This window comes from Dulcicalothrix desertica PCC 7102 (assembly GCF_003991905.1).
Lineage (GTDB): Bacteria > Cyanobacteriota > Cyanobacteriia > Cyanobacteriales > Nostocaceae > Dulcicalothrix > Dulcicalothrix desertica.
The window spans coordinates 139,386-197,056 of sequence record NZ_RSCL01000020.1 but is presented as its reverse complement, the minus strand read 5'-3'; the positions used below and the strand labels follow the sequence as shown (position 1 = coordinate 197,056).

56 protein-coding genes, 1 tRNA gene and 2 pseudogenes (1 of these 59 only partly in view) are annotated in these 57,671 nt (G+C 39.7%); 37 read left to right on the top strand and 22 right to left on the bottom strand.

Features of this window, described 5'->3' with window-relative positions:
* Positions 1-2,270: the 5' portion of a cyanophycin synthetase gene (cphA, locus tag DSM106972_RS35230; protein WP_127085052.1), read on the bottom strand. 433 nt of this gene lie to the left of the window's left edge; only the first 2,270 of its 2,703 coding nucleotides appear in the window; it begins with the start codon at positions 2,268-2,270; its stop codon lies beyond the left edge, outside the window.
* A gap of 172 nt (positions 2,271-2,442) precedes the next feature.
* A complete protein-coding gene (locus DSM106972_RS35225; RefSeq protein WP_019494321.1) occupies positions 2,443-3,306 on the bottom strand; it encodes a cyanophycinase in 864 nt (287 codons plus the stop codon).
* A gap of 505 nt (positions 3,307-3,811) precedes the next feature.
* Here DSM106972_RS35225 and trmD point away from each other — a divergent pair.
* The 9 genes from trmD (at position 3,812) to argH (ending at position 13,401) form a co-directional block, all read left to right on the top strand.
* Positions 3,812-4,540 carry a tRNA (guanosine(37)-N1)-methyltransferase TrmD gene (gene trmD / locus DSM106972_RS35220; RefSeq protein WP_127085051.1) on the top strand — a complete coding sequence of 243 codons (729 nt, stop codon included), beginning with the start codon at positions 3,812-3,814 and terminating at the stop codon, positions 4,538-4,540.
* 67 nt (positions 4,541-4,607) lie between these two features.
* Positions 4,608-5,090 (top strand): 2-C-methyl-D-erythritol 2,4-cyclodiphosphate synthase, encoded by a 483-nt coding sequence (gene ispF / locus DSM106972_RS35215; protein ID WP_127085050.1) that lies wholly within the window; start codon positions 4,608-4,610, stop codon positions 5,088-5,090.
* A gap of 194 nt (positions 5,091-5,284) precedes the next feature.
* Entirely contained in the window at positions 5,285-5,779 is a 495-nt protein-coding gene (locus DSM106972_RS35210) for a hypothetical protein (protein ID WP_233787748.1), read from the top strand.
* Between the two features lie 9 nt (positions 5,780-5,788).
* Positions 5,789-6,394, top strand: a complete 606-nt coding sequence (locus tag DSM106972_RS35205) for a PIN domain-containing protein (RefSeq protein ID WP_127085049.1) — start codon at positions 5,789-5,791, stop codon at positions 6,392-6,394.
* A 332-nt stretch (positions 6,395-6,726) separates the two neighbouring features.
* Positions 6,727-8,532, top strand: coding sequence for an ABC transporter substrate-binding protein (locus DSM106972_RS35200; RefSeq protein WP_127085048.1), 1,806 nt, complete (start codon positions 6,727-6,729; stop codon positions 8,530-8,532).
* Between the two features lie 294 nt (positions 8,533-8,826).
* The gene (locus DSM106972_RS35195) at positions 8,827-10,632 is read left to right on the top strand and encodes an ABC transporter substrate-binding protein (RefSeq protein ID WP_127085047.1); all 1,806 of its coding nucleotides are present in this window, start codon (positions 8,827-8,829) and stop codon (positions 10,630-10,632) included.
* Between the two features lie 4 nt (positions 10,633-10,636).
* Positions 10,637-11,416 (top strand): nickel pincer cofactor biosynthesis protein LarB, encoded by a 780-nt coding sequence (gene larB, locus DSM106972_RS35190; RefSeq protein WP_127085046.1) that lies wholly within the window; start codon positions 10,637-10,639, stop codon positions 11,414-11,416.
* Between the two features lie 246 nt (positions 11,417-11,662).
* The gene (locus DSM106972_RS35185) at positions 11,663-11,866 is read left to right on the top strand and encodes a hypothetical protein (protein ID WP_019494315.1); all 204 of its coding nucleotides are present in this window, start codon (positions 11,663-11,665) and stop codon (positions 11,864-11,866) included.
* A gap of 140 nt (positions 11,867-12,006) precedes the next feature.
* On the top strand, positions 12,007-13,401 hold the full coding sequence (gene argH / locus DSM106972_RS35180) for an argininosuccinate lyase (protein ID WP_127085045.1): 1,395 nt from the start codon (positions 12,007-12,009) through the stop codon (positions 13,399-13,401).
* A 122-nt stretch (positions 13,402-13,523) separates the two neighbouring features.
* On the opposite strand, the gene DSM106972_RS52310 is transcribed toward argH, so the two are convergent.
* Complete coding sequence (locus DSM106972_RS52310; RefSeq protein ID WP_019494313.1) at positions 13,524-13,691, bottom strand: Asl3888 family RNA-binding protein; 168 nt, start codon at positions 13,689-13,691, stop codon at positions 13,524-13,526.
* A gap of 416 nt (positions 13,692-14,107) precedes the next feature.
* Between DSM106972_RS52310 and DSM106972_RS35175 the strand changes: the two genes are divergently transcribed.
* Together DSM106972_RS35175 and DSM106972_RS35170 are read left to right on the top strand one after the other, a co-directional pair.
* Complete coding sequence (locus DSM106972_RS35175) at positions 14,108-14,602, top strand: NUDIX hydrolase (protein ID WP_127085044.1); 495 nt, start codon at positions 14,108-14,110, stop codon at positions 14,600-14,602.
* Positions 14,603-14,751: 149 nt separating this feature from the next.
* Positions 14,752-15,588 carry an alpha/beta fold hydrolase gene (locus tag DSM106972_RS35170; protein ID WP_127085043.1) on the top strand — a complete coding sequence of 279 codons (837 nt, stop codon included), beginning with the start codon at positions 14,752-14,754 and terminating at the stop codon, positions 15,586-15,588.
* A 52-nt stretch (positions 15,589-15,640) separates the two neighbouring features.
* Here the strand turns inward: DSM106972_RS35170 and DSM106972_RS35165 are convergent, their stop codons facing one another.
* Positions 15,641-16,366: a pantothenate kinase gene (locus DSM106972_RS35165; RefSeq protein WP_127085042.1), complete on the bottom strand. Its 726-nt coding sequence runs from the start codon at positions 16,364-16,366 to the stop codon at positions 15,641-15,643.
* Between the two features lie 206 nt (positions 16,367-16,572).
* Here DSM106972_RS35165 and DSM106972_RS35160 point away from each other — a divergent pair, with 206 nt between their 5' ends.
* Together DSM106972_RS35160 and DSM106972_RS35155 are read left to right on the top strand one after the other, a co-directional pair.
* On the top strand, positions 16,573-18,297 hold the full coding sequence (locus DSM106972_RS35160; protein WP_127085041.1) for a diflavin flavoprotein: 1,725 nt from the start codon (positions 16,573-16,575) through the stop codon (positions 18,295-18,297).
* A 129-nt stretch (positions 18,298-18,426) separates the two neighbouring features.
* Positions 18,427-20,130, top strand: a complete 1,704-nt coding sequence (locus tag DSM106972_RS35155) for a diflavin flavoprotein (protein ID WP_127085040.1) — start codon at positions 18,427-18,429, stop codon at positions 20,128-20,130.
* Positions 20,131-20,292: 162 nt separating this feature from the next.
* Here DSM106972_RS35155 and DSM106972_RS35150 read toward each other — a convergent pair whose 3' ends face one another.
* Entirely contained in the window at positions 20,293-20,502 is a 210-nt protein-coding gene (locus DSM106972_RS35150; protein ID WP_127085039.1) for a DUF6887 family protein, read from the bottom strand.
* Positions 20,502-20,687, bottom strand: a complete 186-nt coding sequence (locus tag DSM106972_RS35145) for a DUF6888 family protein (protein WP_127085038.1) — start codon at positions 20,685-20,687, stop codon at positions 20,502-20,504. The genes DSM106972_RS35150 and DSM106972_RS35145 overlap by 1 nt, the downstream gene beginning before the upstream one ends.
* A gap of 195 nt (positions 20,688-20,882) precedes the next feature.
* On the opposite strand from DSM106972_RS35145, the gene DSM106972_RS35140 reads away from it, so the two are divergent.
* From DSM106972_RS35140 to DSM106972_RS35125, 4 genes and pseudogenes are all read left to right on the top strand, one after another.
* Entirely contained in the window at positions 20,883-21,245 is a 363-nt protein-coding gene (locus DSM106972_RS35140) for a XisI protein (RefSeq protein WP_127085037.1), read from the top strand.
* A pseudogene (locus DSM106972_RS35135) lies at positions 21,232-21,354 on the top strand (element excision factor XisI family protein); the annotation flags it as partial. The gene DSM106972_RS35140 and the pseudogene DSM106972_RS35135, both read left to right, overlap by 14 nt.
* 126 nt (positions 21,355-21,480) lie before the next feature.
* The gene (locus DSM106972_RS35130) at positions 21,481-21,717 is read left to right on the top strand and encodes a hypothetical protein (protein ID WP_096691773.1); all 237 of its coding nucleotides are present in this window, start codon (positions 21,481-21,483) and stop codon (positions 21,715-21,717) included.
* A 12-nt stretch (positions 21,718-21,729) separates the two neighbouring features.
* Positions 21,730-21,972 carry a hypothetical protein gene (locus tag DSM106972_RS35125; protein ID WP_127085036.1) on the top strand — a complete coding sequence of 81 codons (243 nt, stop codon included), beginning with the start codon at positions 21,730-21,732 and terminating at the stop codon, positions 21,970-21,972.
* Between the two features lie 190 nt (positions 21,973-22,162).
* On the opposite strand, the gene DSM106972_RS35120 is transcribed toward DSM106972_RS35125, so the two are convergent.
* Positions 22,163-22,235: transfer RNA gene (locus DSM106972_RS35120), tRNA-Thr, on the bottom strand.
* Positions 22,236-22,279: 44 nt separating this feature from the next.
* Between DSM106972_RS35120 and DSM106972_RS35115 the strand changes: the two genes are divergently transcribed.
* Entirely contained in the window at positions 22,280-22,576 is a 297-nt protein-coding gene (locus tag DSM106972_RS35115) for a DUF3493 domain-containing protein (RefSeq protein WP_127085035.1), read from the top strand.
* A gap of 355 nt (positions 22,577-22,931) precedes the next feature.
* On the opposite strand, the gene DSM106972_RS35110 is transcribed toward DSM106972_RS35115, so the two are convergent.
* Entirely contained in the window at positions 22,932-23,972 is a 1,041-nt protein-coding gene (locus DSM106972_RS35110; RefSeq protein ID WP_127085034.1) for a GGDEF domain-containing response regulator, read from the bottom strand.
* Between the two features lie 493 nt (positions 23,973-24,465).
* Here DSM106972_RS35110 and DSM106972_RS35105 point away from each other — a divergent pair, with 493 nt between their 5' ends.
* Positions 24,466-24,726, top strand: a complete 261-nt coding sequence (locus tag DSM106972_RS35105) for a CRR7 family NDH-1 assembly protein (protein ID WP_127085033.1) — start codon at positions 24,466-24,468, stop codon at positions 24,724-24,726.
* A gap of 36 nt (positions 24,727-24,762) precedes the next feature.
* Here the strand turns inward: DSM106972_RS35105 and DSM106972_RS35100 are convergent, their stop codons facing one another.
* A complete protein-coding gene (locus DSM106972_RS35100; protein ID WP_127085032.1) occupies positions 24,763-25,311 on the bottom strand; it encodes a DUF2854 domain-containing protein in 549 nt (182 codons plus the stop codon).
* Between the two features lie 95 nt (positions 25,312-25,406).
* Positions 25,407-25,532: a hypothetical protein gene (locus DSM106972_RS55095; RefSeq protein WP_267901200.1), complete on the bottom strand. Its 126-nt coding sequence runs from the start codon at positions 25,530-25,532 to the stop codon at positions 25,407-25,409.
* Positions 25,533-25,835: 303 nt separating this feature from the next.
* On the opposite strand from DSM106972_RS55095, the gene DSM106972_RS35095 reads away from it, so the two are divergent.
* The 3 genes from DSM106972_RS35095 to DSM106972_RS35085 all read left to right on the top strand — a co-directional run bounded on the left by DSM106972_RS35095 (position 25,836) and on the right by DSM106972_RS35085 (position 28,396).
* Complete coding sequence (locus DSM106972_RS35095; RefSeq protein WP_127085031.1) at positions 25,836-26,354, top strand: LptA/OstA family protein; 519 nt, start codon at positions 25,836-25,838, stop codon at positions 26,352-26,354.
* Positions 26,355-26,384: 30 nt separating this feature from the next.
* A complete protein-coding gene (gene lptB, locus DSM106972_RS35090) occupies positions 26,385-27,113 on the top strand; it encodes an LPS export ABC transporter ATP-binding protein (RefSeq protein ID WP_127085030.1) in 729 nt (242 codons plus the stop codon).
* Between the two features lie 167 nt (positions 27,114-27,280).
* Positions 27,281-28,396 (top strand): LptF/LptG family permease, encoded by a 1,116-nt coding sequence (locus tag DSM106972_RS35085; protein ID WP_127085029.1) that lies wholly within the window; start codon positions 27,281-27,283, stop codon positions 28,394-28,396.
* Positions 28,397-28,519: 123 nt separating this feature from the next.
* On the opposite strand, the gene smpB is transcribed toward DSM106972_RS35085, so the two are convergent.
* A complete protein-coding gene (gene smpB, locus DSM106972_RS35080; RefSeq protein ID WP_127085080.1) occupies positions 28,520-28,987 on the bottom strand; it encodes an SsrA-binding protein SmpB in 468 nt (155 codons plus the stop codon).
* Positions 28,988-29,215: 228 nt separating this feature from the next.
* Here smpB and DSM106972_RS35075 point away from each other — a divergent pair, with 228 nt between their 5' ends.
* The gene (locus DSM106972_RS35075; RefSeq protein ID WP_127085028.1) at positions 29,216-29,518 is read left to right on the top strand and encodes a WGxxGxxG family protein; all 303 of its coding nucleotides are present in this window, start codon (positions 29,216-29,218) and stop codon (positions 29,516-29,518) included.
* 487 nt (positions 29,519-30,005) lie between these two features.
* On the opposite strand, the gene DSM106972_RS35070 is transcribed toward DSM106972_RS35075, so the two are convergent.
* Both DSM106972_RS35070 and DSM106972_RS35065 read right to left on the bottom strand, forming a co-directional pair.
* A complete protein-coding gene (locus tag DSM106972_RS35070) occupies positions 30,006-31,430 on the bottom strand; it encodes an IctB family putative bicarbonate transporter (RefSeq protein WP_127085027.1) in 1,425 nt (474 codons plus the stop codon).
* A gap of 139 nt (positions 31,431-31,569) precedes the next feature.
* Complete coding sequence (locus DSM106972_RS35065) at positions 31,570-33,126, bottom strand: GAF domain-containing sensor histidine kinase (protein WP_127085079.1); 1,557 nt, start codon at positions 33,124-33,126, stop codon at positions 31,570-31,572.
* A gap of 768 nt (positions 33,127-33,894) precedes the next feature.
* Between DSM106972_RS35065 and DSM106972_RS35060 the strand changes: the two genes are divergently transcribed.
* Complete coding sequence (locus DSM106972_RS35060; RefSeq protein ID WP_127085026.1) at positions 33,895-35,052, top strand: DegT/DnrJ/EryC1/StrS family aminotransferase; 1,158 nt, start codon at positions 33,895-33,897, stop codon at positions 35,050-35,052.
* A gap of 36 nt (positions 35,053-35,088) precedes the next feature.
* Complete coding sequence (crtB, locus tag DSM106972_RS35055; protein ID WP_127085025.1) at positions 35,089-35,979, top strand: cyanoexosortase B; 891 nt, start codon at positions 35,089-35,091, stop codon at positions 35,977-35,979.
* A 41-nt stretch (positions 35,980-36,020) separates the two neighbouring features.
* Here crtB and DSM106972_RS35050 read toward each other — a convergent pair whose 3' ends face one another.
* Positions 36,021-36,458, bottom strand: coding sequence for a DUF6918 family protein (locus DSM106972_RS35050; RefSeq protein WP_127085024.1), 438 nt, complete (start codon positions 36,456-36,458; stop codon positions 36,021-36,023).
* A 384-nt stretch (positions 36,459-36,842) separates the two neighbouring features.
* Between DSM106972_RS35050 and DSM106972_RS35045 the strand changes: the two genes are divergently transcribed.
* The gene (locus DSM106972_RS35045; protein WP_127085023.1) at positions 36,843-38,486 is read left to right on the top strand and encodes a hypothetical protein; all 1,644 of its coding nucleotides are present in this window, start codon (positions 36,843-36,845) and stop codon (positions 38,484-38,486) included.
* Between the two features lie 91 nt (positions 38,487-38,577).
* Here the strand turns inward: DSM106972_RS35045 and DSM106972_RS35040 are convergent, their stop codons facing one another.
* The 3 genes from DSM106972_RS35040 to DSM106972_RS35030 form a co-directional block, all read right to left on the bottom strand.
* Positions 38,578-39,504: a nucleotidyl transferase AbiEii/AbiGii toxin family protein gene (locus DSM106972_RS35040; RefSeq protein ID WP_127085022.1), complete on the bottom strand. Its 927-nt coding sequence runs from the start codon at positions 39,502-39,504 to the stop codon at positions 38,578-38,580.
* Entirely contained in the window at positions 39,497-39,919 is a 423-nt protein-coding gene (locus DSM106972_RS35035; RefSeq protein WP_127085021.1) for a type IV toxin-antitoxin system AbiEi family antitoxin domain-containing protein, read from the bottom strand. Before DSM106972_RS35035 ends, DSM106972_RS35040 begins: the two co-directional genes overlap by 8 nt.
* Positions 39,920-40,020: 101 nt before the next feature.
* Complete coding sequence (locus DSM106972_RS35030) at positions 40,021-40,659, bottom strand: Uma2 family endonuclease (RefSeq protein ID WP_127085020.1); 639 nt, start codon at positions 40,657-40,659, stop codon at positions 40,021-40,023.
* Positions 40,660-40,813: 154 nt separating this feature from the next.
* Between DSM106972_RS35030 and DSM106972_RS35025 the strand changes: the two genes are divergently transcribed.
* From DSM106972_RS35025 to DSM106972_RS35015, 3 genes and pseudogenes are all read left to right on the top strand, one after another.
* On the top strand, positions 40,814-41,485 hold the full coding sequence (locus DSM106972_RS35025) for a glycoside hydrolase family 10-like protein (RefSeq protein ID WP_233787749.1): 672 nt from the start codon (positions 40,814-40,816) through the stop codon (positions 41,483-41,485).
* Positions 41,486-41,680: 195 nt separating this feature from the next.
* Entirely contained in the window at positions 41,681-42,907 is a 1,227-nt protein-coding gene (locus DSM106972_RS35020; protein ID WP_127085078.1) for an RNA-guided endonuclease InsQ/TnpB family protein, read from the top strand.
* Positions 42,880-43,359, top strand: a pseudogene (locus DSM106972_RS35015) (alkaline phosphatase); the annotation flags it as partial. The gene DSM106972_RS35020 and the pseudogene DSM106972_RS35015, both read left to right, overlap by 28 nt.
* Positions 43,360-43,479: 120 nt before the next feature.
* Here DSM106972_RS35015 and DSM106972_RS35010 read toward each other — a convergent pair.
* On the bottom strand, positions 43,480-44,256 hold the full coding sequence (locus DSM106972_RS35010) for a class II aldolase/adducin family protein (RefSeq protein WP_127085019.1): 777 nt from the start codon (positions 44,254-44,256) through the stop codon (positions 43,480-43,482).
* A gap of 309 nt (positions 44,257-44,565) precedes the next feature.
* On the opposite strand from DSM106972_RS35010, the gene DSM106972_RS35005 reads away from it, so the two are divergent.
* The 3 genes from DSM106972_RS35005 to DSM106972_RS34995 all read left to right on the top strand — a co-directional run bounded on the left by DSM106972_RS35005 (position 44,566) and on the right by DSM106972_RS34995 (position 47,026).
* On the top strand, positions 44,566-45,024 hold the full coding sequence (locus tag DSM106972_RS35005; protein WP_186538907.1) for a CBS domain-containing protein: 459 nt from the start codon (positions 44,566-44,568) through the stop codon (positions 45,022-45,024).
* 74 nt (positions 45,025-45,098) lie between these two features.
* Positions 45,099-45,752 carry a phycobilisome degradation protein NblB gene (gene nblB / locus DSM106972_RS35000; protein ID WP_127085018.1) on the top strand — a complete coding sequence of 218 codons (654 nt, stop codon included), beginning with the start codon at positions 45,099-45,101 and terminating at the stop codon, positions 45,750-45,752.
* Positions 45,753-46,264: 512 nt separating this feature from the next.
* Entirely contained in the window at positions 46,265-47,026 is a 762-nt protein-coding gene (locus DSM106972_RS34995; protein WP_127085017.1) for an LEVG family PEP-CTERM protein, read from the top strand.
* A gap of 79 nt (positions 47,027-47,105) precedes the next feature.
* Here the strand turns inward: DSM106972_RS34995 and DSM106972_RS34990 are convergent, their stop codons facing one another.
* The 3 genes from DSM106972_RS34990 to rpaB all read right to left on the bottom strand — a co-directional run bounded on the left by DSM106972_RS34990 (position 47,106) and on the right by rpaB (position 49,232).
* Positions 47,106-47,621, bottom strand: a complete 516-nt coding sequence (locus tag DSM106972_RS34990; RefSeq protein ID WP_127085016.1) for a DUF456 domain-containing protein — start codon at positions 47,619-47,621, stop codon at positions 47,106-47,108.
* Positions 47,622-47,640: 19 nt separating this feature from the next.
* Complete coding sequence (locus DSM106972_RS34985; protein WP_127085015.1) at positions 47,641-48,279, bottom strand: cofactor assembly of complex C subunit B; 639 nt, start codon at positions 48,277-48,279, stop codon at positions 47,641-47,643.
* Between the two features lie 224 nt (positions 48,280-48,503).
* Positions 48,504-49,232, bottom strand: a complete 729-nt coding sequence (gene rpaB / locus DSM106972_RS34980; RefSeq protein WP_026093429.1) for a response regulator transcription factor RpaB — start codon at positions 49,230-49,232, stop codon at positions 48,504-48,506.
* A 167-nt stretch (positions 49,233-49,399) separates the two neighbouring features.
* Here rpaB and radA point away from each other — a divergent pair, with 167 nt between their 5' ends.
* From radA to DSM106972_RS34960, 4 genes are all read left to right on the top strand, one after another.
* Positions 49,400-51,022, top strand: a complete 1,623-nt coding sequence (gene radA, locus DSM106972_RS34975; protein WP_127085014.1) for a DNA repair protein RadA — start codon at positions 49,400-49,402, stop codon at positions 51,020-51,022.
* Positions 51,023-51,377: 355 nt separating this feature from the next.
* Positions 51,378-52,127: a Uma2 family endonuclease gene (locus DSM106972_RS34970; protein ID WP_127085013.1), complete on the top strand. Its 750-nt coding sequence runs from the start codon at positions 51,378-51,380 to the stop codon at positions 52,125-52,127.
* A 224-nt stretch (positions 52,128-52,351) separates the two neighbouring features.
* Positions 52,352-53,251 carry a phosphate/phosphite/phosphonate ABC transporter substrate-binding protein gene (locus DSM106972_RS34965; RefSeq protein ID WP_127085012.1) on the top strand — a complete coding sequence of 300 codons (900 nt, stop codon included), beginning with the start codon at positions 52,352-52,354 and terminating at the stop codon, positions 53,249-53,251.
* 55 nt (positions 53,252-53,306) lie between these two features.
* Positions 53,307-54,641 carry a serine/threonine-protein kinase gene (locus DSM106972_RS34960; RefSeq protein ID WP_127085011.1) on the top strand — a complete coding sequence of 445 codons (1,335 nt, stop codon included), beginning with the start codon at positions 53,307-53,309 and terminating at the stop codon, positions 54,639-54,641.
* 69 nt (positions 54,642-54,710) lie between these two features.
* Here DSM106972_RS34960 and DSM106972_RS34955 read toward each other — a convergent pair whose 3' ends face one another.
* The gene (locus DSM106972_RS34955) at positions 54,711-55,619 is read right to left on the bottom strand and encodes a c-type heme family protein (protein ID WP_127085010.1); all 909 of its coding nucleotides are present in this window, start codon (positions 55,617-55,619) and stop codon (positions 54,711-54,713) included.
* A 196-nt stretch (positions 55,620-55,815) separates the two neighbouring features.
* Between DSM106972_RS34955 and DSM106972_RS34950 the strand changes: the two genes are divergently transcribed.
* The gene (locus DSM106972_RS34950; protein ID WP_127085009.1) at positions 55,816-57,660 is read left to right on the top strand and encodes a WD40 repeat domain-containing serine/threonine-protein kinase; all 1,845 of its coding nucleotides are present in this window, start codon (positions 55,816-55,818) and stop codon (positions 57,658-57,660) included.
* Positions 57,661-57,671 lie beyond the last annotated feature (11 nt).

Below are 57,671 nucleotides of genomic sequence, written 5' to 3'. Positions count from 1 at the left end.
AATGACCCTAGTGCTTCGTAGCTGTGGGGGTTGTGAGCGTAGTCTATGAGTGCGTGGTAGTTACCCAAGTTGAACAAGTTCATCCGTCCTGGTGTTTGACTCACCGATGCACGGAACGTTGTTAACCCGGCTCGAATTTGTTCGATATTAACGTTTTGTACAAATGCCGCTAACGATGCTGCTAACGCATTCGCGATCATAAACGGCGCCCGTCCACCCATTGTCAGAGGAATATTTTCTACTTTCTCTATTCGGTGTGTCCAGTCACCTTTTAATATCGATATGTAACCGTTCTCATACAGTGCCGCGACTCCACCCTTCTGGATATGGTCACGTACAAGCTGTGAGTCCGATTTCATTGTGAAGTAAGCAATGTTCGCTTTGGTTTTTTCTGCCATTGCCGCTACTCGTGGGTCATCGGCGTTAAGGACTGCATAACCATCTGGATATACAGCTTCTGCCACTACGCTTTTAAGATGCCCCAACTGGTCAATAGTATCAATATCGCCTAATCCTAAGTGGTCTGCGGCAACATTTAATACTACTCCTACATTAGAAGCTTCAAACGCTAAACCAGAACGAAGGATACCTCCACGCGCTGTTTCTAAGACTGCAACCTCTACTGTTGGGTCTTGTAGAATTAGTTGGGCGCTTTGGGGTCCAGTATTATCGCCTGCTTCTACTAAATAATCTCCGATATAAGTTCCGTCTGTTGTGGTATATCCTACTACTTTACTTGTTTGACGGAAGATGTGCGCTAACAAGCGGGTGGTAGTAGTTTTCCCATTTGTACCAGTGACGCTGAGAATAGGGACGCGACTTGCTTGTTCATTTTTGAACAGCATATCAACCACGGCGCCTGCGACGTTACGGGGTGTACCGTGCGAAGGAGCGATGTGCATCCGAAAACCAGGAGCAGCGTTAACCTCGACAATCACACCATCGGTTTCGCGTAAAGGACGACTGATATCGGAAGTAACAACATCCATACCAGCAATGTCCAAGCCAATGACTCGAACGACGCGCTGCGCTAACCAAATATTCTCAGGGTGAATTTCGTCGGTTCGGTCAACTGCTATACCACCAGTACTTAAATTGGCAGTTGCACGTAAATAACAAATTCTATCTTTAGGTAGAACACTATTTAAAGTAAGACCTTGGCGTTCTAGCAATTGATAGCTAGTCCGGTCTAATTCTATTTTTGTAAGTACTTTGTCGTGTCCCTCACCACGATTTGGGTCATTGTTGGTTTCTTCAATTAGTTCGGAAATTGTAGATTTGCCATCACCTACAACGTGTGCGGGTACACGTTCTGCCACCGCTACAACTTTGCCGTCCACGACTAATACGCGGTGGTCACGTCCGACGTAATATTTTTCAACAATTACCGCACGAGATACTTGACGTGCGGCATCATATGCGCTTTCAGCTTCATCCCAACTACGAATATCAATTGTAATACCGCGTCCGTGGTTGCCATCTAATGGTTTAATCACAATTGGATAGCCACCAACAAACTCAATAGCTTCTTGTAAATCATCAAGGAAATTGATGACTGTGCCTTTGGGAACGGGAATTCCTGACGATGCCAAAATGCGTTTGGTTGCTTCTTTGTCGCACGCTAGCTCCACTCCCAAAATACCTGTATTGTTGGTCATGGTAGCTTGAATGCGTTTAGAAGCAGCGCCATAGCCTAATTGAATTAAGAAACGGGCGCCGAGAGTCATCCAGGGGATACCTTTTTTCTCAGCTTCCTTAACAATGGCTTCGGTTGAAGGTCCAAGCGCTCCTTCCTTGGCAAAGTCACGCAAATCTTGCAAATCTTGCTCAAGTTCGGCTTTTGGATACCGTCCTCGGTCAGCGATGCTTTGGCACAGTCTTACTGCTGCTCTGCCAGCGTAGCGCCCTGCTTCCTCGTTTTCATACTCGAAAACAACCTGGTAGACTCCTGGTGTAGCAGTTTCGCGTGTACGTCCAAAGGCAGCAGGCATCGAAGCTAGCTCTTGCAGTTCTAAGGCAACATGTTCAATGATGTGACCCATCATTGTGCCTTCTTTGACTCGCATCAAGAAGCCACCACGACAGCCAGGAGAACAATGGTGACTCTCCAGACTTGGCAGCGCCTCAACTAATCCTTCGTAAAAACCGGGGATTTCATTCGAGGGCGTCTCGGCGAGGTTCTCTAAATCGAGGCGCATGACAATCAACTTGTGGCGTCGAATGCTCCAATAGTTGGGACCGCGTAAGGTCTGGATTTTGAGGATTCTCATGGGAATAGGTAGATGGAGATTCGGAGTCAATTTCTAGTTTCTTACTCGAATGACCGCTTCACTGTTCAATTGAAACAGTTTTTTCTTCTTACATCGTATTATTCTCACTTTTTCTCGTGCAACGTCGATGCTGGAGCGGTCAACTCAGTGTAACCTCTGACACACTATTCCGTCAGCTGGAAATTCGGTAGTTGGCGGGTAAGGCAGTGCGTTGGTAGAGGTGATATTTATCACCGTGGCTGAGAATATGCATCCGCATGTTATGAATCGTTAACGGTTCGGTGGCGCCAACGTAAGGTTCGTTAGTGTGGGTGACTTCGGTAGGGTCAACGATGGTAACGCTGCCTTTACCTAGGACTTGTAGCCAACCGTCGCGCTCAAACATCGCGCATGTGTCTTCATCAATACCAATGCCAATACGGTCAGGGTGCGACGCAATGGCACTTACCAAACGTACCATTCTATTACGATTGTGGAAATGTTGGTCAACTATCACTTCGGGAATTAAGCCCAAACCAGTGGCCATATCAACTAACGAACGGTTGGGAGACTCACCGCTACCCCCGCCGGCAATCATGTGATGACCCATCACTGCTGCCCCAGCGCTCGTGCCCGCTAGCGTTAATTCCCCAGAACGTACCCGGCGCCGAATAATATCCATCGCTGAAGTATCTGAGAGAACGCCGCATAGCCGTAACTGGTCGCCTCCAGTCAAAAAAACCCCTGTACAGTTTTCTAGGGACTCTTTAAAATTACGGTCTTCACACTGCTCGCGTTCGCGAATGTCCAAAACCTCAATTTTCGAGGCGCCCATTTCTTCAAAAATACGGACATAGCGTCCACTGATAATACCGGGTTCTCGCGATGCTGATGGAATAATAGTAATATAACCATCGGATTCACCAGAACGGGCTACGAAAGTTCGCAGTATTTCGCGTCCATGAACCTTATCTTCGGCGCCTCCAATCACGAGAACGGCGGTTTTAGTTGCTTGGGGTGTCGTCATTTCCAGCCATTTAGCTTTTAATTGCCGCATTGTGTATCTCCTGTCAACAACTTCAGGTGAATAAAACAAGTACGCAAGCTTTATCTAATGATTTTGCTCCCGTTTCCTTAAAGGACATTACTGGCTCTTATCAAATTGAGGCAACTACCATTCGATACCCTCTGCGATCTAAAAGCAGCATGTCCCCTACATGTCCCGTATTGCTATCTATATTGGGTGTTGATTCACCAGTCGAACAGCCCGTTATTCGGAAAACTGCTCTATAAAAGCAGGTCTTGACACACGGAGCGTTCTTTAAGTAGCTTTATGCATTGTCATGAAGTTGTTAACCCAGTTAATCTATTAATTTAAATCTAGATGTGACAATATTTAAACATAAATTAAGTAATTAGAAAAATTTTTGTGCTATCTGACGTACTATTTACAGTACTTTCAAACTCGCGACATACAAATTGATGTATTCTACACAACATAGAAAGCTCGCTCTGCAATCGACATTCAAACTTAACAATAGTGTCCTCGAATACGAATTACTGTGCGCTTTGATATAGTTACGCTGTTTCCAGACTGTTTTACCTCAGTTCTCAACTCAGGACTGTTGGGTAAAGCCTTAGCCAAACAGATTGCCCAAGTCAATTTGGTTAACCCACGCGACTTTACTAACGACAAGCATCGTAAAGTCGATGACGAACCTTACGGTGGTGGTGTCGGGATGCTCATGAAGCCCGAACCCATTTTTGCCGCCGTTGAGTCGCTGCCAATTCTACCGCGAAGAGAGGTCATATTGATGAGTCCTCAAGGACAAACTATCAATCAACCTTTGTTACGAGAGCTAGCAATTAACTATGACCAGCTAATAGTCATATGCGGACATTACGAGGGTATTGATGAGCGAGTACAACAAATTGTTACCCGTGAAATTTCCCTTGGAGATTTTATTTTAACCGGTGGTGAAATTCCTGCAATGGCATTAATCAACGGTGTCACCCGCTTGCTTCCTGGCACCGTTGCCAAAGTCGAGTCTATTAAATACGAAAGTTTTGAGGAAAATCTCCTCGACTACCCCCAATATACTCGCCCCGCCAACTTTCGTGGTTGGAAAGTCCCCAATGTCCTCCTTAGCGGCAATCATAAAGAAATTGCCAAATGGCGCCTATCTCAACAAATCGAACGCACAAAAATACGGCGCCCCGACTTGCTCAAGGCTTGGGAAGAACAACAAAACAACGAATGTGGGCGGGTTGACAAACAAAACAATGAGTAAGGGCGGGTTTACAGATATCCTAAAAATTGACTCTAGTCTCGTTAACCCGCCCCTACAATAACCAACAATGACAATACGTATTGGTAACGGCTACGATATCCATCGCTTAACTACTGGGCGCCGTCTTATACTCGGTGGCGTTGAAATTAACCATGAACTCGGTTTACTTGGACATAGTGATGCTGATGTACTAACTCATGCAATAATGGACGCGATGTTAGGCGCCTTATCTTTGGGTGACATTGGACATTATTTTCCACCAACAGATCAAAAATGGGCAGGTGCCGATAGTTTAGTTTTGTTAAGCCAAGTAAACCAATTAATAGTAGATAAAGGTTGGAAAATTGGCAACATCGACTCAGTAGTAGTCGCAGAACGTCCAAAACTAAAACCTCACATCGAAAAAATGCGCGACAAAATAGCAGGAGTCTTGCAACTAGAACCAACACAAATAGGCATTAAAGCTACTACAAATGAAAAACTAGGGCCAGTTGGACGCGAAGAAGGAATTTGTGCCTACGCAGTAGTTCTATTACAAGCAGCAGGTTAATAAGCATCTTGTTAATAAGTATCTTGTGGACTTGTGGAGCGGGCATCCTTGCCCGCCATCCCCACAAAAATCTTATATTCCACAACAGCAATGATTTAATCTAACATATAAGTTAATTGTCCAACTGACACAAATTAAAGTAGTTAAAGATTATGTACGACTGGATGCGAAAAGAAACTTACTCAGAGTCTTTCATGGATGGAAAAGAACATTTAGCAATGTTAGTAACAAACTTGAGAGATATACAACTTCCTGACTTCATTGCTTTAGATAAAGACGAAAATGTTATACTTATTGCCAAAGTTACAAGCGAACCACATAGCTTTAAAAATCCAGATACCAGAAAATATGCACTTTTAGACTTAATTGATGTCTTAAAATTTGCAACTAAAAATATCATTCCTTTTGCGATGCTTGCCGACAAAGATAATATTGAGTTTTTACGCTGGGATGGTCAGAATTTGTCTGAGCCTATTTTAACTTTAAATACAGCAGATGTACTTAGCCATTACGAACCTAAATTTAAAGAAAAAAAATTATATAATAGCTATTTTATCGGATTGATAGAGTCTTGGCTACGAGATTTAGGGTATAATTGGAATTCAGAAACACCACCGTATTTAAAGGAAATGCAAGAAATCGGTTTTTTGCAGTTAATTGAAGGCGGAATGACTAAGGCATATCATTAAGAATTGAAAGTGATACTATACGTTGAAACTAATCTAATAATGGGTATTGCGAAAGGACAGGATGTCGAAGCGCAAGACTTACTATTTAATACACCAGCATCTATTTCTATTGTAATACCTAGTATTTGTTTTTTAGAAGCTCATACAACTTGGCAAAATGAACAGAAACACAATAAAGATTTTATTGAAAAAATAAACAATCAAATTAGTGAGTCTAAGCGAGATATAACTTCAATCAATGCTCAACTTACAGCATCGAGTCTTGATCAATCGAAAATTAGTTTTCAAGAGAGAATAAGTGACGTTAAGAATCGTTTTGATTTAACCTTGGATGCTGTAGCAAATAAAGCTGAAGAAATACCCTTAGAAATTGCTGCAATTCAGGAAAGTATAGATAGAAAAATTTTGGAAGATAAGCACCTGATTGATAAAATAATTTTGGAATGTATAATTCGCCACGCGCTTTTACATCCTGATATAACAAAGGCATTTTTAAGCTTTAATTCTAAAGAGTTTGGTAAGCGCGAAGTAGCACAGTTATTACAAGATACTGGTATTAGATATTTTAGCAAAACCACAAATTTTTTAGGTTGGTTACAAGCGCAAAATCCCTAAACTGTAAGAGGTTGTTTGAAAAGTGTCCGTGAATGTCATGAGTCGCGAACGTTAACGCAGTTTTCCCGCAGGGTAGCATCTCAGTATATGTTCAAAACCCTAGATTCTAGCCTGCGGCAAATGCTCCGCATTACGTTCCGTAAGACTCCACTCGCTTGGGACAATTTATACCTGAGCCGACTTTTCAAACATCCTCTAAGAAAGGCGCCTCCACTTGAATGTCGAAATCAAAAAATTTGCTATGATAATTGCCACAAACAGTGTATCTACGGAATTAATTTACTAACTAAGTAGATATACTCATATGATTTCAGCATAGGAATCCTATATATATGAATATGGCTATTTTGACCCGAATATTGACCAAAATATTAAAATTAAAGCGTATTTGGCTTATTGGGTTAGTTGGGGTGTTCGTTACCCTGTCCCTGAATGCTTGTAACCCAGCAGGACTGAAAACCAGTGCAGCACAAACAAATCAGCTTGTTGTAAGCATTCTTAGTGACCCTAAGACTTTTAACTACGCGCTTAGTAACGAGTTCCCTAATATATTTGGTTTAACTTTTGCAGGATTAGTAACTGAAGACCCATTTACAGGTGAAACACAACCTGATTTAGCTGAATCTTGGCAAATTTCCGAAGATAAACTCAAAATTATTTTTACGATGCGTCAGGGGTTGAAGTGGTCGGATGGGAAACCCCTAACGGTTGATGATGTCGTTTTTACCTTTAATGATATTTATCTCAACGAAGCAATTCCTACTGACGCGCGTGATATTCTTAGAGTCGGCGCCAAAGGTTTATTACCTACCGTGCGTAAAGTAGACGAACGACGTGTAGAGTTTAGTATACCTGAACCATTTAGTCCGTTTCTAGGTGTAACAGGTTTACCGCTTTTACCAGCACATGCGCTTCGTCCATTTATTCAAACTAAAGACTCTGAAGGAAAACCAGTATTTCTCTCGAAGTGGGGTGTTGATACTCCCCCAGACCAAATTATTGTTAACGGTCCTTACAAGGTTGCCAGATATAATACGGGTGAACGTATTATATTTACCCGCAATCCTTACTACTGGCGTAAAGATGCTAAAGGTCAACAACAACCATATATAGAAAGAGTAATTTGGCAAATTGTCGAATCAACCGATACTGGGTTAATTCAGTTTCGTTCGGGTGGACTTGATAATGTTGTTGTAACACCTGATTATTTCTCGCTGCTGAAAGCTCAAGAAGACCAAGGTAATTTTAAAATTTACAATGGTGGGCCTGCGGCAAGCACAACGTTTATGATGTTTAACCTTAACAAAGCTAAACGTAATGGTGTACCGCTTGTTGACCCCATAAAGTCACGCTGGTTTAATACCGTCGAATTTCGCCAAGCTGTTGCATACGGCATCGATAGACAAACAATGATAAATAATATCTATCGAGGATTGGGAGAACCCCAAGATTCTCCACTTTATGCAAAAAGTCCTTACTATTTATCTCCCCAAGAAGGACTAAAAGTATATAACTACAGTCCTGAACGTGCGCGACAGTTACTTACCAAAGCTGGCTTTAAATACGATAATCGCGGACTGTTACTTGATGAGTCAGGCAACCGCGTTAGGTTTACACTGCTTACAAACGCAGGAAATAAAATCCGCGAAGCAATGGGAGCGCAAATTAAACAAGATTTAGGAAAAATTGGTATTACTGTTGATTTTACTCCTGTAGCTTGGAGTGCGCTCTTAGATGGACTTGATAATACTCTTAATTGGGACACAGCAATGCTTGGTTTTGGCGCCGGTTTCGAGCCAAACTCCAGCGCTAACTTGTGGACTCCAGATGGTGGTTCGCATATGTTTAACTTAAAACCACGCGCAGGAGCAAAACCAATAGAAGGACGAGTAGTTTATCCTTGGGAAGCAAGAATTGGTGAATTGTACGTAAAAGCTGCACAAGAATTTGACGAGGCAAAACGTAAAGCAATTTATGCCGAGTCACAGCAACTTGCACAGGAATATCTACCTTTAATTCACTTAGTTAACCCCTACTCACTATCTGCTGTACGAGACAAATTTATAGGAATTCGTCATTCTGCAACAGGTGGTTCCTTCTGGAATATCCAAGACATCAAAGTCAAACAACCTCAATAAACATCTCTCTCTCTCTTGTGGAGCGGGCATCCCTGCCCGCCCTACAGAAAATTAGTTATTTATAGATAAATTAATAATTAAACCAAGAGCAAGCAAAATAGGGGATTATTTTTTAAATATGGACATTAATCTTTTAGATAGCATTATTAATAAACACAAATAATCTAACTGCATTCACTTAGATTCACTTGCCTTCTAGAATACTTATGTAATATTTTTAACAAAATAATTTCATAATGGTAAGGTCTTTTGTGTGTATAATAGATAACTATTTAGGATTTAGGAAGCACACGAGTGTTCTTACAACGAAGTTATCGACGTTTTGTTACAGTTGTGTTGATTTGCACGCTGTTTGTTTTTTTTCACGTTGCTATTACTAGTTGTAACCCTAGTAATTTAAGGACTAAAAGTAATAAGTCACAGTGGACTACGACTTTGCTGAGTGACCCAAAAACTTTTAATTTTGCTCTGAACGAAGAATTTCCGAATGTGTTTTTGTTCATAGCAGAAGGGTTAACTACTATTAATGCGATAACAAGGAAAATTGAGCCTGCGTTAGCTGAGTCTTGGCAGTTCTCTGAGGATAATAAACGTGTTACTTTTACTTTGCGGGATAATTTGAAGTGGTCAGATGGTCATCCTTTAACAGCAGAAGATGTTGTTTTTACTTATAAAGAGATTGTTTTTAATCCAGATATTCCTACAAGTTGGCAAGATACTTTAAAAATTGGTAAAAGTCGCACGTTTCCCGAAGTGCGTCAAATTGATAAGCGTAGTGTAGAGTTTATTTTCCCTGAACCGTTTGCTCCGTTTTTGTTTTCCACTACTGGTTCACCTGATGGTGTGGGAATTTTGCCTAAACATGTTTTAGAAAAAACGACAAAAACTAAAGACACAAATGGCAATACATTATTTCTATCGACATGGGGTACTGGTACTAACCCAAAGGATATTATTGTAAATGGGCCATATTTGATTGATAGATATATTCCTAGTCAACGGGTAGTATTTAAACGTAATCCTTATTATTGGCGCCAAGATACTCAAGGTAACAGGTTACCTTATGTTGAACGAGTTGTTTGGGAAATTATTGAATCTACTGATACTGGAGTACTGCAATTCCGTTCGGGTGGTTTGGATACGTTGACTGTTTCCCCAGAAAACTTTTCTTTACTCAAGAACGAAGAAAAACGTGGTGATTTTACTATATATAATGGCGGCCCGACTTTTAGTAAGACCTTTATTTCTTTTAACTTGAACACTGGCAAACGCCAAAATGGGCAACCTCTAGTTAACCCAATAAAATCACGTTGGTTTAATAATGTAGCATTTAGACGCGCGGTTGCTCATGCTATTGACCGTGAAACAATGTTAAATAATGTATTCCGGGGTTTAGGTGAATTACATAACTCACCTCTTGATATTCAAAGTCCGTATTATTTATTACCTGCAAAAGGTTTAAAAGTCTACGAGTACAATCAAGAATTGGCAAAGAAATTACTTTTAGATGCTGGATTTAAATATGATGCTAAAAATCAGTTAGTCGATGAGAATGGTTTGCGTGTGCGTTTTACATTGAATACAAACGTAGAAAATAAAACCCGTGTGACAATGGCAGCGCAAATCAAGGGTGATTTAGCTAAAATTGGTATACAGGTAGACGCAAATCCTATTTCTTTTAATACGCTTGTTGATAAACTAAATAATGGGCTTGATTGGGAATGTTACCTTCTTGGCTTTACTGGTTCGCTTGAGCCTAACGATGGCGCCAATAAATGGATACCAGATGGCAACTCGCATTCATTCAACCAAAAGCCACAGCGAGGACAGTCACAGTTAATTGGTAGAAAAGTGAATGATTGGGAAAAAGAAATTGGGCGCCTGTATATCGAAGCAGCACAAGAATTAGACGACAATAAACGTAAGCAAATTTACGGTAAAACTCAACAAATAACGCAGGAATATCTACCTGAAATTTACTTAGTAACTCCATTGTCTTTGGTAGCAATCCGTAACCGTATTCAAAACGTCAAATTTTCTGCACTTGGCGCCCAAGGTGCGACACTATGGAATAAATATGAATTAAAAGTTAAAGAATAATAAAATGACCAATGACCAAAATCTACGCTTCCTTCTCGAATCTGTAGCTAATGGTAGCCTTTCTACCGATACCGCATTTGATAAACTTAAAGATTTAGCATACGAAAGAGTTGGAGAATTTGCGAAAATAGACCATCATCGGGAACTCAGAACAGGTTTTCCAGAAGTTATTTGGGGACAGGGCAAAACTCCCGAACAAATTGCCCAAATTATGAATGTAATGCGTCAGCGTAACCCTGTAGTTATGGCAACACGCATTTCACCCGATGTATATCAATTATTGCAACCTAAAGTTAGAGAACTGCGCTATTACGAAATGGCGAGGATTTGCGCTATTACTCCCGATACAATAGAACCGAAATATCACGGTGAAATTGGTATTATTTCTGCTGGCACTGCTGATTTACCAATTGCTGAAGAAGCTGCCGTGACTGCTGAACTTTGTGGTTTTCGTGTGCAGCGACTATGGGATGTTGGTGTTGCTGGTATTCACCGTTTACTTAATAACCGTCACGTTATTGAATCCGCTTCTGTGTTAATTGTTGTTGCTGGTATGGAAGGCGCCTTACCTAGTGTTGTTGCAGGTCTCGCTAATTGTCCTGTAATTGCTGTGCCTACTAGTATTGGTTATGGCGCCAGTTTTGCTGGACTGGCACCACTGTTAACGATGTTAAATTCGTGTGCAGCAGGTATTGGAGTTGTAAATATTGATAATGGCTTTGGTTCTGCTGTACTAGCTGGACAAATTTTACGAACAGCCGAGAAATTGCGGTTGGCGCCTTAAGAGTGTTGAGGTTATGACTGTATTTTATTCACAAATACGGTCGGTATACTTTAAAATGGTACGTTTTTTAACAAAAAATTGGGTAATTTTAGCTGCTTTCGCTCTCAGCTTTGTACTGACTGTCAGTATTTCTGCTTAGGGCAAGTAGTGGACATTACTTGTGTATTCAGGTTATGACAGTTTTGTCATTATTTAATTTGTATAAAATTATTACACAGGCAGGATGCCTGTGCCACAAAAGAACTTATGGATATTTTTAGTGATTGGGTGTTTCAATTTGGACTGGGACATATAGATTTGACGGTTTTGGCTCAAAACGTTACTGACCCGAATCTCTTAGGTCAGATACAAAAGTCGTTTACGCACTTTGTACAAACTGGGCAAGCGTGGGCACTGTTGATTGGGCTGGCTATTGGCTATATGATTCGGAATCTAACTAGCTACGGCTAAAAACAAAGTTAGGAGTTAGAAGTTAGGAGGCGCGGAGTTAGGAGTTAAGAGTTAGGAATAAAAACTTATTACTCAGCACGACTCACTCAGCACGACTCACTCATAACTCCTAACTCCTAACTCTTTCTCGCTATTTTTTTATGACTCAGCAACCGAATTGGAGTCCACGATTTGAATCAGGACTGCATCCTCATATTGCTCGCTTTAATGCGAGTATTAACTTTGATATTGAATTAATTGAGTATGACATTACTGGTTCGCAGGCACACGCTAAAATGCTTGCTCATACTGGTATTATTTCTGAATTGGAAGGCGAACAGCTTGTTTCTGGTTTGGAACAAATTCGTCAAGAGTATCGCTCTGGTAAGTTTACACCGGGTGTTGATGCTGAAGATGTACATTTTGCTGTGGAACGGCGCCTGACGGAAATTACAGGTGATGTAGGAAAAAAACTACACACTGCTCGTTCGCGTAATGACCAAGTTGGTACTGATACTCGTCTTTATTTACGAGCGCAAATTGAACAAATTCAACGCCAAATTCGAGAATTTCAATCTGTATTACTGGATATTGCAGAACAAAATGTTGAAACTTTAATACCTGGCTATACGCATTTACAACGCGCGCAACCGCTGAGTTTAGCTCACCATCTTCTTGCTTATTTCCAAATGCTAGAGCGTGACTGCCAACGGTTGAGTGATGTTCGGCGCCGTGTTAATATATCGCCGCTTGGATGTGGTGCTTTAGCAGGAACAACTTTTCCTATCGACCGCCACTATACTGCTGAACTATTACATTTTGATGCTGTTTACGAAAATAGTCTGGATGGTGTCAGCGACAGAGACTTTGCGATTGAATTTACGTGTGCAGCTAGTTTAATTATGGTTCACCTGAGCCGTCTTGCTGAAGAAGTAATTTTTTGGGCAAGTCAAGAATTTGGCTTTGTGACTTTATTAGATAGCTGTGCAACTGGTTCAAGTATTATGCCCCAAAAGAAAAACCCCGATGTTCCAGAACTGGTACGGGGTAAAACTGGTCGTGTATTCGGTCATCTCCAAGCGCTGTTGGTAATGATGAAAGGACTACCTTTGGCATATAACAAGGACTTACAAGAAGATAAAGAGGGTTTATTTGATAGCGTCAAAACCGTTACAGATTGTTTAGAGTCAATGACAATATTGCTACGCGAAGGGTTACAATTTCGTAATCGTCGCTTGGCTGACGCTGTATGCGAAGATTTTTCTAACGCGACTGATGTAGCTGACTATTTAGCAACCAAGGGAGTTCCATTTCGCGAAGCTTATAATCTTGTGGGCAAAGTCGTTAAAACTTGTATTGCCACAAATAAACTTCTTAAAGATTTAACTTTAGAAGAGTGGAAACAACTACATCCAGCTTTTGAAGCAGATATTTACCAAGCTATTAACCCGCTTCAAGTCGTTGCCGCACGTAACAGCTACGGTGGTACTGGCTTTACTCAAGTTCGAGAAGCATTAAAGAATGCTCGTGCCACTTTAAACGTACCAACCAGGTAGAGACGTTACATGTAACGTCTCTACGACGGGGTGTATTAAAAAGCAAATTGGGGGATACAGTAATGTATCCCCCAACTTTGTAACAGCGACTTTTATGAACGAGCGAGCGCAATAATGTAGTATTATCCCTCAGCGTCCATTGCTGCTGTACTCTCTTCTTCTTCGCTCTTAGGCGCTCTTTGCTGGAATCTTCGCTGCATTCTTCCCGTAGTCGTCCGTTTACGGAACTTTCGGGCGTAAGCCTGGTTCCGTAGCGCCTTTTCTTTTTTTGGGTTACGGCGCTTGGCCATGTTCACCTCATTTTGTAAACAACAAAAAAGCTATGCTTTGGCATCTGCTTGGTAATCTTACAGTTACCAATCCTATCAAATAGTTTCTGCCGTTCTAGCTTTGATTATTTATAGAACAGCAATCTAGTATACATTACAGCCTGCCGTTATGTCAAATCTTGAAGAAACCGGGTTTCTTGTATAATTATTCAATAAATGTAAAATACGTATTTAAGCATACACTGCTGAAATATTTAGTGGATGCTAATATTGATTTGTTCTAGGGTAATGGTTAGAATATAGCCCAAAACCACGAAATTTATAATTCAATCAGAAATTAATGACATAGCTTAAATTAGCTAATGTAATTAGGTATTTGAGTAAATAATCGTGGCGACTTGGAACACTTATAGCTAAATTACTTTCCCAAACGGATATTGAATATTTTTGCCTTATTTGCTTTCGTAATTCAGTCCACACGTGGCTTGTGGCGTTTTGGACAAACTGTACTTGGTGTTATATTTCGTCACCCCGTTCCTGGTACAAGTATAATTCCAATTTTACCTGACGGAAAAATTGTGCTAATTCGGCGCCGTGACAACGGTCTTTGGTCGTTACCTGGAGGTATGGTTGATTGGGGAGAAGATATACCTATTACGGTTGAGCGTGAGTTAAAAGAAGAAACTGGGTTAGATTTGGTAAAAATTACCCGCTTAGTTGGCGTGTACTCGGCACCCGACCGTGACCCCAGAATTCATTCTATCTGTGTAGTCGTTGAAGCAGAAGTTCAAGGCAATATGTCGGTTCAAGACACAATGGAAGTCATAGAAATACAAGCGTTCTCTCCAGATTCCATACCTTCAGAACCAATGTCTCACGACCATGCTCAACAATTAAAAGACTACTTAGAAGGTTTGACGACAGTTTGTTAGTACTATAGTATTGATTATTTTGAGTACCTAAAATTAATAACTCTGACTTTTATTTCCGCACGTTCCCGATGAACTGCGTGTATAACAGAAGTCAGTAATAACGCGGTCACGCTTTTATTAACTTTTTAACTCCTTGCTTCTACATTAAAATGGATAGTTTATTTCGTAACTCTCGGAGAAAGCTCTCTCAAGGGCTTATATTTTGGCGCGAAGTCGGTCAAGGTTCCAATGTTATTTTTTTGCATGGTAGCTGGAACGAAGGTAGTCAATGGGTACCAGTGATGGAGTCGTTATCGCACGATTATCATTGTTTGGCGCCAGATTTATTAGGATTTGGAGAGTCTGAGATTCCCGATATTCATTATTCAATAGATGTGCAAGTCGAGTCCTTAGCAGAGTTTCTTTTAGCATTAAAGTTAGAGCGGGTATATTTAGTTGGAGATACATTAGGCGCCTGGATAGCGGCAAGTTATGCTTTGAAATATCCAGAACGAGTTCTCGGTTTAATTTTGGTTTCCCCCGAAGGTGTAGCAACTTCTTCAACCGACAAACGTTTGAAGCAAATGAAAAATATACTTCAGCGTTCAGAGTTAGTGTTTGCCTTATTAAAATTAATACGTCCAATTGCCAAAATGTTGGGAAAGGAAATTAAAGTTCAAGAAGAATGGCGCCTGCGTTTAATTATGGAGCAATATCCAACAGCGTGTGAGCTATTATTTCAGCGTCAACTTCCCGAAGTACGTGCAGAACTTCTCGAAAATCGTCTTGCTTTCTTAGTAGTTCCAGTTTTAATTTTACAAGGCGGCAAAGATACACAAGAAGCAATTGCGATGAGTAACACTTATGCTGAATTAATACCTGGAGCTAGTATAAATACGATTGCTCACGGAGAGCAGAATTTACCGCATTTTTGTAGTAGTGCTGTTACAGAACAAATTCGTGACTTTATTAAAACCCGTAAAGTTAGTTGGGCAGTTTTTAATTAAGACCTTGGCAACGGATAACAACGGATGTAACGGATGATTTGTTTTAGACGAATTAGATATCCGTTACATCCGTTGCAAATTTCATTCCCCAGAATATTAAGTTATGTTCTACAACTATGTGTGTGGCTATTTCTGGATAAGCAGATTGTAGATAAGAATAAATTAACGTACTATTGCCACCAGTCATGACAATTTGGCTTTGTGGAAAGTCATGCCACCACTGAGTAACAAAATCTGTAATTCCCGCTAGTATTGTATAAATTACTCCGCTTTGTATCGCTTCAGGAGTGTTTATTGCCCAGCGTGAAGGTAGCTTTTGCGGTAGGTCAACTTTAGGTAAGGCGCCAGTTCGTATTTGTAACATTGTCATTTGCATACTCAATCCTGGTAGAATAGCCCCACCTACCAAGGCTTTATTATTATCGGCGCCAGTAAAAGTCAGTGCAGTCCCTACATCAATGACTAGTACAGGAAACCCTAAAACTTGACCGGCGCCTAATACAGCTAAAGCTCTATCAATACCCAAAGTTGGATACATTTGCTTTAGTGGAATATTTTCTAAATAAATAATCTTGACATTTGGGTAATTTTGCCATATTGCAGTCTGTGAAGGAACAACAGAAGCAAGATACAAAGGCAGATGAGGATTCAAAGGACAGGGTAACTCTGGGGTTAATAAATAATCGCTATCCCAACTATAAATAAAATCCTCGCGCTCAAATAATCCCCAATGCAACCGAGAATTCCCAATCATTAACCCCAACCAGCTTTCCAACATCAACTCCTTAAACCTGTACGGGCGGGTTAACCCATATCCTAGTTATAATCAAAAATTTTGTAAACCCGCCCCTCCACACCTCCACACCTCCTGACTCTTTTATTTTATTTAACTCATCGATAGCTTTTTTAATAATTATTTACATTTAACTCATGCCACAATAGAGCTAGATGTAATAAATACTTAATATATACAGGAGGAGAGCTATGGTAGCACTCACCGAAAAGACTCAAAAAAGACTTACTATACAGATTGCGGATATTGCCTGCGATACAACAACGATTCGCTCGCTAGATTGGGATAGAGACCGCTTCGATATTGAATTTGGGTTGCAAAATGGCACCACGTACAACTCATTTTTAATTCGTGGAGAGAAAATAGCCCTTGTAGATACCTCCCATGAAAAGTTCCGTCATCTATATTTGGATGCAGTAAAAGGATTAATCGACTTTAGCGAAATCGACTATTTAATTATCAGTCATACAGAACCCGACCACAGTGGTTTAGTTAAAGACGTTTTGAAACTGGCGCCAGATATTACTGTAGTTGGTTCCAAGGTAGCGATTCAATTTTTAGAAAATCTTGTACATACTCCATTCAAGCGGCAAATCGTCAAAAACGGCGATAAATTAGACTTGGGCAACGGGCATGAACTGGAATTTGTGATTGCTCCCAATTTACACTGGCCCGACACCATTTTTACATTCGACCACAAAACTAAAACTCTCTACACCTGTGATGCATTTGGATTGCATTACTGTTCGGATGCGACATTCGATGAAAATTTGGAAGCTATTTCGCCCGACTATAAATACTACTACGAATGTTTGATGGCGCCAAACGCGCGCTCGGTACTATCTGCACTAAAGCGGATGGGTGAACTCGAACATATCGACATGATAGCCACAGGTCACGGGCCACTATTACTGCATAACGTTGACGAACTAACAACAAGATACCGTACCTGGAGTCAAACCCAAACAAAAGCGGAAACTACAGTTGCTGTATTTTACGTTTCTGAATATGGCGCCTCAGATAGACTAGCAGCTTCACTTGCAAACGGTATTAGCAAAACAGGTGTAGCTGTTGAAATGATAGACCTAAGCGGCAACCCAGATTTACAAGAATTACGTGAACTTGTAAGTCGAGTTGCAGGTATTGTGGTTGGTATGACACCTGCTACTAACGACCCTAATATTCAAGGTGCCCTTGGAACAATATTAGGTTCAGCCAAAGAGAAACAAGCTATTGGTATTTTTGAAACAGGTGGTGGAAACGATGAACCTACTTACCCACTACTCAATAAATTTCGTGCATTAGGTTTACACGTCGCATTCCCAGTTATCGAAATTCGCGAAACCCCAACAGAAAACATCTACAAACTTTGCGAAGAAGCAGGTACTGACTTAGCACAGTGGGTAACACGTGATAAAAGCATTAAACAAATGAAAGCACTAGGCGCCGACCTAGATAAAGCTTTAGGTAGAATAAGTGGCGGTTTATACATCATTACAGCTAAGAAAAGTGATGTACAAAGCGCGATGTTAGCTTCATGGGTCTCACAAGCAAGCTTTAAACCATTAGGTTTTAGCGTTGCCGTCGCCAAAGACCGTGCGATTGAATCACTGATGCAAGTAGGTGATAAATTTGTCCTCAACGTCCTTGAAGAAGCCAATTATCAAGGCTTAATGAAACACTTCCTCAAACGATTTGCACCAGGTGCAGACCGTTTTGAAGGAGTACGTACACAACCATCTCAAAACGGCGCCCCCATTCTCGCGGATGCATTAGCGTACATGGAATGTGAAGTAGCAAGCCGACTCGACGCAGGAGACCACTGGATAGTTTACTGTACAGTCTACGCTGGCAGAGTTTCCAAACCCGAAGGACTAACAGCAGTACACCACCGTAAAGTTGGTAATCACTACTAAATCAAGTTATGAGTTGAAAGTGCTGAGTGCTGAGTTAGGAATTTTAATTTAAAACTTTATACTCAGCACTCAGCACTCAAAACTCAGCACTCAAAACTCAGCACTCAGCACTCAGCACTCATAACTCTTATGTCAATAAAACCTCGCGATGTTCAAGTTTTGCCGGTTGCTACAGATACGCGCGTATTTCGTTCTCGCAGTTGGGCACGTTTAAGATTTGAAGTTGAGTATGCTTTAGCGAAGGGTACAACTGCCAATTGTTTTTTAATCGAAGCTAATAAAATAGCGCTTATTGACCCACCTGGAGAAACCTTTACAGAAATTTTCTTAAATGCGCTACAGCAACGGGTTGATATTAAAAAGATAGATTATGTAATTCTTGGTCACGTCAACCCTAACCGTGCGGCAACATTAAAGGCTTTATTTGAAATTGCACCCCAAATTACGTTCGTCTGTTCTAATCCAGGCGCCATCAATTTACGTGGTGCGTTAGAAAATGCAGATTTACCTATATTAGTAAAACGTGGTGAAGAAACACTAGATTTAGGAAAAGGACACCACCTCGAATTTATTCCTACACCTAATCCTCGTTATCCTGACGAACTTTGCACTTACGACCCACAGACAGAAATTTTATACACAGATAAATTATTTGGTGCCCATATATGTGGCGACCAAGTATTTGATGAAGGTTGGCAATCGTTCCTAGAGGATAGAAGATATTACTTTGAGTGTGTAATGGCGCCTCACGCGCGTCAAGTTGATACAGCACTAGAAAAACTATCTGACTTGAAAGTGCGAATGTATGCTCCTAACCACGGGCCAATGGTTCGTTACGGATTAATCGAACTAACTAAATCGTATCGCGAATGGATACAGCAGCAAACTAATCAAGAAAACACCGTAGCATTAATTTACGCTTCCGCTTACGGAAATACCGCAACAGTAGCTCAAGCCATTGCTCACGGAATAACCAAAGCAGGTGTAAGGGTAGAATCAATCAACTGTGAATTTGCCGACCCAGCAGAAATTCAAGAAGCAGTAGAAAAATCAGCCGGGTTTATCATGGGTTCCCCCACACTAGGAGGACACGCACCCACACCCGTACAAACAGCTTTAGGTATAGTACTAGCAAATGCAAGTAAAACTAAACTAGCAGGAGTATTTGGTTCCTATGGATGGAGCGGCGAAGCTATTGACATCTTGGAAACAAAACTCAAAGACGGAGGATATCGTTTTGGGTTTGACCCCATCCGCGTCAAATTCAAACCTGACGATAAAACCATCCAATTCTGTGAAGAAGCAGGAACCGACTTTGCCCAAGCAATAAAACGCACAAACCGAGTTCGCGTAGCAAGCGCACCAGCAAGCAGCTTAGAACAAGCAGTAGGAAGAATTCTCGGTTCCCTATCAGTAGTTACAGCCAAACAAGGCGATGTATCAAGCGCCATGCTTGCATCGTGGATATCACAGGCAAGCTTTAGTCCCCCTGGTTTAACAATATCCGTAGCCAAAGACCGCGCATTAGAAACTTTAATGCACACCGGAAACCCCTTCGTCGTCAATATATTAGCCGAAGGCCGAGAAATCCGTAAACACTTCATGAAAAACTACGCACCTGGTCAAGACAGATTCGCCGGACTAGAAACTACTGATGCAGCAAACGGTTCACCTGTTTTAATGGGCGCCTTAGCTTACCTAGAATGCACAGTCAAAGACCGCATGGAAGTAGGCGACCACTGGCTAGTATACGCCACAGTAGACGACGGTAAAGTCCTAAACCAAGATAGCGTCACCGCAGTACACCACCGCAAATCCGGCAACCACTACTAAACAAAGAAACCTGAAACCTGTGAAACCTGGTTTCTTCATCACTGAACACAACAATCCTCAACAAAACCAAAAGAAACCAGGTTTCTCGGCATCAACGTAAAATCTATAACAATTTTGAATATTTCCTTACTTTAAAGTTCCCATCGCTGAAATGTAGCATTTCTAAGACTTGCTTTTCATCCGCATCTTTTCCTCAATTGCCGCTTTAATTTTGGCCTCAAAATCAGGGTCATCAGCAGTAGCAATAACCTTACGTTCGCGCGTGCTTAACCTATCTAAATATGCCTGAAGTGCTAATTTATCTTCACGATTCCGAAGAAAGTACTGCTTTAACTCCTGGTCTGACATACCATCATAATTAATTTGAGTCATCAAAACACCTCTCCATCTGGGGTAATCTGGAATTCTAACTCTTCATCGTTGCCAGCAATAATGTACAAATAACGAGTTCGACTATCCATACAAACAAGATGTATGGGTTGTAAAGCAAAGTAAGTCAACTGATAGACAATGCTATACTGTCTTTCAAGCTGGGCAACTGTTGGCATTTGAGACATTCACTCTGCACACCTTATATTTTAATGTCTATTTTATAGGCTTTTATATAGATTGAGAGCGAGCTAACTTGTAAAAATCAACTATTATCAAAGAATAAACTAATAGTTGGTGCAATAACCCAACGGCAAAAATCAAGTGTGACAAATTTTACATATTGAGCAATTATACGATGAAGAGAAAGAAGAGGTTGTAAAATGGCAAAAATAGATGAATACCGGGAAGCTATTCAAAAAATGCTCGCAGAATACGCAGAGCGAGATTCTGATGAGGAAGAGGTTGAATTGCAAAAGGTTTTTGATACGAAACACGACCATTACCAACTTATATATGTAGGCTGGGATAATCGTAAGAGAATATTTGGCCTAGTGATGCATTTAGATATTAAAAATGAAAAAATTTGGATTCAGTGGAATGGAACTCAATACTTGTCGGATAAGGCTAATTGTAGGTTGGGTGGAGGCTTTGCGGAACCCAACAGACTCTTGAAAATGTTGGGTCTCGTTCCTCGACACCAACCTACAAAAATTCTTAACCGAGCAGTATTGGAATGGAACTGAATGTGATATTGCAGTACAATTAATGAGTATGGGTGTAGCAAGAGAAGATATTGTCCTAGGATTTCATACACCTTATATGCGACAATTTAGTGATTTTGCAGTTGGATAGATTTTGAGATTTAGAAGTATAAGTTCAATTGATTAATATCAACAGTGTAGTTATGATATATTAGAAGCTTTACATAGCTACAATAGGATAAACAGTATTTACAAACCATGCTGACAAGGATTTTTTATGATTGTCCTTAAAGAAGTGATTACCCAAGAGTTAAACAACCTTAATGAACAGCAACTTCAACAGGTTGCAGATTTTCTTGCCTTTCTTAGATACAAAAACCGTGTAGCTAGTTTGAAAATTGATGAAAGGCAAATGGCGGCTCTATATCAAGAGTTTGGTGAGGAAGATAGAAAACTTGCTGAAGAGGGGATTGATGAATATGCAAAATCTTTACACCAAGAAGATTTAAGATGACTATTAAGAGAGGTGAAATATGGTAAAAACTTTTTAGAAAGGATTGCTGTTGCTCGTGCCCGCATCAAAATGTTTGCTTTTGCGTCTCAAAGTGTATCAGGCGAAGATATTGCAACAATCTTTTTAAATACTATTGTCTCGATGCAAGAATTCGCTTGTAAGCATCCTGCACCATTTATTGCCAAAATCTATCGCGACGGGCGCCTCGATATGTGGAAAGATCATAAAATGCTGATGGAAGAATTGGAGCAGTAAAATAAAAAATTTTAAAAAATCAAACTTTATTGTGGGATAGATAACTTGCCTGTACCTCTGAACGGGCAGGGATGCCCGTTCCACAAGATGAGTTCCACAAGATGAGTTCCACAAGATGAGTTCTACAAGATAAGTTCTACAAGATGAGTTCTACAAGATAATTATTTATATGAGCATAATTAATTCTATAAGCCGATGGCGGGATTTGAACCCGCGACCGCTCGATTACGAATCGAGTGCTCTACCAACTGAGCCACATCGGCATACAATATAAATCCTACACAACTATAGCACTATTTGCATAAATATGGTAGAAAAAAATCCTAAAGAACAGGTTAAGGGACGCGCGTCTCAACTCGACCCAGAAATAAGAGCGCGTTTGGTGGCTGAAATGGCTGCTCCTTACCGAGGGTTGCGGAAGTTTATCTATGTTGGTTGCGCTGCTTCCGGTTTTATCGGCGCCTTTGTGTTTTTATCCCAAATTATAGCTGGACGTGATGTTGAAGCCGCATTGCCTAATTTTGCGCTACAAGTGGGAGTCATTGCTCTCATGGGGTTTCTCTGGCGATGGGAACTTCAACGGGAGCAACGAAAATCAAAATGATTAATGTAATGATTGTTCACACAACGCAACATGCCGCAATAAAAGGTGAGGAAACATAAAAAAAATATTATGAAATTTGAAATTGCCAAAATTTCTGAGAAACTAATAATTGTTGAAACGGGGTTAGCCTATATAAAGACCCTGAAAATAAATAACCGTTATTAAACAGGAGTCAACCTTTTTTATGACTCCTACATGAAAAAATCGACTGCAAATAGAGTGTCAGAATTGGTAATTATCAGTTCTGGCACTTTTAATTTGAACATAATTATTTTAAAGTCTTTTTATACGTGTTATTACTAAATTTTTAATTTGACAAAATGATTTTTTTATGTATTCATTTCTATGATTAAATTCATAAAGTTTGTGCTTGTTTAATAATGATGCGGTTTCGCCCTTGTTCTTTGGCTTGGTATAGCGCTTTGTCAGCAATTGTTATTAACTCTTGCGGTGAGGAGTCGAAACTAGGAATAATTGTGCCAACTCCTAAACTCAAGGTTACATATTGACTGACAGCAGATTCGATATGGAATAGTTCCAGTTCGCGTACTCCTGCTTGCATTGATGCTGCAATACTGACTGCACTGGCAGCAGTGGTATATGGCATAATCACCGCAAATTCTTCTCCACCGTAACGTGCGACTAAATTCTGGTCTTTTTGTGCTGTGTATTTCAAGACAGTAGCAACTTTTTGCAGGCATGTATCTCCTGCTGGATGTCCATATTTGTCGTTGTAACGTTTGAAATAATCGATGTCACACAATATCAACGATAACGGCGCCTTTTCTTGTGCTAGAGTTAGCCACTTGGAATTGATACATTGATCAAAGTGGCGCCTATTTGCGACATTTGTCAATCCATCAACGTTTGCAAGTTGCTGTAAAGCTTGGTTTGCCGCTTCTAGTTGTTTATAAAGTTGAGCTTGCTGTAATAGTCTTCGGACTCGCTGACGCAATACTGCCCAGTGAATAGGTTTAGTTACAAAGTCACTAGCTCCAACTTCAAACGCACGGTCTACTGACTCTGGGTCATCTAGTCCAGTTATCATCAATATTGGAGTTCGTTCCCAAAGCTTGGAAATTACCGTATTACCAAATGAACCATTACCACTGTCAAAGTTGGCAAGTGCAACGGCAAGATTGTTCTTGGCAATCTGAAGCAGTTCTTTACAGCAAGTAAAACCGTCCATTTCTGGCATTACCGCATCCAAAAGTATCAAATCTGGCTTATCCGCAGCAAAAGCTTCTAGACAATCTTTACCATTATTCCCTTCAACTACTCGATAACCTTCTTGTTCCATAAACTCACGCAGTAATAACCGCATGGTTTTATCATCATCAACCACAAGAATCAAAGGTGGTTTACTAGAAATTGTAATTGGTCTTTTCCCTGACATGAGTTGCGTTATAAAAATATTTTCAATTTGATTGTTAGCGAGCCTTTTATCGCAAAAAGTTGTATACTATAATAGTGATTTTGCGTAAGTTCCACTGTTTATATATGTATAGTTAAAAAATATTAATTACGCTGAATTACTTAGATATATAAGATGATAAAAATGCCAGCAGTCAAATACCACATTTTGAATTTGGTAATGATTTAACGAAATTAATACGGGTAATAGATGACGGTGATGCATAGATACTGTATACAAGACACAAAAATTGGTTTACTTTTTTAACCTATAGACAGCTAGGTGTAATTTTATATTTCCCATCTATTCCCGTCTAATCTCATTCTCTAAAAAAATGATGCTCTACTGCTTGCTATAAAAGGCGCCACTAAGACAACGCACACTATTAGAATTAAAGAAATAATCACACATGGCTAAGGAAGAGAACATGTATACCACTTAGCCACAGTTTCAGAAAATACAACTAATCTGTAAAATGCCAAATTCAATAATGTATGAGGAAGATTATTTTGTCGTCCTCGAAACCAACCAACCCGAACAAATTATCTCAGTCTCGGAGTTACACGAAAAACTCAAAGCGACCTTACTGAAGCTCAACTCTGAGGATTTACCTAATGATTTGCGCCAATTTGATACAGTAGAAGCACAAGTAAAATATTTAATTGATACCAGTTGCGAATTAAACCTTAGTCCCGGAGAGTACCTGCAATGGTACGCTGTACGCTTAGAAAAATAGTAGGTTGGTTGCGCTAACGCGCAACCAACATATTATTTAACTTTTAGTAGTAATTAAAGTTAGCTCAATTTGTTCTTCACCTGTTTGCGCGACTTTGACCTCAACGTTCGGTCCAAAGTACTTTGTCATTTTTTCCTGTTTTGCCTGCCAAGCTTCTAACGGGACACAGGGTGAATCAAATTCTAATGTTAAAGTATATGCTCCCGACGTAGAGGTTTCGCGCAAACCTGTAACTATTGGCATCTCATCATCTGAAGGACTTAACTGTAAGTATTCGAGTGCTTGGTCGAAATGAGCTTCTTGTCCGTAGCAGTAGCGAGTAATATCTTTACGGATTTTATTTTGAGTAACGGTTGCTTGCTCTTCGCGTAACTTCAATACTTCTGGGGTAGTCGGTTGAGTAAAAGGTACTGGATCGAGTTCGCTAGCTTTGAGCGCTAGTCCCCCTAGTAATAAAGGTATACCATAAAAGAAACCAGCCAGGTTGAGTGTAGCGTTATCGTTAGCATAAGCAACAAAACCAATCGTTGTTAAAATGCCACCTACTGTTAAACCGAGAATAGATAAGCGAAGTTTACCGAACATAAGACAAAGGTATAAATTAAACTACTAGGACTCCTGTTTCTATATCATCGACTATTGCTTGGCATTTAGGAAATATTTTAAGTTGTCCCGTATGATTAGGTACAAATTTTTTGGAGTAATTCGGGGTCAATAGTAGTAAAAGAATATCGATACCCATCAGACCGATGAATCGGTTTAGTATTTTTGGGACTAAAGCTTGTTTCTTTGCCTGCAAATGGCATAAATATCAGTGTTTTCGCCGCTTTCTTTACACGTCCTAACCCGGAATTATTAGAATTACTCCTAATTACTCCGTTTTCCCGTCACGCCATCCAACGAAATATAAATCCAACGAAACATAAAGCTCCGCACGTTCGTCCTAGTTCCTAAGTAGGTGCGATTGCATTCCTCGTAGTAAACTACAAAATATACCGTGTGTTCTGTAAGGAATTCCAGATTGTGCAATAGTACCTGGATATACTACTAGAAATCACTAAAATTAAGTCGTTAAGACAACTAAGTTATAAATAAAGCCTCAAATTCTTATGGTTCCTTCTAATAATTTCCTCACCAAGAGTCAGATTCGTCGTTTTGGTTTAGCTTTAGTGTTACCTATTACACTTTTCAGCGCCCTCAATTTTAACCTGAGTAACCTCGGACGTCAAAATGCCTCATTAACCTCCACAGCGAATGCTCAAAACGCAGCTCAAAATCGCGGTATTCGCATTAGTTCCGATACTCAAGAATACGATGCTAAAGCCCAAGTCGCTACAGCACGCGGTAACGTACAAATGTTTTATCCTGCCCGTGGCATTCAAGCAACTGCCGCACAAGCTCAGTACTTCAGCCGTGAGCGACAAATTATTTTAAGCGGCAATGTGTATATTTTACAACAAGGCGGCAATAGTATTAGAGGCGAGCGCGTAGTTTATTTAATTGACCAAGGAAGATTTGTCGCCCAACCACAAAGCGGTCGTCAGGTAGAATCGATTTATATTGTAGATGAAACACAAACCCGTCCGGCGCCTGCACCTAGAACACCCGCGTTAAGACGTGGAAATTAATTGTGCGTGCCGTCCTGAGGGGTGTTAGCTGTGAAAATAACTTTAGAGAATATTCACAAATCTTATGGTAAGCGCGTAATCGTTAATCGCGTTAGTATTTCGGTTGCTCAAGGAGAAGTCGTTGGTTTACTTGGCCCCAATGGCGCCGGTAAAACAACTACCTTTTATATTGCCACTGGTTTAGAAAAACCTAACCAAGGCAAGGTCTGGCTTGATAACATGGATATTACTGCCTTACCTATGCACAAGCGCGCGCGTCTTGGTATTGGCTATTTAGCGCAGGAAGCAAGCATATTTCGCCAATTGACTGTACGCGAAAACATTCTTTTAGTACTCGAACAAACCAACGTACCCCGCTGGGAATGGTCGATACGTATGGACACTCTATTGCGGGAGTTCCGTTTAGAAAAAGTCGCTAGAAGTAAAGGTATCCAACTTTCGGGGGGTGAAAGGCGCCGTTGCGAATTAGCACGCGCGTTAGCTGCCGGTACTAATGGACCCAGCTTTTTATTGCTCGATGAACCTTTTGCTGGTGTTGACCCAATTGCTGTTTCCGAAATTCAGCAAATTGTCGCACAACTACGCGACCGCAACATGGGTATTCTCATTACTGACCACAACGTTCGTGAAACCCTTGCTATAACCGACCGTTCGTATATTATGCGAGAAGGTCAAATATTAGCTAGCGGTACATCTGAAGAACTGTATAACAACCCTCTTGTTAGGCAATATTACTTAGGAGATAATTTTCAAGTTTAGTCCAGGTTTGGTACGAGCAGAAGCGAAATATAAAATTCATCAATCATCTAGTACACCTAATTTGTTGTTAGGCAATAGTCAGGTGCTGGTTATTTCAGTGATATATGATGGCATCAAAAAAGCTCAAATCATTTTACACTCTCGGCTCGCTGGTTCCATTTACAATTATGGACCGCTACCTTATCGGTCAATTGCTGCCACCATTTTTATTTGGTGTTGGTGCGTTTGCTTCGCTTGTACTAGCTATTGATAGCTTGTTTGAAGTGATGCGAAAATTGGTTGAGTCTGGTCTTCCACCTGCGGTTGGATTGAAGGTTCTTGTTTTACAATTGCCTAGGGCAGTTGTATTTGCATTTCCCATGTCAACGTTACTAGCGACTTTAATGACTTATAGTCGTCTTTCGGGTGAAAGCGAACTCGTTGCGATGCGTAGTTGTGGGGTCAGCGTTTACCGAATGGTGCTGCCAGCAGTGATGTTAAGCTTGATTATTACAGGTATGACTTTTGTTTTCAACGAGAAAATTGTGCCTGCTGCTACTTATGAAGCTACCATGACTCTTGAAAATGCCATAAAATCAGATAAACCGTCGTATCGTCGCGAAAACATATTTTATCCTGAATACCGCGAAACCAAGGATGATAAGGGTAAGAAGCAAAAAATATTGACTCGCTTATTTTATGCGGATGAATTTGATGGTAAGCAGATGAAGGGTTTGACGATTATCGACCGTTCTGAGGGAGCTTTAAATCAAATTGTTGTTTCTGAGTCTGGAGAATGGAATCCTATAGAGAATATTTGGGATTTTTATAATGGAACAGCTTATTTAATTGCACCCGATAATTCTTACCGTAATATAGTCCGTTTCAAGCGTCAAAAAATAGAACTGCCACGTACTCCATTAAGTTTGGCAGAACGTGAACGTGACACTGAGGAAATGAATATTTCTGAGTCATTTGAACAGCTTGAACTGGAACGACTTAGTGGTGACGACCAAAAAATTCGTAAACTTAAGGTTCGTATTCAGCAAAAAATTGCTTTCCCATTTGCGTGTGTTGTGTTTGGTTTAGTCGGTTCTGTGGTGGGTACTGTACCTCAACGTACTGGTAAAGGCGCCAGTTTTGGGATAAGTTTAATAGTAATTTTCTCTTTCTATGTATTGCTAGTGTTTACACGTGCGCTTGGAGACGCGGGTATTTTATCTCCTCACATTGCTGCATGGTCGCCGAATGCATTCGGTTTAGGAGCTGGTATATTCTTATTAACACGAGTTGCAAGAAAGTAGAATGTATGAATGTTCTTCGTAGTAAGCACTTCAGTGCTTAAATCGGCAGTGCTTGAATCAGCAGTGCTTGAATCAGCAGTGCTTGAATGGGCGGGCAAGGATGCCCACCCCACAAGATTAATATTAGTAACGCTTCATTGCGCGTTGCATTTCGCGTTGGTCGTCTTTTCGCTTCATATCTTCGCGTTTGTCGTGTAACTTCTTACCCTTACCAAGAGCAAAGCTAACCTTGACAAGACCACGTTTGAGGTACATTTTTAGAGGTACCAACGTTAAACCCTGCTGTTCAACTTTACCTACAAGGGTTCTAATTTCTTTACGATGCAACAGTAATTTACGGGTGCGACGTGGTTCGTGGTTGAAGTACTCGCTACTTTGAGTGTAAGGAGAAATGTGTACGTTGATTAGCCATACTTCGCCGTTACGAACTAGTGCATAGCCATCTTGGAGATTAACTTTTCCTGCGCGAATAGACTTTACCTCTGTCCCGGTCAGTTGAATTCCTGCTTCATAGGTTTCGAGGATTTCGTATAAGAAGCGCGCTTGACGATTGTCGGCAATAACTTTGAAACCTTCGCTTTTGTCTTTCATTAATAATCTAGCTTGTTTCCTATGTATAGATAATTTTTGAGCGGTATATCTTTCAGCATAACCAACAAATCGCTTGTAACCTGTAATCATTAACAAATAACAATATTTTGCAGGTTGTATTCCTATAGTGCTAGTTAAAACTGAAATTAGTTTATGGCTAATGGGTGATTTTTATAAGTAATCGACTGTGTAAAGTAGGGGGTAACAAGAAAGGGAAAGCAAAAAACTATGAAACGCGATTTTAACAGAGTCATCGGGGCTAGCGTACTAGCTGCAAGTTTGTCTATTTTACCTTTATCAATGAGCGCCAATGCTCAAACCGCTACCGATGGTACCTTTGGTAATTCAACGACACGAACTACTACCGGAGTTAACAACGACGGTACTTACACAAGAGATAACGGTTTTGATTGGGGATGGTTGGGATTACTTGGTTTAGCAGGTTTAGCAGGTCTTGCTGGTAAGAAGCGCTCTGAACCTACTGCTTATCGTGACCCTAACGCTGTTGGCACCAGTGGCTACCGCGAATAGGTCTGAAATAAAGAATTTGTCATAATAGAATAACTAGGGCATTAGCAAACCGCACCATAAGTTTTGCTAATGCCCTATTTACATTTTTACTACTCGTGGTGCCTCTCTAAACTCTCTTCTCTGCGTCCTCTGTGTCTAATAAGGTAAAAAGCTATACAACCAAAACTTATGACATGAATCACTATTGGTCTGTGTCAATAGTTTTACTGGGTAGATTGGCAACGGATATGAAACGGATGTAACGGATAGTTGATTAGTTATTTTGAAGGCGCCGAAAGTTTAAAAATCTTATTTGCTACAAACTTGCGTCCAGTTATTTAAAATTACTTATCCGTTACATCCTAGAATCATCCGTTGCCAATTTTCTTACACCCCAAAACTTATGACACAGAGTAGGCGCCTCTCTTAACTCTCAATCGTGGTACTTTGTGTCTAATAAGGTAAAAAAATTTTACTGCACAGGCAAGGATGCCTGTGCTACAAGATGTTAATTTGCTGCGGGTTGGGGGTTGGGTGAGATTTCTTGGTTGGTATGAGAAGGTTGTAATGTCCAGTAAGATGCAACTAAACCAACCATTAACCACCATAAAGTGTTTATTTCTGGACGATACCAAACTGTATCTACTAGACCGTGACCGAGCATAGCTACTAGTGACCCGATGGCGCCTATTAACCATAGACCATCTGTACTATGAATTCGACGGAATTGTCTTAACTGTAGCCATCCCGTGTTAAATGTTACAGTTAAAAGCCATAAAAATACACCTAAGCCAATAAAGCCCATTTCTACAGTTATTTCTAAAATGATAGAGTACGCACTTAACGCACTAAAACGCGGTACTTGATACAGCGGATACACTTTGTTAAACGAAGCGTGACCGGGGCCAATACCAATTATTGGACGGTCGCGAATCATTTGAAATACCGCAGTCCAAACGTTGATTCGGAAGTTATTACTACTGTCACCTCGACCTGCGAATATACTAACTATTCGCAAACGAAACTCTTCAGATACACCAAAAGCTACAGCAAATAATGTGACAAAGCTTCCTAATAAAATTGGTACTAGCCAAGTTCGCCAAAACTTGGGTAGAGATTCGCTATACCAATACCGCAGTAATAGCACGACGACTATGGAAGCTAATGCTAACCCAATAAAGCTACCGCGACTGTCGGCAAATCGAAAGCACATTAAGTTCATAACTAGCATTGTCGCAGCTAAAGCTTTACGCGCGGTTCCACGCCAAGCAAAAATTGCTATCAAGCTTAAAATGACCGCAGGCAGTATATACCCTGCTAGTAAGTTAGGATTCCCTAAATAACTATATACTCTTGTATTTTTAGCAAGCGGTGACTCTGGGTCTACCCAAGTCGCTAACTGTGCGGCGCCAAAAAGCTTTTGACGTACTCCATACACGCTGACGACGAGCGAGACGAGCAGGTACAAAACTAGCAACCAATTACGGAATGGCGGTAATCTAAGTACTCTGGCGCAAAGGGCAAACAGTAATAGATAAAGAGTTAAATTTATGAAGTCTGAAATGGCGTGCTGTCGTACTGGTGATAAAGCAGTAGCTACAAGAGCAACTACCCAGTAAAAGCATACTAGCAAGTGAATGGGGGTGACAGTTGGAGCATTTTTATCTGTGGGTTCGTCAGATATTGTTAATAGAAGCCAAAAAGCTCCACATGCTCCTAAAAGTACCCCTGTCAACGTGCTTGTCACAAAAGGCGCCAGTCCATATACAAAACTGACTAACACAGCAGCTATTGTCTCTCCCCACCGCATTAAAATGCTGCTTTGCTTCCAGGAATGCAGCAGTCCAAACAGTACACTGTGTAAGTAGCTAGTACTAAGATATTGCCGTAGTGGCAAATCCGACAATGTAAATCGTTGCCAAACTAGATTCATAAACAACTTTGCGATTTCTGATTTCACTTCTAGATAGAAGTGCGACTTAATCATAATCTGCATAGTTCCAAAAAGTTAATAACTGCTGGTTGCTTTCTTGTTAATTGTAATAGTACCCAACATGCAATTCCCGGGTTGCTTATGGGTTATTAGCAGTTTCGGCGGTTATACTTTGTATTGGTAATGACAATACATAGCGATAACCAGATTCTACAGACCCCTGAATCGAAATTTGCCCTTTATGAAGTTCTGCGAGTTGGCAACTTAGCAATAACCCCAAGCTTTCGCGTGACATGTGGTTGGTTGGCCCTTTCAAGTCTAAATCACCAGAGTTTAAAGATACGGCGCCATTTGAGATAGGTAAATCTTTCGATTTTTCTACCATTACCGCCAAGTCTGACATTTCTTGGTTCTCAAAATTCATATTATAGTTTTGGGCGATGCTTGTTAATTCAAGCAAAGGTTGTGGGTTGAGTCTAAAATATGGGTCAACTTCGGTTATTCCATCTCCCAACCAAGGATGTGACACCCATACTGTGATGCTCAAGGTATCTTCTTTATAGGAGACGTGAATTCTCACGATGCTTCCTGTTGCTGAAACCTGAATGACGCTAAAAATTAAGTGGTACAACATTTGACGCACTTTATCTTTATCGAGAGGTAAAATTCGATTGCGTCCTGGTTCTAGCGAGAGTCGTATATCTTGCTCGCGACGATTTGCTGCTTCTTCAAGCGTGTTAATTGCTTGTTGGCATAGCATTTCAATATCTACAGGCGCCACATTTAGTGCTTCAACACTACTATCCATTGCTCCCAACTCGGTAATTTCGTTGACCAGGGAGAGCAAGTAACGACCACTATGCTGAATAATTTCGAGGTATTCGCGCTGTTTGGTGGTGAGCGGACCATAAATTTCTCGTCCTAACACGCTTGCCATACCTAGCACTGAAGTTAGTGGAGTGCGTAACTCTTGTGTTAGTTGCGATAATAATTCGAGTTTAAGCTGGTTTGTTGTACGGTCTTGTTGAAGCTCTTTTTGTAAAATCGGCGTCTGAAGAATGATTTGTTGGGTATTAGAGGTCGGTTGTGACCAACCAGCATCCCCATATAATTTTTCTTCTTTTGATGGTGCTGCTAATAAGCGGTTTCTTTCAAACTCGCTCATGCTCCAACGCGCGATGATTTGTAAAAATTCGATATCTCGCGAAGTGAAAGTGCGCGGTACTAGGTCAAAAACTGCCAACGACCCTAAACAATTTCCATTGGCATCGATTAACGGCGCCCCTAAGTAAGCGCGTACTCCATATTCTTTAACCAATTTAGTGGTTACAAGTTCTGGACTCGAATATTTATGCGTATCGTTAATGACGACAATTTGGGCGCTATCAACAACAGAAGTACAAAAAGACTCCTTTCGAGGTAAAGCTCTAGCTTGTGCAAGTTGGTTCATCAATCCCAAACGCGATAAACCGACTGCGGATTTAAACCAATGACGTTCCTGGTCAATAAACCCCAAAAGCGAAATGGGAGCTTCTAGAAAATGGGCAGCAGTTTGAGTTGCTTCCTCGAATACAGGAATCGTTTCAGGTTGGCGTAAGCCTAGGTCTAATAAGGCTTTCAGACGTTTTTGCTCACGAATGTCTGAACCATTCCAACCGTCTTTTAAACTTAATAATTTCTTTTCCGGCTCTAACATTACCACAGTTACCTTGATAAATACTCGATAGTGTATTTCATATAACCAACGACATAACTGGTTATTCCTATTTCTAAGCATTCCCCATTTTTATGCCAGACAAACAATTACCACCAATTTTTTTTTACCTTCTCAAGTCCGCGATTCAACGGACTGTTTAATACCCGATAAAAATTGCTTTCACCCCCTACTGCTACCGCATTCAAACCACGAGAGATAATCATTTGCAGCCAGAATATCAATACAAAGGCACCTTAATAGCTGTGTATCTAAGCAATATCTCGTTGTTTTACTGTAATGTTTAAATCACCAATATCAATAATATTACGGTGATTAGATATTTATTTACTTACGCTAGTACTTGTAATTTTAACATTCAAAATATCATTATTATTACTGAGGCAGGTAGGTGAATCTATTGTGCTAATTATTGATTACAAACTATAGTTTTAGGTTCAACAAATGTAAAACAACTAGATATATAAATATAAATTCATGACTGCCTATTACTGCAAATCTAAGATAGTAAACCAACCAGTGGTGCCGACTCTACAAGTCCTGACAGCACTCGGTCTTGTTTATCCTAAAGAAATAAAAATACATCTAATTGCAAAAGAAAAGGCAAATAAATAGAAAGCTTAATACAAAATTTACACTTCCTTTACATTTATGATTTGTTTATTAACTTATGCTCAATCACATATAGAGTGTACTTTGTTATAAAACAGACAAGTAAAAATATTTTTCAATTACGATTATTTGAATAACATGAACGTTAAAATTCCTTTTGTAGATTTAAATTTCCAACATCAACCGATTCAAAATAAAATAAATTCAGCAATACAGTCCGTACTGCAAAATGGAGATTTTATTCTAGGTCAGGCGTTAACCGATTTTGAAAAAGCATTTTCAGCAGCATCGCACGCTTTGTTTGGCATAGGAGTTGCATCTGGAACCGATGCCATTGCTCTAGGGCTACAAGCTTGTAACATTGGTGTTGGTGACGAAGTAATATTGCCAGCAAACACATTTGTTGCAACATTGATAGGGGTAATAAGAGCAGGAGCAACGCCAATTTTTGTTGATTGTTGCCCAAAAACAGCCTTAATCGATTTAGAAGCGGCTTCTGCGGCTGTTACATCTAAAACGAAAGCAATTATTCCAGTCCATCTCTATGGACAAATGGTTTCGCCTTTAAAATTACTAAATTTTGCTAAAACCCATGACCTACTAATTTTTGAAGATGCAGCGCAAGCGCACTTAGCAACTCGTGATGGATATCGCGCTGGTTCGGTTGGAATTGCGGCAGCATTTAGCTTTTACCCTAGTAAAAACTTAGGCGCCATTGGTGATGGAGGAATGCTACTAACGTCGGATGCGGAAGTCGCGCAAAAAATGACGCGCTTACGCAATTACGGCGCCTCGTATAAATATTATCATACCGACCCAGGTACAAATAGTCGTCTAGACACACTACAAGCAGCAGTGTTGTTAGAAAAATTACCATATTTATCTGAATGGAACCGTCAACGGTTACACCTTGCAAAGCTTTACGATTCAGAATTGGCGCCGTTGGTATCAAAAGGAATAATACCAATGCAAAATCAAAGCGACGAAGGACATGTATATCACCTATACGTTGTTAAAATTACTGAAGATAGTTCAATATCTCGCCAAGACTTGCAGCAAAAATTTATTGAAGCTGGAATTCAAACAGGTATTCATTACCCCATACCATGCCACCTTCAACCCGCTTTTGCTAATCTCGGTTATCAAATGGGTGACTTCCCACACGCCGAAGCATTAGCAAAACAAATATTATCATTGCCAATGTATCCAGGTTTAACGCCAAGTCAGGTCAAAGAAACAGTGGCAACAATTGCCGAAGTACTCTGCGAGCAAAAATTAGTAATACTTAACACTTAAGAGTTTACGGGAGTTTCTTACTCCCTCACACATACTATGTATCAACGCTCCTATAGAACAACAAATCCAACCGAGTTATTCAACTTCGCCATAATTGGTGTCTTAGTACTACTTTATGCTCCTATACTTTTACATTGGGTTGATGGTTGGGTTAATAAAAGTATTAGTACAGAACACGAGTATTTTAGCCACGGATTGATTGGTTTGCCTTTTGCTGCGTACTTGGTGTGGCAAAACCGAAAATTATGGTATAGACTGCGCTCTAAAAATCACCCATTAGGCGCCGTTTTATTATTAATAGGAGGATTTTTTTACATCAGTGGAGTAAGTGAATACGTAAACCTCTCGCTGCCGTTTATTTTAACTGGTTTATGCTTATGGCTTAAAGGTCGAGCCGGATTGAAGCTACAATGGTTTCCTTTATTGTTAGTATTGTTAGCAACGCCTAATTCACTTCCTTATCTTATTGCTCCCTTTACTGTACCTTTACAAGCTTTTATTGCTGGCACAGCTGGTTTTATTTTGAATCAGTTAGGTATGAACGTCAATGTAGATGGTATATATATATTTGTTGATGGACGAGTTGTAGAGGTGGCGCCGTACTGTGCTGGCTTAAAAATGCTGTTTACAACTTTGTATGTATGTTTGATGCTACTACATTGGACGGGCGCCATTAGCTCACGTCGTAAAATTAGTTGGTTTCTCGGTAGCGCTATCGTAATTAGTGTTGGCGCCAATATTATTCGCAACACACTACTAACATATTTCCACGGTACAGGAAACGAAGGACTATTTAAATGGCTTCACGATAGCTGGGGTGGTGACATGTACTCAGCATTAATGCTTTTATCACTAGTCCCAGTCCTAAATTGGATTGATAATTATTTCTCAGAACCAACACAACCCACCAAAGAACCCATCACCTAATTGTGGCACAGGCCAGAAAGCCTGTGCATTCAATCTTAAATTTACACCATCGCGTGCTTCTCAATTACCTTAGCAAAATCAGGCACAGCTTCCTCCACATGCTTCTTAGCAGAACCGCGAAGCTTTTCGTAGGTTCCTTTAACTATTTGGCGACTTGAATTTTTGACTTTCTCATCGGTAACACTAAGCAGCGCATCTGCGGTAACAGAACTACTCGCGACCAAATGTCCTACAGGGTCACCATTTTGCACACCTTGATTCCAAATAGGGTCAATAGCAGTTAAGCACGAAGGTAAAAGTTGCTCTACAGCACCATTAATATATCCCGGCTTAATTCCTTTAAGAGCAGCAAAAGCAGCTTTCAAAGCCATACCACTGATACCAGACTTAGAAGCAAGCTGCTCTTCAATCATATTACAGCAGTCCGAAACAACTATTCCTTTTTTCGCTGGGTCTAAAAGTCTATTGCTGAGTTCCATGTCACTCCCCTTGTTCTAATAGTTCTTAAAAATGTCTCTATATTACATTAAACAAATGTACTATAGATAACTCTGTATCTCCAGGAAATACTTCGTTTCATTTACTACTGTATCCGGATACTGTACTAGACCGAACTGCTTGATTTAAGTGTTCCTCATATTCGAGGATTTACGAAATCTTTAATAAATATAGCAAGTATTTTACTTGACGCAAATAAAAAAGTTTGCCGCATATACTTACTGTTTTTATGTTTTGTTATTTAAAATACCAACTTCAATAAAATTAAACATTTATACATCCTTATTTGTACAAATCTTTTAGAAAAGGCGGTATAAAAGTTTATGACATCTTTAATGACCTCAATTAAATCTGTAAAAAAATAAATGAGCGAATCACAAATGCCCTTATACTCACCCTATAACGTTGATTTGAAAGTATTTAATGCGATTAAATCGCCAGATAATCGAAACGGCAAACCAATTAAAGATATGCAGCGGTTTTTTTACAAGCAAATCGTTGTTGATGATGAAACAATAATTAGTACTGAGCCATTTAAAGTACCTGGATATATCGGTATTGCCAATTCTGATACTGTTATAGACCCTGATAATAAACAAGTATCTGGACACGATGATGTCGTCAAATTTCTTGATGAATATGGTTTACTAATTTGTACTTATATATACAACAAAGATAGATACGGACAACTTTTAGATTTGCGGTGGGCTTTGGGAGAAAGTGAGCAAGAAGACTTAATGGAAATGATTATCAAAGGTGGCGGACATCATGCAGGCGCCATAGTTCCAGCAATGCGCGAGAGAAAGTCTTACGCATCGTTGAACAAACCGGATACGTATCATGATGGCATGTTTGGACATCCTGGTTTTGTAGCGGTTGGACAACGGTTAGTATTTCCGGAGTTTGTGACAAAAGAACAAGCACGCGGTTACACCGATACGATAATTTGCTGGTTAGCAGTGATGAACTCGTTCGTTGAGTTCTCTGAGAATGATTTTAACGGTGGCGACCCATTACAAGTGTATGACAGACCGTCGCTCAAAGAATTTCTGAAAAACTGCGCGTTGGCTGCACTAGGTTCCACCGATGCCATTGATTATTTGAATGAGGCAAACAACAGAACTTACTGTGCTGAGTTCACATATATTGGTCTAAACACTCCTGTATATCCCTTCAACAAACAGGGTTTAAGTTTACTACTCGATGGAGACGAAGCAAAAGTAACCGAACTATTGAAACTGCAAGACCGTCAAAACAATCGGAAAGTAAACTTACTCAGCAAAACAAGCAATAATCCTGAGTTTAAATTCTTCAACATCCAAATGCCAGTTGTGCCAGAAGACTTACCACCGCTTGATGTGCTAATGGAACAACATGGACAAACTATTGAAGTTTCCAGTATTCCTTTTCCACCATTTACACTTTCACAAGTAGTAAGACGCGCAGTTAAAACTCTTTTACCACGAGAAGCTCATGTCAACGATGTTTTGGTTGCACAAGCTCAAGCTAACTTATTTGCTTCGTTAGAACCATTAATCCTAAAACAACTTGGCATAACTCTTCCTCCTACACCTCCTACAGAAATTCCTGGAGTTCCTCCTGTAGATTATCCAATGCAACCGCAACCCGAAGTTCCACTAGACCCAAAAATTGTTAGTGTGCGCGAGTTTATGGGTTTCGTACAGAACCAACTTCAACAACCTTACGACAGCTACGAAGCGTTTGATGCTGCTGTTGATGAAATTATGGTCAAAGCTGATGAATTTCTCGGCGCCACAAATGTGAAATATTTTGTTCCACCTCGTATATATATAGACTTAGGGCAAAACGACGGTGATAATAATTTACCTTCTGGTTGGGGTTTTAATTTAGAAACTGTCGGCGCCTTAATTTATCGTGGCGCCATTCGTGATAATGTACCACAGCTAGATAATAAAACGAATGTAGAGGCGCCTCAAGAAATCGAAGACTCAAAGCATCCCTTCAAAACAGCAGCATTTAGCTGGTAGTTGGTAGGTTGGGTGGAGGAACGGAACCCAACATACTATCTAATTTTTTACCTTATTAGACACAGAGTTCCATGAAAGTTGAGACTCTGCATCAAACAATGTTATTCAAGCTGTTTATTATGTTATCAAGCCTTGATAAAGCTTTTTCAAATGACAACTTTTCATCTTCAGCCGCATAAGACATAGCAATGACAAAGCTTTGATATTCTTGTTCATAAATAGGATTATTTTTTAAGCATAAAGACGCTCTTTGTAAACGTTCAAGCGGTTGAATCTCAGTTAAATTTATTTTTTTCGCTCGTGTAGCGTCATTTTCTAAAGCTGGAAAAATTAAATCAGAAAATATTTTATTTGTAACAATAATATTTTCTAACGCGGCTAAATCATGTAAGTGGCGAATGTCCGTAGGATGATATTTAGTACCACCTGCTTCTCTTTCTAATACACGCCAAGTCAAAGCACTTAATTTATCTGCGGCAGTCTCTAATGGAGAGACACAAGGTATGCTTAAAACTTCAGGCTGATTATCTAATGCTTGAGAAAGAAAAGACTGTAATGACTTTTCTTCATAAGTGAATTCATCTGAAACAATTGTTATTTCTACTTTTATGTAAGGACGCAGTGCGGTTGATAATGTAAACTGAGATGAATAATTTATTGTAAATTGAAAAAAATGATTCTCGTTTTTACTTACTATATCATCTTCGTTAAGTGAACAATCTAAATCTATAAGGCGAATTGCCTCGACAATTTGGTCTCTATATTGTCCACGTTTATTCCTATTGCTTGGAGTTAGTGCAATAACTTTAAAATCAATATCTTCCGAAAAACGTTTAATCAGCCCACAACCCTTTGATAAACTTGTTCCACCAGAGAAAACAAGACGGAAATTAGGGTTGTTAATAGTCAATAATTCTGCGATGAGTCGCATAGAATACCAATCCTTTTCGATAAAGGAAGGATCCACGCTTAAGTCACCAGCTATTACTTCTATCGTTGCTAATTCAATTTCAGTCAAGGTACTCAAAAGCTATATATTTACCTGCATAACCTATCTTACGCTTTGTACGTGCTTTTACCCCAATCAGTCTACCTGTGGGTACTTGTGTAGAGCGTCCTTCGTTGTATGCTCTCTGATAACTAGACGGAAATGCTTCAATCCCAAATTTATTTAATACCTCAACACCCAACTGAGGCAGCCCCTTTCGAGGAACAATACACTTTGATAAAGGAGATATCGCAGCTTTGGCATAAAGACCATGCCCTATTTTTATCAGTTTGCCCTTTTTGAGCAAATTACGGAGACAACGACCTACGCTGTTATAGTCACCAATGTCCTTAAAATCCTTACGTATAAAGACTTCATTATCGGCAAGCGTAATTTTTTCTAATATCTTATCTTCTAATGTTTTAGAAGATTCTAGGGTATTCATCTTGAATTAACCTTTAAATCCAAAACTTATGATTGAGTAACGGCGCCTTAATTATAACAATATATTAATATATGTTGGGTTCCGTTCCTCCACCCAACCTACTACTGACTCATTCTCTGCTCAAATTGATCAATTGCTAGAATATCGTCCGAAATTAACGTGCATTCTTCTAGTAAAGGAATATTTAGGTCTGGAAGCAGTTCACTTGCTTCAACCTGTTCATAACCTTTAGTTTCTAAAAATTCAGAAGGTATATCTTCCCTTTTGCGGTAAAGTTTAAGTCTGTTATTTTCCCAAAACCAAACCTCTAATACTCCTAAACGTCGATAAATTTCTAACTTATCAACACTGCCACTAGTAATATTAACCTCTATAGCTAAATCGGGAATTGGCTTGACATTTCCAATACGGTAGCATTCGTCTGGTTCGGCGCCAGCTTGTTTAAGTTGTTTTCTGATGGTGGAACTTCCCATCGGTTTAAATTTAATCCGCTTTTTGTAAAGATAGCGTTCCAAGAGAATAGCTAAACGCTTTTTAATATTTTCATGTCTAATTGAGGGTGACACAATTTCTAATATTCCATCTAAATAAGTGACACGGTAATGAGAGTTTTCTTGTAGCTTCGTTAATAGCGCTTCATAATTATTCCAACTTACACCGCTACTAATAAACCTTTCTTCTGGGTCGTCAGCACTGACTATCTCCGGTTCTTCGATAAGTTCTCTAAGACTGCTGACCATTATTTTCTCCTACTGGTGTATTACTTATGATTGAGTAACGGCGCCTTAATTATAACAATATATTAATATATGTTGGGTTCCGTTCCTCCACCCAACCTACTACTGGCTCATTCTCTGCTCAAATTTGTAGTTACATCTAAAATTATATTGGCAAATGCTTAAATTTCTAAAACAAATTACTACTCATAGAAAAAAACGTTGGGTTTTATTATTTTTGTTATCTTGTTTCTTGATTATTTCATTATGGCAGGCGCCGACTGTAAATTTAAGTAAATCAATAAGTTCTGAAATACGCGGTATTTGGATAACTAATTTTGGTGTAGCTTTAAATTACTATACGACTCGTTTAGATGAAGCTGTTGCGAATATTGCCAAACATAGTTTAAATACAGTTTACCCGGCAGTGTGGAATCGTGGCTATACATTGCATCCGAGTAATGTGGCAAAAAAAGTTAGTGGTTTTAAGCAATATTATTTAACTTCGTTACCGCTTTTGCCTTTTCAAGATGCACTCAGCGCGTTAATTGAACAAACACGTCGTCAACATTTGCGTGTGATACCTTGGTTTGAATATGGGTTAATGGTACCAAAAAATCATCCAATTACACGGCGCCATCCAGAATGGTTGACGACCACGGCAAGTGGTAGTAAGGTGTCGAAGGAATCGAACGAAAATATGTCATGGTTAAATCCATGTCATCCAGAAGTGCAAGAGTTTCTCACGGGGTTACATGGTATGAGAGGAAAGCGACTCTATCACTCCTTTAGTCGCATTGTTCTTCTATTAGTTTATCAACTGCTTGTCTTAGGCGTTCTTGCCAGTTAGGGATATTTTTAAGTTTCCCTTTTACTCCTGGCAATACCTTGAAGCATACGGGGTCTTTATCAAACGGTTGACTACTTGTAAATCCTAATTTATTTTTTTTCTGAAATGCCATTGCAAAATAATGTATGTGTTGGTATACTAACACTATAGCATTGAGGTCGAACAATGGCAAAAAAGAAAAAAGATAAAAAAGCTATGGGAGTACAGCAAGTATTGCTACATCCCGACACAGAAAGAAAAGCAATATTGCGCTACTTATGCGAGCAGTCGGGTAAGTTGTACAACAATGGGGTTTACTTTGCACGTCAAACATTTTTTAAGACAGGTAAGTTGTTGACGGGTAAGTTTGATTTAGATTTTGAGCCATCTGTTGCAAAAACATTAACTGCTCAATCTTTGCCGTCAACTCCAATGCAACAAACTTTAACGTCAGTAACAGAAGCATTCAAATCCTTTAAGGAACTGCGTGCTTTATTTCTGAGTGGTCAACTACACTTTAAACCTCAAGTTCCTAACTATTTAACAGGTTCAAAACTATTCAAAGTTGCTTATCCTAATTCAGGTGGACAGAAACCGCTAATCAATGAAGGTCAACTTAGATTTTCTTTAGGATTGACTGTTAAGCGATGGTTTGGTGTATCTGAGTTCTTTCTACCTATGCCAACAAACATGGACTATTCAAAAGTTAAAGAGTTTACTATCCTTCCTAAGAATGGTGCTTATTACCTTGAGATGTCTTACGAAGTTGAGGAGAAAAAACACGACTTAGATATTAATCAAGCTTTGTCTATTGACTTGGGGACTGCGGATAACCTAGCTGCATGTGTTGATACACTTGGAAATTCCTTATTAATTGATGCTCGCGCAATGAAGGCGATGAACCAATTATGGAACAAGAAAGTGTCAACACGTAAAGAAAATAAACCACAGGGATACTGGGACAGTTGGTTAGACCGTGTTACCCGTAAGCGTAATCACCAAATGCGCGACGGTATTAACAAAGCAGCAAAGCTAATTATTGACCACTGCTTAAAATATGGCATTGGAACCCTAGTAATAGGGTGGAATGAAGGATTTAAACTTAATGCGAACATTGGACGAGTTCAAAATCAAAAATTCGTTCAAATGCCATTAGGTAAGTTGAAAGATAGATTAAAACAATTGTGTGATTTGCATGGTATTAGATTCCAAATAACTGAGGAATCTTACACGTCAAAAGCAAGTTATTTAGATGGAGACACTCTACCCGTATTTGGTGATAAACCAGAGGGTTGGACAGCATCTGGGAAGCGAGTTAAACGTGGTTTATACCGAACTGCAAATGGTTCGGTTGTCAATGCCGATTTAAACGGCAGTGCGAATATTTTAAGAAAAGTAGCCAGTAACTTAAACATTATACTGAAGGTAAGGGACAAGGTTTAAATTTTCAAAAGCTTGAAGGTTATACTTGGGCGACTACTTACGGTACTTTAATACAAAACAAAAGCGGTTCGTTTTCGCCTAACAATTCTGCCCTAGATGAAACAAATTTTGAAACTGGCAAAAGTGCTGTTTTCCCTGGTTTTGTTTTTCAACCAAAAAATAATCTTGTCGGGTATGACCCAGTGCTTGGAGGTAAAAACCCTTGGACACCCGGCAATGATAAAGAATATATCAAACTAAATTATCCTGATTCTGCTGGTACTGCTACTACTCTTTATACAGGCGCCAAAACTTATAATAACGCGATGGGTGTAGATATTTACGAACGGCGCCAAACTACTATTCTTGAACAAGCTGCACTCAAAGGTAAATCTACTGGTTTAGTTACATCCGTTCCCATTAGTCATGCTACACCAGGCGCCGCTGCTTCATTTGTAAATCGACGCAGCAAAGACTTACTCGATACCTGGAGTTGAAGGTGCTGTAGACCAATCTCATATATACCAGGTCATGCTCGAAGCAATAACTGCGGCGCCTGTTGGTAAAAGCTAATAAAAGAAACCGGGTTTCTATTAATTTAAAAGTTCAGGTTGTTGTCGAGTAATCATATCGTACAAGGGTTGGAAACTAAACCAACCCATGTAATGCGAGCCAACTTGGTGACGTGCTAAAGTTGCAGAGTCGTGGTTAATAAAACCTGGTTTACCAGCAGCTTCAGCGAGTAATTGCGCTTGACTGTTGCGTTCCATAGAAATAAACCACCATGCAGCTTCATCAACGGAGTGACCCACCGTCAGTAAACCGTGATTTTTTAAAATTAAAGCTTTGTGATTACCAAGAGTTTCGGCAATACGTCTACCTTCTTCTATATCTAAAACGACACCAGTGTAATCATGATAAACGCTGTGATGCTGGTAAAAAGCGCAGGCATCCTGACTTAAAGGGTCAAGCTCACGTCCTAAACTCGACCAGCTTTTACCGTAAATTGAGTGAGTATGAACTGCGGAAACCACATCAGGACGTACAGCATGAATTTGGGAATGAATAGCGAATGCAGCTTCATTAACAGGATGTTCACCCTCAACGACATCTCCCAAATGGTTAACACGAATAAGATCACTAGCTTTAATCTCACCAAAATGCATTCCAAAGGGATTTACCCAAAAACTGTCTAAAAATTCTGGGTCACGTGCGGTAATATGTCCGGCAACACCTTCATCGAAACCGTATTTAGCAAATAATCTAAGTGCTGCTGCGAGACGCTGTTTACGATGTAAACGTTCTTCACCAACACAAGTAAAAGTAGGTGGAGTGGGAGCTTTAGGTTTGAGGCGTGTGAAAGAGTGCATGTTGAATTTTTATATAACGTGAGTACGTATTAGCGGTAAAAACAAATTTTTAAGGCTTTTAATACAAGTTTATACTTCTCTATATATATATGCATCCGAGAATTTAAATAATTAAAAATAATTAAAAATAATTACGATTGGTTACGAGAATCCTAAAGAAAGCCAGTTTATGATAATGACGCTGAGAAATCGGGTTTTCGATGAAAAAACCCGGTTTCTAGGTAACAATCTGTATCGCAGCATCAAGTACATAAGGAAACTTCCTTACAATAAATTTAAAAGACTATATGTATACAGGGTCAAAGTATAATGACTAAAACAGTTGCTGATATGATGAGCCGTAACCCGGTTGTTGTTAAGCGTGAAACTTCTTTAACTGAAGCAATCAAAATTTTAGCAGAGCGACGAATTAGTGGGCTACCCGTTGTTGACGATAGCGGAAAGCTTATAGGTATAATCTCAGAGACAGATTTGATGTGGCAAGAAACAGGTGTAACGCCACCTGCCTACATTATGTTTCTAGATAGTGTAATTTATTTACAAAATCCTGCCACATACGAACGCGATTTACATAAAGCGCTTGGGCAAACAGTTGGGGAGGTAATGAGCAAAGACCCAATAACCATAGCTCCCGATAAATCGCTGCGTGATGCTGCTAAACTCATGCATGACAAAAATATCCACCGTCTACCAATACTTGACAGCGAGGGTCAAGTCATTGGTATCCTCACACGTGGTGACATAATACGTGCAATGGCTAGTGGTTAATCACTACTGTCTTTAGATATTCACCTCTATTCAAACAATTTTTAGTTTTATATCGTTTAAAGAGAGAGATTTTGATGAGCGTTACACCTGATAGTGTTAAGCAGATGCTTTCTTCAGAAGATTTGGGCGACCGTTTGCGTGCCGTAAATTTAATTAGGGACTTAGAACCGGGTATTGGTTTTGAATTGATTCAATCTGCTTTGAATGATTCTAATTCGCGCGTTCGCTACTCAGCAGTTAGTCAAATAGATACTTTAGGTAGTCAAGATTTAGATTTATCGCTTTCATTGCTGCGTCGCATGATACAAGACCCAGAACCCGATGTCCAAGCTGCTGCTGCTGATTGTATCGGCGCCTTAAAGTTAGTGACAGCATACGATGATTTGAATCAGCTATATCACAGCACAGGTGAATGGATTGTACAACTCAGTGTAATTGCTACATTAGGAGCATTAGGGGAACCACGGGGATTTGAATTGCTAAAAGAAGCACTCGACTCAAGTAACGAATTAGTCAAAATTTCGGCAATTAGCTCTTTGGGTGAGCTAGGAAACCCAGAAGCGGTTTCTTTAATTGCACCACTGGCAGAAAATCCAGACTGGCAAATTCGTCATCGAGTTGTCCTCGCTTTGCGTCTTTTAGGTGGAGAACAAGCTCAGTCAATTTTAGAGTCTTTGAGCAAAGATGAAGTAGAAGCAGTTGCCGTAGAAGCTAAAAGACCAGCTTAGATATATCAAATATTAAATGTCTTCTCTTGTGGAGCGGGCATCCTTGCCCGCCACTCTTACATAGAATATCTACTTAATATAGGCGCCTACTTAAATGTTGGGGCGCCTTTTTATTATGGACAGGGCAAGAGAAAGCCCATTCCACAAGGGTTTTTGTATGTTCAGGATTATAGGTAATTTTAACGAGTACTATAAATCTTGATTTTTGGCGCCGTTTGTTATTTTAAAACTTTATAAAGTGGATACAAACATTTATGTTTTACCTGTAAAAGCATGAGTTATAGCGCTTCTTTTTTGACTTGATTTGTTAATGTACCGTGATTAAAAAGCACATTCATTTTGCGTAGTTTACCAAATATTATTAGTATCATCAAGTTCAAGTAAACCTTGGCAAAAAGGGATGACGATTGCACTTAGGCGGAAATACTATACAAATATCAATCAGAGAAAACACGCAGACAAACATCTGGTGTCCAACCTGAGAGAAACACGTAATAGTTTCCATTCCAACCATGCAAAAAGTTATGTTAAGCGCAAAAATTCTCGCAGCAGCTACTATCGGTCTCAGTGTTCTTACCTTCGCTTCCACTGCAAGTGCTACTTCTTTGGTTCCGAATATAGAAGGTGAAATTAAAACAACAAATCTTGGTTGTCTTAGTAATGCGACTTGTATTGATACTACAAATGCAGCACAATCTCCTTTTACCTATAAAGTCACCAGCTTAGATGTTGACGGTAGCGGTACAAAATTTGGCAAAAGCCTTTTATTTGTTGACAACCGCGACACTGCAAATACAAATTACGGTCTTGGTATTACATTTGGTACACAAGATGCAGGTACAAATCCTCCTGGAGGTGAATACTGGTTACGTGCTGTAGCAACAAATGCAAGTGGCAATCCAGTTGAAAATGGTCAATTAGAAATTGGTCAATTCTTCTTCGATTTTCTAGGTAAAGAAGTTGATTCTCTTACTCTTGAATTATTTGATGTTGAAGATAAAGATATAACCAAAATTTTGACAGTTAATGGCGCCGCTCCAAATCCTTCAATTATCGCTGCTGAAGGTCTAAATGGTAACACACAACGAATTACCATTAAAAATGTACAAAATTTTCAAATTCAACTTGGCAATCCTAACAGCACCAAATTTCCTAATACTGGCGATGGTGTAGCTATGCGTAGTGTTCCTGAACCTGCTACTGTAATTAGCTTAGGCGCCTTGGCTGTGGCTGGTATGTTTGGTACTCGTCAACGTCGTAAAATCGGTGTTTGATGGAACGGGCAGGGATGCCCATTCCACAAGATCATTCCACAAAATATCTATTTAACATCATCACATTAATGTATAATATTTAGTTAAATACTTGGGGATAGGTGGTGTAAATAAATACGGCGACTGCGGCGATTGCGAGTAGTCCTTGGATTAAGTTTCCTACTACTGTACCGACGACGATGCCAATACCAGCTTTTATGGCAGTTTGAAAATTTTTGCAGTACAAGTACTCACCTATAATTGCTCCTAGTAGTGGTCCAAGTAGCATACCTAACAATGGACCACCAACAGGAAGCGCAGGTAGTAAACCTAAAAATCCCACTATTAAACCTACAAAGGCGCCTATTTGTCCCCAGTTACTAGCACCTGCTTTTTTGGCGCCAATATAACCCGCAAGGAAGTCCACACCAATACTTAATAGCAAAACTACGCCAGTGACAATGAGGGGTGTGCTAATTGCTGCAAAAGATTTTTGCACTACACCCCAAATAACAATCGCGATTAATATCAAACTACTTCCTGGTAAAGCTGGAACGACGGCGCCAACTATACCAAATATCATTACAACTACTAACGACCAATAAATAATTTGCATACTCTCTCGATTAGAGGTTTTATCCTTCTAGACTAACAGCTAGTTTATCGGCTATTCCAGCTATCCAGTTTTCGTCTTGCCGGGTGTAACTACGTGGTGCGTTGGCGCCTAATATCATTGCACCATCAAAACCTATTGGTTGACAAATTATGCCTTGTGTGTTTTCTGGTAAATAATCAAACTCTATTTTGCCTGGGTAAGCTTTAACGTCAACTAAATAAACTGCTTTTTGTTTTTCGAGTACTAGATTTAATATTGCCCCCGGTTTTACTTCTGATTTTTGTCCTAATATTCCTCGCCGTAATATAACTTTACCTTTATAGACTACGACGATTGAGCGCGTGACTGTATTAAGTAGTAATAATCGCGAAGCCCAGGCTAATTCGTTTTTAACTGTATCTGGTAAGTCAGTTACCAATTCAAATCCTTCTTCTCCAATTAATTCAACTGCGTCAGGTGTTCTGGCTTGCACTTGTTGCCATAGCATCCCTGTTAATACTAATAAAGCACTTAATATTACTCCCAAAACATCGGCGCGCGATTGGGAGTTTGTTAGTTCTGGTGTAAATATTCTATTTATAAACAATAATACGGCACCTAACATACCCACTACTAGCGGTAGGCGCCTGATTACGCGATTTTGATCTTCTTTTGCCATAAGTCAAAAGTTATGAGTTAGGAGGGGCGGGTTAACCTATATGCTAGTAACTAACCAAAAATTTGGTAAACCCACCCGTACAGGAGTTAAGAATTATGAATTTAAATTTATTGTTATCAAATTTAGTATTCACAATTCTTAACTAATATTATATGGGTAAGCAATTTAGTCTCGTGTCAAGTCTTTTACTCCTAACTCCTAACTCCTAACTCCTAACTAATTATTTACTCTTCACCCGGTTCGATAATGCGTTGAAAAAGGTAGCCTGTACCTCGTGCTGTCAATATTAATTCTGGGTTGCTTGGGTCGTCTTCTAGTTTTGCACGGAGTCTAGATATATGTACGTCTACGACACGGGTGTCTACGTGACGTTCGGGTGTGTATCCCCAAACTTCTTGCAAAATTTCTGACCGAGAAAATGCTTCCCCAGAACGACTTACGAGTAATTCAAGTAAGCTAAATTCCATTCCTGTCAACCGGATGCGTTCATCACCTTTATAAACTTGACGTTTATTTGTATCAATTTTTATAGTGCTGACATGAATCACGCCTGAACTTGGAATGCCTGAAATTCCTGTCTTATCTACTCTGCGGAGAACAGACCTGATTCGAGCTTCGAGTTCTTTCGGAGAAAATGGTTTGACTACGTAGTCATCAGCACCTAATTCCAGCCCTGTGATGCGGTCAGCCACATCTCCTAGGGCTGTTAACATAATGATAGGTACATCTGATTCTTTACGTAATTCTTGACAAACCCCATACCCGTCCAATTTTGGCATCATTACATCCAAAACTACCAAGTCGGGTTCGGCTTTGCGGAATGTTTCCAAAGCTTCTTCTCCATCCCCAGCGGTGACTACTTCGTAGCCAATCATCGAAAGGCGCGTTTCCAATATTCGACGAATGCTAGCCTCATCGTCTACCACTAGGATTTTTTCTTTATGGCTTTCCAAGTTTCTCAACGCTCCTTAACTAAACTTTGCATGATTAATTTTTACTACCATATTATTAAGATATCATTCCTATTATTCGTTAGTAAAAACCTACAAGGCTTGCGATTACTAGCTTTTACTTTTGCCTAAAACTTAAGGAAAAATTAAGATTATTTAACTAAATTAAAATGCCAAAGTCTCGTACAATTTACGTTTGCAACGAATGCGGTTGTGAATCACCACAGTGGTTCGGTCGGTGTCCCGGTTGCGGTACCTACAATTCGCTGGAAGAACAAATTTCTAACCAAGCTGCCAGTGATGCTTCTCCAAGTCGGGGTGTTGGTAGCTGGCACAATCAATCAGGCAACAACAAAACTGCTAAGAAACCTCCAAAAGCACGGGCATCTCTCAGGTTCGACCAAATTAGCGACCGTCAAGTTTTACGTTTACCTTCAGGATACGGCGAACTCGACCGTGTTTTAGGTGGGGGTGTAGTACCTGGTTCGATGGTACTCATCGGTGGAGACCCTGGTATTGGTAAATCAACGCTGTTGTTACAGGTATCGAATCAACTCGCACAGCGTTATCGTATTCTGTATATTTCTGGTGAAGAATCTGGACAACAGGTAAAATTGCGTGCTTCACGTTTGGGGGTTTCACCAACCATCGATATTGAGGCGCCTACTGATAACCCTGTAGAAATAGAAAACCCAGAGAATGGTAATGGTAATACCGTTAATAGTGAAAACGGAAATGCGACTAAAAGCATAAAGTTAGAAGAAATACCTTTAATTGAAACGACTAAATCAGTAGGCGCCGATTTGTACATCTTGCCAGAGACAGATTTAGAAGAAATATTGCGCGAAATTGATTCTTTAAAGCCAGATTTAGCGGTAATAGACAGTATTCAAACGGTATTTTTCCCAAGTCTTGCATCGTCGCCTGGTTCAGTAGCACAGGTACGCGAATGTACAGCAGCCCTAATGAAAGTCGCAAAACACGAAGATATCACGATGTTGATAGTCGGACACGTGACTAAAGAAGGTGCAATTGCAGGACCAAGGGTATTAGAACACCTTGTAGATACAGTGCTTTACTTTGAAGGTGACAGGTTTGCTTCACACCGTTTACTACGAACCGTTAAAAACCGTTTTGGTGCCACTCATGAAATTGGTATTTTTGAAATGGTTGCCAACGGGTTACGAGAAGTACCCAACCCATCAGAATTATTTTTAGGAAACCGCGATGACCCGGCGCCTGGAAGTGCAATAGTAGTAGCGTGTGAAGGAACACGTCCCATCGTAGTTGAACTACAAGCATTAGTAAGTCCAACAAGTTACTCATCTCCACGTCGTTCCACAACAGGTATTGACTATAACCGTCTAGTGCAAATTCTCGCAGTTCTAGAAAAGCGAGTAGGAATTCCAATGTCAAAGCTAGATTCTTATGTAGCTTCTGTAGGTGGTTTAAACGTCGAAGAACCTGCCGTTGACTTAGGAGTTGCCATTGCCTTAGTAGCGAGTTTCCGAGACCGAATAGTAGATTCGAGTACAGTGCTAATTGGTGAAGTCGGTTTAGGTGGACAAGTTCGTCCAGTTTCGCAAATGGAAATGCGACTCAAAGAAGCAGCAAAACTCGGATTTAAGCGCGCAATTGTCCCAAAAGGGCAAAAATTCCCCGAATTAGATATCGAGATTATACCAGTAGCAAAAGTTATCGACGCTATTATCGCCGCAATTCCTCAACAATCACTCAGTGTTGAAGATTTTGCCCCCGATGACGACGATGAAGTCGAAAGTACTGATTATTAAGTGCTGAGTGCGCTCGTGCTGAGTAGTTGTACTGCAAACGGGTAAAATCTCGACTTCTGTCATGCTGAGGAACGTTAACGCAGTTTTCCCGCAGGGTAGCATCTTTTATGTCATGCCTCGGTACCGAAGCATCTTCAAAGTTTTCACGCTTTGAATATTGTAAATTGATAACCCGTTTGCATAATAAAAGAGTAAAGACGCTTCGGTACCGAGGCGTTTTTACTCTTTTAAGTTTTGTACAATTAATAGTACAGTTTAAAAACAGACACAAGCTTTGGTTTATTAAAAGGTAACTTACTGTATATATATCTACAGAGTTTTTCCTTAACAATTTGTACTCAATTGGAAAAAAGTCATGATAATATCTCCTGCCCAACTACAAGTGACGTGGGAAAAACTACCTGATGATTATGTATTACCTTCAGAACCAGTGGATAATATCAACCAACCCTCACTTGCAGCAGCATTATCTGAAATTTTAGAAATGAATGGCAAACTGCCAGCAAATGCTTTAACTCCTACCAATTATGGTATATGCGTGAAAGTAAATGGTAAATATGTAATTAAGGCGCCTGATTGGACATATATACCTAATATTATCGTACCTAGAAGCGAAGTAGAGCGCAGTTATACACCGACTTTACAAGGTGATATGCCTGTAATTGTCGTAGAATTTGTTTCTGATACCGAAGGCAATGAGTATTCTGTAAAACCAACTTACCCACCAGGCAAATGGTATTTTTACGAGACCATTTTAAAGGTGAGTAACTATGTGATATTTCAGCCTGATACAGGTGATATTGAGTTTTACGTTTTAAATACTTCTGGAAAGTACACCATACAAGATGCTGACCAAAATAATCGTTATTGGGTTTCTCAAATGAACCTTTTCCTTGGAGTATGGCAAGGGACTAAAGAAAATCGAACTGGGTACTGGTTGCGCTGGTGGGATGAAGAAGGAAATCTTTTGCTTTGGGGCACCGAACTGGTTGAACAAGAAAGTCAGCGTGCTGAACAAGAAAGTCAGCGTGCTGAACAAGAAAGTCAGCGTGCCGAAAGATTAGCAAACCAATTGCGAGCAATGGGGATTGAGCCAGAAATATAATTAAATTCTAAATTAACATCTGTAGAGACCGTATTAATACGGTCTCTATTTGTTACTGATTAACAATTGAAATAATTAAAAATGACAATTAAAAACATATTATATTAGTAATTTATAACACTTTTTTAACAAAATATTGCAAAGTATATTTATTTAATTACTGTTTCATTTCAACTTTCATTCAGATAAATAATTAATCATCACGCTATAACTCACTCTCTGTAATGAAATTTATGAGTTTATCGCGCGTTCTGCTGCTGCAAGTTCTAATTATTGGACTATTTGCAGTAGGATGCGAAACTAAGAATAATAATGATGACAACTCGAATATCGATAAGCTCAGTATTGGTGTTGTTAGCTACGGTGAAGGCGCCAATTTGCTTTCTAGGTACGAACAATTTAAGGATTATATTGCTACCAAAACTAAAAAAATTGTCGAACTTGAGCCTGCTTACAATGAACTACAAGCAGTTGCACAAGTAGAGCGCAAAACCTGGGAAGTCGTTTTTGCACCACCAGGACTAGCGGCAATTGCTATTGCTTCGTCACAATATAAACCGATTTTTTCAATGGAGGGTGTTACTAGCACGCAGCGTTCTTTAATCTTGGTTCGTGATGATAAACCTTATCAAAAAATTGGCGACTTGGCTAATAGAGTTATTGCTTTAGGTAAACCTGGTTCCGCTGCTGCTTTTTATGTGCCATTGTACGACTTGTATGGAATGACACTAGCACAAATCAAACTGGCGCCAACTCCAAAAGCTGCACTAACTTGGTTGAGCGATAGCACTGTTGAAGCTATTGCTATGTCTGAAAATGATTATGAAACGTTGCGGCGCGAATTTACCCAAACCAAGTTTAGAGTTTTACATACAAGTCGTTGGATACCAGCAGGTGTTGTACTCGCATCACCAAATCTCGACCGTAGGCTATTTTCTGTAATCCAAAAATCGATGCGTGAGGCGCCTGCTGATATTGTCGCAGATGCTGGTTATGTGCCTACTGCCAAAATACCCAACTACGAACAATTTATTAAACTAATCGAAAAAGTCCGACCATTCGAGGAAAAAGTCAAACAAACTCCCGTTGTCTTAGCACCCACAATATCAGCCAAAACCAAATAACAAACAATGTAGAGATGTGATTCATCACGTCTCCTGTCACGTAGGAGTAATACATATGTCTGGGTTCCCCTTAGCAGGTTCAGAAATAGCTGCTGGAACATTAATTGATAATCGTTACATAATTCAAAAGCTACTCGGACAAGGAGGACTTGGCAGAACTTATTTAGCTTTTGATACCCGTCGTTTCAACGAAGCTTGTGTTCTAAAAGAATTTGCTCCCATTGGTACGGGTGAAAGCGGTATAGAAAAGTGTCGCAATTTATTTAAACGTGAAGCCAAAATTTTGCACCAACTCGAACACCCACAAATCCCCCGCTTTTTGGCATGTTTTGAAGGAGAAGGCAGATTATTTTTGGTGCAAGAATATGTTGATGGTAAGACTTATTCGGCTTTATTGCGCGAACGGCAGCAGCAAGATAAAGTTTTTACTGAGAATGAAGTTATTGAATGGTTGAATAAATTATTACCTATACTTGAGTATATACACGAACATAATATTATTCATCGTGATATTTCTCCCGATAATATAATGTTGCCTTCAGGAAAAGATTTACCCGTATTAATCGATTTTGGAGTAGGTAAACAAATTGCCGACTTTAATGACAGTAGTAACGGCGAACAGGTAACTTTTGTTGGCAAAATGTCATTAGTCGGAAAAGTCGGATATGCACCACGCGAGCAAATTAGTATTGGGATGTGTTCACCTAGTAGCGATTTATATGCTTTGGGTGTTACAGCAGTTGTGTTATTAACGGGTCGTGACCCATCGTTTTTAATGGATCAATACTCTTTAGAGTGGAAATGGCGATTGTACGCTAATGTTCGCGATGGTTTTGCACAAATTCTCGATAAAATGCTGATTGATATTCCTAAAAACCGCTACCAGTCAGCATCTGAAGTTATTCAACACTTAGAACAACTAGAGGCGCCACCATTTAACAATCTACCAAAAACCGAGATTAACCTACCATATAGTTTGTTACCCAAGTATGATACATTGTCTGATAATTTATCCGTCCAGTTACCTCCACAAATACCTAATACATCATGGCAACGACCATTAATTAGTACCCAATTAGACAATACATTGTATAGTACATTTACTAGTACTATTGGTAATACCTCTAATACTTCAAATAATGCACAAAATAATTTAAATGAGAATGATAATAAAAATCAGATAACTCGTTTACCATCACTAGACGTAGAATTTATTGAGCGTTGCGAGCTTTCTCTAGCTTATTATATTGGGCCGATGGCTAATTTAATTATTGAAGAAGTACTCGCAGAAAATCCAGATATTTCCCACTATCATTTTATTCAGCTTCTTTCTAGAGAAATTACTGACTCGCGCGATGCTATTGAATTTTCACGTAAACTGTTGGGATGAGTGGAAAGTGCTGAGTTCTGAGTGCTGAGTGAATTTCTTCTCATACTCAGAACTCAGCACTCAGCACTTTTAACTCCTTGTGTTTCCGTGGGTTTTTTTGAGGCGTCGCATTGCCATTTCTAAGCTGAACTGCATTCGTCTAAATGCTTTGGCTAAGTTACCAATTTCGTCATTGGAATATTGCTCAAATTCTACATCCATATGACCTGTACTTACTTCTTCGGCAACGCGGGTTATGCGTTTAAGTGGGCGAATTACTTGGCTGTTTAAGAACATGTTTACAAGTAATATTACTGCAATAAAAACTCCTGATACTAAACCAATAATTACAAACGATGATTTGTTGGCTTTGTCTATAACTTTACTTGCAGGCGCCGATATAACTTGGGCGCCGATTATTTCATTTAATTGCCAGTTGAAACCGTTGGCGCTACCGTAACGCTCAATCTGACTTTTAGGAGCAACATCTGGAGTCGAGTGACACTGTAAACAGCTAGGTTCAGAAACTGATAACGGACGGGCTATATAATATATGTCTCTACCTGAAACTGCGCGAAAACCACTTAGTTGTTTTAATGCTCTATCATTACGAAATTGGTTAACTAAATTTGTTTCAAAGCTGTCTGCTTTATCACGCAAATTAGTTGGGTTCAATGTTGCTTCTTTATAGAAAAAATCTCGATAGTCTTGTTTTCCTCGCAATATCTCAAATACTTCACGCGCTGAATAACCAGGTACAGACTGCGGTAAAAATTTTGTATCTAATTTGTCTACTAATTCCGGATTAACTTGAGTACTTGTATATTTACGTACCGAAGTCATTGCTTCCATTAACATTAAACCAGTAGAAGCAATGTCATTTTTAGCGTTTTGCCGCAGTAAAGATGACAATGTAAATCCACTTATACCCAAACCAAATACTAATATAACAATTAAAAATACTGTAAACTTTTGTTTTAAATATAGATTTTTTAACATATTTTTACTAATTGAACCCTTTTGAAAAATATAACAATATAAATTTACCAATGATGATATTGGTAAACATTCTCTAAGGATATTTTAAGTTTATGTATGTTAATAACAGTTCTAAAGGTCGATAAAGATTTAAGTAGAGAATAAAGCGCATCTGTTAGGCAATAATACGAAAAATCAAGCGTTTTTATAATATAAAATGGATTGGAACCGAGGAAAATCGTTATTTGGCGGACGTTATATTATTGAATCGAAACTTGGTGAAGGGGGAATAGGTATAACTTACCTAGCAAGAAACCAAACCTCAGAATTACGAGTAATCAAAACTTTGAAAGAGGAAGTTCTTAATAATCGCACATGGAAAGTACACCGCGATAAATTACGGCAAGATTTTCGCTCGGAAGGGGTGCGTCTTGCAGTGTGTCGTCACCCTCATATTGTGCAAATTGAAAATATTTTTGATGAGTATGAATTACCTTGTATCGTTATGGAGTATATCGAAGGTGATGATTTAGGCAAGCGGTTAAGAGAACAAGGTATATTATTAGAGAAAGAAGCGCTTTTATATACTCAGCAAATTGGAGATGCATTAACTGTTATTCATCAAAAAGGTTTGCTGCATCGAGATATTAAACCGCGCAATATTATCATTCGTGCGGGCAAAGCAGAAGCTGTATTAATTGATTTTGGCATTTCTAGAGAATTTATACCTGGTGTTGTACAACGTCACACTGTCTATCGAACTCCAGGGTTTGCACCTCCTGAACAATACCAACAATTGGCGCCACGTGGCGAATATATTGATGTTTATGGTTTAGCTGCAACGTTATACACATTATTAACTGGTGTTGTACCCACTAGTGCTGACGAACGTAACCGTAATACACCACTTTTACCACCAAGTCATTTTAATCCGAATATCAGTACTAGTGTTGACCGGGCTATTATGCAAGCAATGGCAATGCAACCCCAGTATCGTCCTCAATCTGTAAAAGAATGGTTATTACTTTTATCTAGTTTTTCTAGTTCTATAGATGTTGAGGATATACATTTATCCAATACAATATCACTCCTCACACCTCCACCTAAAATCATACTTAAATCACCCAAACCACCAATTACACCCCAGTTTACATGGCAATGCACCTGTACTATTAAAGGACATGCGGGTATGGTTCATGCTGTGGCAATTAGTCCAGATGGAAAATTTATTGTAAGTGGTAGTGGTGACAATAATATAAAGCTGTGGAATTTATCTACAGGTCGTAATATCCGCAATTTTGGACGCTGGTTTGCTGGACATAGTGACTCAGTTTGGACGGTAGCTATTAGTCCTGATGGGCAAATACTTGCTAGTGGTGGTTGGGATAATACTATTAAACTGTGGTTTTTAAATACTGGTAAGAATATACGTACCCTAAACACTCATACTAATTGGGTAAATACTCTTGCTTTTAGTCCCAATGGGAAGTACTTAGCGAGTGGAAGTTCTGACTGTAGTGTCAAACTTATCCTTATTAGTACGGGTGATGTTATTAATACCTTTTTGGGTCATACTGATGCGGTGCTATCTGTAGCTTTTAGCCCCGATGGTCAATGTATTGCGTCATCAGGCGCCGATTGTACTATTAAGTTATGGCAAGTTAGTACTGGTCGAGAAATACGTACATTGGTAGGTCATTCGTTTTTTGTAAACAGTCTGACTTTTGATGCAACTGGCGAAACTCTTATTAGTGGTAGCAGCGATAAGACGATTAAATTTTGGCACGGTGTTACAGGCAGAATGTTGAAAACGTTTACAGGACACCAAGGTGCTGTTTCATCTGTTGCACTCAGTCGAGATATGCAAATCCTTGCTAGTGGTAGCTGGGATAAAACGATTAAACTTTGGCATGTAAGTACGGAAACGGAGATTTGTACTTTAAGTGGTCATAATAATTACATTAGGAATGTTGCTTTTAGCCCCGATGGACGGACTCTTGTTAGTGCGAGTGATGACGATACGATTAAAATTTGGCGTAACAAAGATTGGCAACGGATGTAACGGATGATTTG

Bases quoted from the DNA above. Each gene is read 5' to 3' on its own strand.
- DSM106972_RS35225 (WP_019494321.1), bottom strand. From the start codon at position 3,306: ATGCGGCAATTAAAAGCTAAATGGCTGGAAATGACGACACCCCAAGCA.
- ispF (WP_127085050.1), top strand. From the start codon at position 4,608: ATGACAATACGTATTGGTAACGGCTACGATATCCATCGCTTAACTACT.
- DSM106972_RS35210 (WP_233787748.1), top strand. From the start codon at position 5,285: ATGGATGGAAAAGAACATTTAGCAATGTTAGTAACAAACTTGAGAGAT.
- DSM106972_RS35200 (WP_127085048.1), top strand. From the start codon at position 6,727: ATGAATATGGCTATTTTGACCCGAATATTGACCAAAATATTAAAATTA.
- larB (WP_127085046.1), top strand. From the start codon at position 10,637: ATGACCAATGACCAAAATCTACGCTTCCTTCTCGAATCTGTAGCTAAT.
- DSM106972_RS35185 (WP_019494315.1), top strand. From the start codon at position 11,663: ATGGATATTTTTAGTGATTGGGTGTTTCAATTTGGACTGGGACATATA.
- argH (WP_127085045.1), top strand. From the start codon at position 12,007: ATGACTCAGCAACCGAATTGGAGTCCACGATTTGAATCAGGACTGCAT.
- DSM106972_RS52310 (WP_019494313.1), bottom strand. From the start codon at position 13,691: ATGGCCAAGCGCCGTAACCCAAAAAAAGAAAAGGCGCTACGGAACCAG.
- DSM106972_RS35170 (WP_127085043.1), top strand. From the start codon at position 14,752: ATGGATAGTTTATTTCGTAACTCTCGGAGAAAGCTCTCTCAAGGGCTT.
- DSM106972_RS35165 (WP_127085042.1), bottom strand. From the start codon at position 16,366: ATGTTGGAAAGCTGGTTGGGGTTAATGATTGGGAATTCTCGGTTGCAT.
- DSM106972_RS35160 (WP_127085041.1), top strand. From the start codon at position 16,573: ATGGTAGCACTCACCGAAAAGACTCAAAAAAGACTTACTATACAGATT.
- DSM106972_RS35155 (WP_127085040.1), top strand. From the start codon at position 18,427: ATGTCAATAAAACCTCGCGATGTTCAAGTTTTGCCGGTTGCTACAGAT.
- DSM106972_RS35150 (WP_127085039.1), bottom strand. From the start codon at position 20,502: ATGACTCAAATTAATTATGATGGTATGTCAGACCAGGAGTTAAAGCAG.
- DSM106972_RS35145 (WP_127085038.1), bottom strand. From the start codon at position 20,687: ATGTCTCAAATGCCAACAGTTGCCCAGCTTGAAAGACAGTATAGCATT.
- DSM106972_RS35140 (WP_127085037.1), top strand. From the start codon at position 20,883: ATGGCAAAAATAGATGAATACCGGGAAGCTATTCAAAAAATGCTCGCA.
- DSM106972_RS35130 (WP_096691773.1), top strand. From the start codon at position 21,481: ATGATTGTCCTTAAAGAAGTGATTACCCAAGAGTTAAACAACCTTAAT.
- DSM106972_RS35115 (WP_127085035.1), top strand. From the start codon at position 22,280: ATGGTAGAAAAAAATCCTAAAGAACAGGTTAAGGGACGCGCGTCTCAA.
- DSM106972_RS35110 (WP_127085034.1), bottom strand. From the start codon at position 23,972: ATGTCAGGGAAAAGACCAATTACAATTTCTAGTAAACCACCTTTGATT.
- DSM106972_RS35105 (WP_127085033.1), top strand. From the start codon at position 24,466: ATGCCAAATTCAATAATGTATGAGGAAGATTATTTTGTCGTCCTCGAA.
- DSM106972_RS35100 (WP_127085032.1), bottom strand. From the start codon at position 25,311: ATGTTCGGTAAACTTCGCTTATCTATTCTCGGTTTAACAGTAGGTGGC.
- DSM106972_RS55095 (WP_267901200.1), bottom strand. From the start codon at position 25,532: ATGCCATTTGCAGGCAAAGAAACAAGCTTTAGTCCCAAAAATACTAAA.
- DSM106972_RS35095 (WP_127085031.1), top strand. From the start codon at position 25,836: ATGGTTCCTTCTAATAATTTCCTCACCAAGAGTCAGATTCGTCGTTTT.
- DSM106972_RS35085 (WP_127085029.1), top strand. From the start codon at position 27,281: ATGGACCGCTACCTTATCGGTCAATTGCTGCCACCATTTTTATTTGGT.
- smpB (WP_127085080.1), bottom strand. From the start codon at position 28,987: ATGAAAGACAAAAGCGAAGGTTTCAAAGTTATTGCCGACAATCGTCAA.
- DSM106972_RS35075 (WP_127085028.1), top strand. From the start codon at position 29,216: ATGAAACGCGATTTTAACAGAGTCATCGGGGCTAGCGTACTAGCTGCA.
- DSM106972_RS35070 (WP_127085027.1), bottom strand. From the start codon at position 31,430: ATGAATCTAGTTTGGCAACGATTTACATTGTCGGATTTGCCACTACGG.
- DSM106972_RS35065 (WP_127085079.1), bottom strand. From the start codon at position 33,126: ATGTTAGAGCCGGAAAAGAAATTATTAAGTTTAAAAGACGGTTGGAAT.
- DSM106972_RS35060 (WP_127085026.1), top strand. From the start codon at position 33,895: ATGAACGTTAAAATTCCTTTTGTAGATTTAAATTTCCAACATCAACCG.
- crtB (WP_127085025.1), top strand. From the start codon at position 35,089: ATGTATCAACGCTCCTATAGAACAACAAATCCAACCGAGTTATTCAAC.
- DSM106972_RS35050 (WP_127085024.1), bottom strand. From the start codon at position 36,458: ATGGAACTCAGCAATAGACTTTTAGACCCAGCGAAAAAAGGAATAGTT.
- DSM106972_RS35045 (WP_127085023.1), top strand. From the start codon at position 36,843: ATGAGCGAATCACAAATGCCCTTATACTCACCCTATAACGTTGATTTG.
- DSM106972_RS35035 (WP_127085021.1), bottom strand. From the start codon at position 39,919: ATGAATACCCTAGAATCTTCTAAAACATTAGAAGATAAGATATTAGAA.
- DSM106972_RS35030 (WP_127085020.1), bottom strand. From the start codon at position 40,659: ATGGTCAGCAGTCTTAGAGAACTTATCGAAGAACCGGAGATAGTCAGT.
- DSM106972_RS35025 (WP_233787749.1), top strand. From the start codon at position 40,814: ATGCTTAAATTTCTAAAACAAATTACTACTCATAGAAAAAAACGTTGG.
- DSM106972_RS35020 (WP_127085078.1), top strand. From the start codon at position 41,681: ATGGGAGTACAGCAAGTATTGCTACATCCCGACACAGAAAGAAAAGCA.
- DSM106972_RS35010 (WP_127085019.1), bottom strand. From the start codon at position 44,256: ATGCACTCTTTCACACGCCTCAAACCTAAAGCTCCCACTCCACCTACT.
- DSM106972_RS35005 (WP_186538907.1), top strand. From the start codon at position 44,566: ATGACTAAAACAGTTGCTGATATGATGAGCCGTAACCCGGTTGTTGTT.
- nblB (WP_127085018.1), top strand. From the start codon at position 45,099: ATGAGCGTTACACCTGATAGTGTTAAGCAGATGCTTTCTTCAGAAGAT.
- DSM106972_RS34995 (WP_127085017.1), top strand. From the start codon at position 46,265: ATGCAAAAAGTTATGTTAAGCGCAAAAATTCTCGCAGCAGCTACTATC.
- DSM106972_RS34990 (WP_127085016.1), bottom strand. From the start codon at position 47,621: ATGCAAATTATTTATTGGTCGTTAGTAGTTGTAATGATATTTGGTATA.
- DSM106972_RS34985 (WP_127085015.1), bottom strand. From the start codon at position 48,279: ATGGCAAAAGAAGATCAAAATCGCGTAATCAGGCGCCTACCGCTAGTA.
- radA (WP_127085014.1), top strand. From the start codon at position 49,400: ATGCCAAAGTCTCGTACAATTTACGTTTGCAACGAATGCGGTTGTGAA.
- DSM106972_RS34970 (WP_127085013.1), top strand. From the start codon at position 51,378: ATGATAATATCTCCTGCCCAACTACAAGTGACGTGGGAAAAACTACCT.
- DSM106972_RS34965 (WP_127085012.1), top strand. From the start codon at position 52,352: ATGAAATTTATGAGTTTATCGCGCGTTCTGCTGCTGCAAGTTCTAATT.
- DSM106972_RS34960 (WP_127085011.1), top strand. From the start codon at position 53,307: ATGTCTGGGTTCCCCTTAGCAGGTTCAGAAATAGCTGCTGGAACATTA.
- DSM106972_RS34955 (WP_127085010.1), bottom strand. From the start codon at position 55,619: ATGTTAAAAAATCTATATTTAAAACAAAAGTTTACAGTATTTTTAATT.
- DSM106972_RS34950 (WP_127085009.1), top strand. From the start codon at position 55,816: ATGGATTGGAACCGAGGAAAATCGTTATTTGGCGGACGTTATATTATT.